The organism is Agrococcus sp. AC640b (genome assembly GCF_979255995.1).
The window spans coordinates 1-54,759 of sequence record NZ_CEEDMM010000006.1; the positions used below are offsets into that span (position 1 = coordinate 1).

A 54,759-nucleotide genomic window follows, 5' to 3' on the forward strand; every position below is an offset into this window, starting at 1 on the left:
CCGTGGGTGGGAGCGGGTGGTGGAAGCGCCGTGGGTCGGAGCGGGTGGTGGGAGCGCCGTGGACGGGAGCGGGTGCGGGGGCGCCGCGAGGCCGGGGCACGCGCCGGTGCGACCGCCGCGCGTCAGGCCGCTACGCCGGCTGCAGCACCCGCTCGAAGAGGTGGTCGAACACGGCGAGCCTGTCGAAGCGCATCGCGTACGCGCGGGCACGCACGGCGTGGGCGGCGAGCTCGGCATCCGTCATCGACAGCGCCTCGTCGAGGGCCGTCGCGATCGCCGCCGACGAGCCCGCCTCGACGATGATCGCCGTGTCGCCGACCGCCTCGAGCGTGCCGCCGCAGTCGGTCGTGATGACGGGGCCGCCGCCTGCGAGCATCGACTCGACCAGGGTGATGCCGAACGTCTCCACGAACTGCTCGGTCGGCTTGGTCGCGAGCACGTACGCGGCCGACGCCGACATGATGTGCGGCTTCTCGGCATCCGACACGTCGGTGAGGAAGCGGATGCGCGACGCCGCCGGCGACGCCGCCGCGACCGCACGCAGGTCGGCCTCCGACGGCCCGCGGCCGACGATCGCGAGGTCGAGGCCCGCTGCCGCCTCGGAGGTCGAGAAGCCTGCGATGAGGTCGTCGATGCCCTTCGCGGGCATGAGCCGCGACAGCGACAGCACGTACCGCCCGGCGACGAGGCCGTGGCGCGCGAGCACGCGCTCGGTCTCGTCCGGGTCGAGCGCGAGCCACGACGCGGTGTCGATCGCGGGATACGAGATTGAGATGCGGCGGCGGCAGCGTTCGGCGAAGTCGGTGCCGTGACGGGCGTCGACGGCGGCTGCCTCCTCGACGATGACGTCGCGCGTGTACTGCGACACCGCCACGGGCACGTCCTGCGACAGGTAGGAGGCGAGCACGTGCGCCGCCGCGCCGAACCGATCCTCGGCGACGGCGGCGCGCACGACGTTCGTCACGTCGCTGCCGACGGCCTCGGCGATCGTCGCGAGCCGCACGGGCAGCCCGGTCGCCTCGGCGATGCGCACCGCCTCGGCCACGGCGAGCGTGTGCGGCGAGAGGTACAGCGACATGCACACCGTGGGCACGCCGTCGGTGAACAGCTCGACGAGCCTGCCGACGACGCCGGAGGCGTACCGGCCGTCGACGATCTTGTAGTCGCCGACCGGCGCCGGCCGTTCGACGGTGATGCCGGGGGAGTACGGCGAGATGGTGTCGAGCGGCTTGAGCGGCAGCCCTGCCGACTCGAGCAGCTCGATGGGCCACGTCACGATGCGCACGTCGTCGAACCCGCGCTGCAACGCCGCCTCCGCGAGGTTGCGAGCCTCGACCGAGTGGCCGCAGATCACGGGATCGGCGCGCACGACGATGACGAGTCGACGGTGGGTCTGATGCGACATGGGTCCTCCTGGGGGAGCGGCTGGCCGGGATGCCGGATGGAGCGATGCGGATGCGGATGCAGCGGATGCGGGTGGTGCGGGCGAGCTCAGGCCGAGTCGGACCTCGAGGGTGGTCGGTGGATGGTGCCCCAGCCGTTCGGCTCGGGTCCGAGGGCGATGCGGAGGGTGCCGCCGCGGTGCAGGGCACGCGTCGACAGCCACGCCCCCGGCAGCTCGACGCCGTCGAGGTGCGCCGACTGCACGTGCTGCACGGGGGAGCCGGGCGTCGGCTCGACGAAGCCCGTCGTCTCGATGCGCAGCGTGCCACCCGGCATCGACACCGTCGCCTGCGCGACCGATGGCGTCGACAGCAGCGTCACGTTCTGGCCGGCCACGGGCAGCAGGCCGAGCGTCGCCCACACGTACCAGGAGGAGATGCCGCCGGAGTCGTCGTTGCCTGGCAGCCCTCCGGGTCCGGTGCCGAACTGGTGCTCGAGGGCGGCGTGCACGATCTCGGCGGTGCGGTCGGGGCGGCCGGCGTAGTGGTACGCCCACGGCGCGTCCATGTCGGGCTCGTTGTTGAGGCCCTCGAAGCGTCCGAGCGCGTAGCCGGCGAGCATCTCGTCTGCACCGGGTGCGACGCCCGGCTGCCGCACGGGGTCGGCGCCGACGCCGAAGAATCGGTCGAGGAGCGCCACGAACGCGTCGTCGCCGCCCGCGATGGCGATGCGTGCCCGCATGTCGTGCATCAGGCGGAACGAGTAGTTCCACCTGCCCCCCTCGTAGTACGTCGAGTCGCGCACGAGCCCCGTCTCGGGGTCGTAGGCGGCGACCCATCGCGCGGCGATCTCGTCGAGCTCCTGCGCCAGCGCCCGGTCGCCGCGCATGCGGGCGATGCGTGCGGTGCAGTGGTAGCCGAACGCGAGGTCGAGGTGATGCGTGATGGGATGCGCGATGCCGCCGCGCAGCAGATCCTCGCCGTAGCCGCGTCGGAGGTCGGCGAGCATGTGCACGATCGCGAGCTCCCAGTCGACCCCGTCGAGCCCGAGCTGCGCGAGGTCGGCGAGGAAGGTGTGCGCGAGCGCGGATCCCTGCCTGGCGAAGCGGTCGGCACCGCGCGCCATGCGGTAGCCGATGGGGAAGTTGCCCTCCTCCTCCGCGGTGACGATGAGGGAGTTCGCGAGCGCGACGGCGCGGTCGGGGGCGAGCGCGGTGAGCAGCGGCAGCTGCGTGCGGTAGATGTCCCACATCGTGCACAGGTCGAACACGAACGCGCCGTCGCGGGGCCAGAACGGCGACTCGTCCTCCGCGAAGGCGGGCTTCACGAGCGAGTGGTACAGCGCGGTGCCGAAGATGCGCTGGCGCCTGGGGGAGTCGGTGACGACGTCGATGCGGCCCAGCGCATCCGCCCACTGCGCCTCGGTCGCGGCCAGCCGTGCGTCGAATCGCCCCTCCGGCGTCTCGCCGCAGTCGGCGTGCAGGTTGGCGCGCGCCTGCTCGGGGCCGCGCAGCGAGAAGCCGATCGCGACCTCCACCTGGTCGCCGTCCTCGGTGGGGCCGGCCCACATCATGCCGAAGGGGCGCAGCGTGGTGGGGCGGATGGAGTCGAAGTCGAGCCGCGACCCGCCGTGCATGAGCCTGCGGTCGTACCAGAGCAGCTGCCTCCACCGCGGGCTGCGGACCTCGACGTGCATCGACAGCGGCGTGCCTTCGACGACGATCTCGCCCTGCGCGACGCCGGGTGCGACGAGCTCGAGGCGGGCGCGCAGCGGCACGGTCTCGCCGAACGGGATCTCGAGACCGCCGACGGAGCAGTCGATGACGACGCGCGCATCCTTGTGCCTCGGGAACGTGTAGCGGTGCACGACGGACTTCGGGCCGGCGGTGAGCTCGGCGAGCACGCCGTCGTCGAGGCGTGCGGCGTAGCGGCCGGGGGAGGCCTGCTCGTCGACGAGGTCGAACTGGCGGCCGAGGCCGTCGAGCGGCTCCAGCAGCGGCGTGACGCGGAAGTAGTTGTAGTACTTGCGGATCGCGCCCGTGCCGGACTGCTGGAAGTGGGTGAAGCCGCTCGCGACGTGGTCGGGCCGGATCGCGGCGGGCACGCCCTCCGTCGACAGGTCGAAGCGGCCGTAGCCCGTCGGATACGCGCCCGAGTACGCGCAGGCCGAGACCATGCCGAGCGGTGCCGTCGCTCCCGGGTGCGTATTGCCGATCTGCGGCTTCGGCCACCACCACGTCGCCGCGATGCCGGAGGGCGCGGGCAGCGACGTCGGGGCCGTCCCGAGGAACGGGTCGACGTCGGCGATGCGCACCATGGAGTCAGCGTGGCTCCTGGCTGTGACGCGCGTGTTACGCGAGCGTGACCATCTGGCTCGCTGCGCTGCGCGGTCGCTGGGAGGGCGTCAGTCGCGCGTGCGGCCGCGGGGTCCGCGACCGTCGTCGTCGAGCTGGTCCGACAGGTCGAGCGTCGCGACGCGGCCCGAGTCGGTGCCGAGCCTGCGCTCCGCCTGCACCTCGCGGCGCGACTGGATGGCGTGGAAGACGATGAAGCACAGCGCGACGGCGACGACGCCGATGAGCACGAGGTCGATGTACTCGGTGACGACGTCGGCGACGCCGGGGATGTGCGCGACGGCCCAGCCGAGGAACGTGAGCCCGGCGCCCCAGAGGAGGCCTCCGACGATGTCGTAGCGCAGGAACCGTCGGTACGGCATGCGGCCCACGCCCGCCGCGACCGGCATGAACGTGCGGACGATGCCGATGAAGCGTGCGACGATGACGGCCCACGGCCCGTACTTCACGAAGAAGCCGTTCGTGCGGTCGATCGTCTTGTGGGAGAACAGCCCCGACGATCTGCGTTCGAACAGCGGTGGCCCCGCCTTGTACCCGATGAGGTAGCCGAGCTGGTCGCCCGCGACGGCGCAGAGCCAGATGGCGAGCATGCACAGCCACACCGGCTGGTGGATCACGCCCGAGTACGACAGCACGCCCGTGATGACGAGGAGGGTGTCGCCCGGCAGCAGGAAGCCGACGAGCAGGCCCGTCTCGACGAAGACGATCGCGCACACGAGCACGAGCGCCCATCCGCCTGCGCCGGTGATGAGTCCTTCGACGTCGAACAGCGCGTTCGCTGGCAGGTGATGCACCCCGGCTCCTTCGACGTTCGCGTGCCCGCGTGCTGCGACGCAGACCCTCGGACCGGCAGGCCGTGCGGGAGAGGGGACTCGAACCCCCACGCCCAGCGGGCACAGGAACCTAAGTCCTGCGTGTCTGCCAGTTTCACCACTCCCGCGGTGATGGCTCATCGTATCGGCGATCCCTGTGACGTTCCGGTGTCGGCGCGCTGTCGGCTCGGTGCTGGTTCGATGGGTGCATGCGGCACACGGCACTGGTCACGGGAGCGTCGTCGGGCATCGGCCTGTCGATCGCTCGAGAGCTCGCCCGCGTGGGCGTCGACGTCGTGCTCGTCGCGCGCGACGAGGCTCGGCTGCGGGAGGTGGCGGCGAGCCTCGACACGGGCACCGAGGTGCTCGCGGCCGACCTGCTGACGCACGAGGGGCTCGAGGCGGTGGCAGCGCGCGTCGCGTCGCCCGATCGGCCCATCGACGTCCTCGTGTCGAACGCGGGCTTCGGGCTCGCCGCACCGTTCCACGAGTCGTCGATCGAGGACGAGCGTCGCCTGCACGAGCTGCTGTCGTTCGTGCCGTTGCGCCTCGCGCACGCCGCGCTGCCCGGCATGCGGCAGCGTGGACGCGGCTGGATCCTCACGGTCGCGAGCTTCGCGGCGTTCATCCCGTACGGCTCGTACTCGGCGGCGAAGTCGCACGCGGTGAACCTGTCGCGGTCGATCCGCTCGCGCTACGCCGACGACGGCATCCGGGCGACGGCGCTGTGCCCGGGGTTCGTGCACACCGAGTTCCACGAGCGCATGGGCATCGACGAGGACGGCCCGTCGTGGATGTGGACGAGCGCAGACGACGTCGCGCGCCGCGGCATCCGCGGCCTGCGGCGCAACCAGCCCGTCGTGCACTCCGACTGGCGCTTCGCGGCGATCGCGAAGGGGCTGCAGCTCGTGCCCGACGTGTGGCAGGGCGCGCTCATCAACTCGTATCGCGACTGACGCCGCACCGACCCCGCGACGCGCGTCCGTCAAGGCCGCGCGGACCTCGGGGTGCGCTTGGCAGCGTGGAGGGCATGGCATCTCGATACGCAGGGCTGACGGCCCTCTACCTCAACGGCACGCTCACGCCCTCTCCGGGCGCGAGCCACACCGACACCCTCATCGAGGCGAGCGCGGGCGTGCTTCGCGAGCAGGGGGTGCAGGTGGAGGTCGTCCGCCTCGTCGACCACCACGTCGCGCCCGGCGTGCAGCCGGACATGACCGAGCACGGTGCCCAGCGCGACGACTGGCCGCAGATCTGGCGCAAGGTCGCCGAGGCCGACATCCTCGTGCTCGCCGGCCCCATCTGGCTCGGCGACAACTCCAGCCAGACGCGCCTGGCGATCGAGCGGCTGTATGCGCACTCCGGCGAGCTGAACGAGCGTGGGCAGGCGGTCTTCTACGGCAAGGTCGGCGGCGCGCTCGTCGGCGGCAACGAGGACGGCCTCAAGCACTGCACCGGCGTGATCCTGCACGCGCTGCAGCACCTGGGATGCACGATCCCGCCGAACGCCGAGGCGGGCTGGATCGGCGAGGCCGGTCCCGGCCCGTCGTACGGCGACGAGCTCGACGACGGCAGCCGCGCGGGCTTCGACAACGACTTCACGAAGAAGAACATCACCTTCATGGCGTGGAACCTCATGCACATGGCAGGGCTGCTGCGCGACGTCGGCGGCATCCCCGCCGAGGGCAACCTGCCAGGCGCCTGGGAGCAGGGCTCCCGGTGGGGGTTCCAGAACCCCGAGTATAGACGCCACTAGTTCGCGCCCCCGAGCCCGTTGGCGCCCGCAGGCCCGTAACCTGCTCATATGACGCACGAGCGCCTCCGCTTCGCCCTTGAACAGCTTGGGCCCGGTGATTGGTTGCAATTCGAACGGTTCTGCTCTGAGTTCCTTGCTCCGGACTACCCGGCACTTCGAACGATGGCCTCGGGTTCGGGCGATAAGGGACGCGACGGCGAATTGTTCAGCGTCGCGGGAGTCTCACGAACTGGTTTCCAATACTCGGTATCGGTAAATTGGGACGCGAAGGTTCGAGCCACTCTGAAAACGATTTCAGACAACGAGCTTGGTTATGGTCGATTGATCTACTGTACGAGTCAGCAGATCACGTCGAAGATCGATGAGCTTCGCGCGCACGCCTGGGATTCTTACGGGGTCAATCTCGATTTTCGTGATCGAGAGTGGTTCTGCGAACGTGAACTAAGCCGTCCTGAACGTGAGACCGCGTCGATCGAGCTAGCGCGCCGTATCGTCGATCCGATTGTCTCGAGCCGCAAGATCGCGACTGCAGTGGGCGGACCACTCACCAGTGACGAAGGCAAGGTGGCGCTTGTTCACCTAGCCCTGAACGCTGCCGACCGGGCTGGCGACAGAAATCTGACCAAGACTTCCTTCGATGCGATGGTCCGTTCAGTCCTCGTTGACAGCGACCAGGACAACACGATGACCGAGGACGAGATCGTCGAACGAGTGAGGGTCATAACGCCGCACGGGAACCCGCAGCAGGTACTTGCACTCACCGTCAGCGCGCTAACGAGGTTGTCCAAGAAGCACGGGCCAGTCAAGAAGAGGGGTGATAGCGGCGAGTATCACTTGAGCTTCGAGGCGGCAGATGCTTGGAGCTCGGCCGCTGCCGAGTACCTTCTTGATCAGCGCTCTCTAGAAGAAGATCTAGCTGCCGCGGCTTTCAACCATGATGAGGGACTTGACGCGGACTGGCCCCGACTCCAAGCGGAGGGCGTTAAGCTGAGGCTCGCACTCGAAGCAATTCTCTTGCGGGCTGGCGAGGCTTTCGCGGGGGTTGTCGAAGGGTCGAACGCTCTCGGGGTCCTAACCCTCGAGGTCGCGAATCAACTCGAGTTGATCGACCCAGACCTGACCCTATCGACGTCGTCGGCGGCGCAAGCCATCACCGAGGTCCTGGCTGAGCCGTCCGAGCGGACAAGGGCGCACTTGGTTCGCGTTCTTGACGCGTATACGTTGCTTGCCTTCCTTCAGCAGACACCAGACGTTCAGAAGGCGATGTCTAACGTCTTTAGCCACGCGAAGATCTGGCTTGATACGTCGACAGTGCTACCGCTCGTTGCGGAGACGCTGATCGACGATCCTCATCAGCGTCATCAAACGGTCCTCCTCGAGGCCGCCTACTCGTCGGGCGTCGAACTCTTCGTCACAGCGGGGGTGATCGAAGAGCTGCGCTTCCATCTTGAGCGGAGCCGAGCCTACGTGACGAGCAAGGGGGAGTGGGACGGGGAACCGCCGTACATTTACGGCGCCTACATGTTGTCTGGACGCGACGAGCGTGCCTTCAGCGACTGGCTTCATGAGTTTCGAGGCGATATCGATCCTGAGCGCGATCTCAAGGAGTATCTTGAGGCATTTTTCAAGGTCAAGCGCTTTGATCTAGACCAAATTGCCGAAAAAGCCGACGTCGCCCTACGCGGTGCCGTGCAGGAGCTCTTCCGGAGCAAGTCGCGAAGTCGACGCGGCCGACGCACTGAGAACGTTCTTGATCGCTTGGCGGCGCACGACGTCGAAAATGTAGTCGGGGTTATTCAACTTCGCAGTGAATCGAGGGGCGCGCTTGGGCATGAGCACTGGTGGTTGACGCTAGACCGCACCGCCTTCCGGCTTAATGCGTGGCTGGGAGAACAGCTGGGCCGGACGGCTCCGCAGTCGCCAGTGCTGAGTCCCGATTACCTGTCGCAGTTGCTCCGCCTAGGGCCGCTGAGGAGGCGCGCAGACGACGGGGCCGAAAATCTTCCTCTCGTGGTCGACGTTTCTCGCTTTGAGAACATCCCGACGGAGCTGATTGACGAGGCCCGACGGACCCGCCTCGCGTTCGCGGGCCACGACGAGCTACGGATCCGCCGAGAGGTGCGCGACTCCCTCTCTCGCCTTCGGACATCCATGCGCAGCCAGCACGACTATGGCGAGGAGATCCGGTCGCGTACCGAGGCGGATCTGCGGGGCGGCGCTTCGTGACAGACGCACCCGAAAGCCTTCTGTTGCCTCGCCGGACTTAGGGCGGGATCCCCCGCATCGCCAGTCCGACTTGGCTACGCTCGTGGCACGAGACGGTCGGAGACAGCGTGGACAGCAAGAAGACGGACTTCCTGGGGCTCATCAAGGGGCCGCGCCAGTACCGCATTCCGCCCTTCCAAAGGCCGTACTCCTGGGAGAAGGAGCAGCGGGAGGCGCTATGGCTTGATGTGCTCGCGCAGTACGAGAAGATCAAGGCCATCTGGGGAGAGCCAGATCGCGAGCAACGGCTGCTCCACATCGCTGGCCACTATCTCGGCACTGTCGTCCTGGCTGGCCCGAGCGCGCTTGGAGTGCCGAAGTCAGAGGTGATCGACGGTCAGCAGCGCATCACCACCATCCTGCTGCTGCTCTGCGCGCTTCGAGATGTTCGCGCTCGCGCCGAAGTTCGCGGGTCCGCAAAGTCCCCTGACGACGCTGAGCGGGCGGAGGCGGTTCGTCGCCGATTCGGCCGTCGATACCTCGAAAACGAAGACGAGACCGGGAGCGATCGACTCCGGGTGGTGCCGCTCGCCACGGACCGTCGTGCCTTCCAAGCGGTGGTCGATCACGATGGGCTGGGCGCTCTTAGCGGAGAGTCCCTTGGGCTCGATGACGTCGACTCAAAGAGGATCCTGGCTGCGTACAAGTTCTTCAACACGGAACTCCGACGGCAGAAGGTTGTTCCTGAGCGCGCACCGCAGCTCGCGAGGTTCACGCATCTGTTCCCGCTCGACTTCGAAGTCCTCGAGGAAGTCATCACCCGGCGACTGACGCTGATCACGATCGAGACAGCGAACCTCGACGACGTCAACGCCATTTTCGAGTCGCTTAACGCGAAGGGTAGGCCGCTCACTCAGCTCGATTTGCTTCGCAACTACATCTTCATGGCGCTCCGGTCACGTGCTGATGAAGCGCTAGCTCAACATTGGAGCGTAATCGAGGGCAATCTCCATCGCCCCGAGGAGGTTCAGGGGTTGATCTGGGCTGACGTGGTGAGCCGGGGAACCAGCATTCCGCAAAAGCGGACCTATCACACCGTGCAGTCAGAGCTACGATTGGAAGGTGGCACTCCTGACGTTGCAGAGGCCTACCTTGCTGGCCTTGCGCGGAAGTCCGCCTATTACAGCGCGATCATCCACCCGGCAAAGGAATCCGACCCGACGCTAAGGGAAGCTTTCTCTCGCCTGACGCGCGCTGGCGGACTCACGGCTTACCCTGTCGCTCTGTGGTTGCTCGAACAGCGGCATCAGGGACACCTGAACAACGCCCAGATTGTGCAAGGTATCGCGTGGATCGAGAGTTTTCTCGTGCGGAGGTTCCTTGCGGGTTTGCCGACCAACAACTTGACCTCAATGTTCGGTTCGGCGCTGGCCAGGATGCATGGGGAACTGGCGCACATCGAAGATCGGCTTGAGCGACTCGTCACAAGCCTTACCTTCAACGCGAAAGATTGGCCTTCCGACGAGGCTGTAGCGATAGGGATTGAGCGCGCAGACTTCTATCACAACCAAAAGACGCTGCAGCGGATCCTAGTTCTGTCCAGTCTTGACCATCATCTCGCCCCGAACACCGTGCTCAACTACGACGACACTGACGATTCGATCGAGCATGTCCTCCCGCAATCCAAGGAGGTGCCGGCCTGGAGCAGCGACTTGTCCGAAGTCGGCCTCGAGCTAGGAGAAGTCCAGGCTGAGTGGCTGCACACTCTTGGCAACCTGACCATCGTGACGCCCGTTGAGAACTCGAAGTTGGGGACGAAGCGCTACCGAGACAAGGTCCCGATCTACGGGGACAGCCAGTACAAACTCACCCAAAATCTGGCGACCTTCCGGCCAGACCTCACGGACCACGGTCAGCTGTGGGTTCCGGCCGCGATCAGAGCCCGCGCAGCCGAGCTTGCCGCGATCGCAGTAGTGATCTGGGCCCGCCCAGCGCATTCACCGGTCACGGCGGTGTCCACGGTCCCCGAGTTTGATGCCGACCCTGACGAAGAGCTAGTCGCGTTTTCTCCCCTTGCTGAGGCTTCGGAGGATGACGCCGAGCTTGAGTGACGCGTGGGGCGGAAGTCGCAGTCATGAGACCGTCGCCGGCGGTCGAGCGCGATTCTCTGACCACATGAAACGGGTACTTACGAAGTCGATGGACCCTGTCGAGCGGCGGGCAGTCACCGCCGAGATAAATCGGATGTGTCAGGTAGCAGGGCGTCCGTTTCGTGGCACCAGCGACCACGCCGGGTGTCAGGCGTCGCTCGTAGGATTCGCTCGTGGAACACGTGAAGAAGGACTTGGGTCAGCTGAAGAAGGGTTCGACAGTCGTCGTTGAGTTGCGCAACGCGGCCAACGTCCTCCTGATGAACGCGTCCAACTACCGCACATACGCGGCAGGTAAGGGCGGTCGCATCAGCTACAAGGGTGGGAACGTCAAACGCAGTCCTGCGCGCATCCCAGTGCCGTCAAGTGGCCATTGGATCCTGGCAATCGACCTGGGTGGCAGGGCCGGCCGAATCCACGCGACCGTCTCGGTCGAGCCGCCGCCGCGCGGCGACCTTCCCGTCTACAGGACGCCTTCCGCACCAGCCGTAGCCGGTCAGGTGGCTGTTCGGCGCCCGGTCCCGCCGGAGTCGCCGGATGTCCTGGACGGCCGGACCTGGGACGTATTCCTCTCACACGCCAGCGAGGACAAGGCAGCCGTCGCTGTTCCGCTTGCGCAAGCGCTGCAAGATCGTGGGGTGACCGTGTGGCTAGATAGTGCAGAGCTACGGATTGGAGACTCGCTGCGGAGGCAGATCGACCGGGGCATCCGCAGCAGTCGATTCGCTGCTGTCGTGCTGAGCCCGTCCTACTTCTCAAAAGGCTGGCCTCAGTACGAGCTCGACGGGATCGTCACGTTGTCGGTCGGCGGCGAGCAGAACCTTCTGCCGATCTGGCACGAGGTCAACCGCGCCGCGGTCGCTGCCGCGAGTCCATCGTTGGCCGACAAGTTCGCCCGCTCCACCAGTAGCACCGAGATCGGCGACATAGCGGAGGAGATCGCAGGCATGGTGATCGCCGCGAGGGAGGAGCAGCAGGGCGACTAGTGGTTAGTCAGAGCGTTGACAGAAGGGTCGGGCTGATGACAGATGCACACGACAGTGTCATCCCCGAGGAGCATGAAGCCGCAGATCTCGAGCGGTTGGAGGCGTTCTTCCGGGAGGTGGGCGGTCTTCAGACACCTTTCGAATCTATCGAGGTGCATCCGAACAGCTCTCTTGCGATCGAACGCCGTTTGGTTCTGCGTCAACCGTTGGAGTATCGGGCACGTAACTACATCGGTGCCGCTACCGACAACCTGCGGACTTTGCATACCGTGCTGGCGACCGGGCTTCCGCTCGTCGGCAACTACGCGCTGATCCGTGCGGCGATTGAAGCGTGTGCGCTTGGCATCTGGGCGCTCGACCCCGGAACTCGCGACGCACGGATCTTTCGCGCAGTGCACATGGGGTGGCACGAGCACCTCAAGGTCGCGGACGTCGCCAAGAAGTTGGGGCGTCCGCCCGTGAACCTTGAGCGCATCCGACGCAGGCACGACCAAATCAAGGACAGCGGGCCCGGTCTCCGCCAGAAGAATCTCGACCGCGACGAGCCCAGAATGACTGATGTCCTCCTACACGTTGAGCGGCGCTTCGGCAGCTTCGTCGGCTACGGTCCGCTTGTCGCGTGGTCGATTTGTAGCAGCATGGCTCACGGCAACCAGGTCATGCAGCACACGATTCTCGAACGCCGCTACCTTGGCGACGATGACGGGGTCGGAGCCATGTGGCACACCACGTCGAGCTTCGCCATGAACGCCATGCTGATGGAGCCGGTCGTGACCCTACTTGCGTGCCTCATCGACAACTTTGAGCTGCAATCGAGCCCTGAGGTACGAGGCCTGCGTGCCCAACCCCAGCCGTAAGGAGCTCGCGCGCTGGTCGTGGCCGCACTCGCGATCAATCACGGGGTAAGCACCGTCACCGGTGTGCCGGCCATGGTACGGGCGGAAGGACCTTCGTACTTGTCAGATGGGACCCATGAGAATTCTCGGGCCGCACTTCTCCTGATGCGATTGCGGAACTCTATCCCCCTCTCCGCCACGTCAACCTTTCCCCACCGCGTCCACATCGGCAGCGAGTCGCAGACGGAGTCCCGCTCCCGGGGGCGTAGGGCGGCGACGCAAGCCGACGACTAGGTCGATGGGACCCGCGAGAAGTCCGGACTGGCGCTGTCCTGCAGCGGTTCTCAGAAACGATCTCGGACTGAGACCTCTGACGTGGCCGCGCGGTGAGTCGGTGCGCCATCTCAGAAGTTGACTTCGGTTGCCTCCAGCGTGAGACTGTTTCGAGACGCTTGTTTCGAGAACTGAGGAATGATGACTGGACAGACTGGTCGCTTGGTCGGCTACGCACGTGTGAGCACGAAGGGACAGGACACCACTCCGCAGCTCGAGGCGTTGGAGGCCGCCGGCGTGCAGCCGCGTGACATCTTCGAGGATGCAGGCATCAGTGGCTCGACGGTGTCGCGACCGGGTTTCGACCGGATGCTGCAACACCTGCAGGACGGGGACACGCTCGTCGTCTGGAAGCTGGACCGGCTTGGTCGTAACGCGGGCCATGTCATCACGACGCTCCAAGCGCTGACCGAGCGAGGAGTGCAACTCAAAGCGCTGAGCGACGGGCTCGACACGACGACCCCGACTGGGCGAGCCATGCTGGGCATGCTGGCGATCCTTGCGAACCTCGAGCGAGACTTTGCCCTCGAGCGCACCAGACATGCGCTGGCGTCGAAGGCCGAGCGGGGAATCAAGGGCGGCCGGCCGCGAGCGCTGACGACCCGCCAAGCGCGCCTGGCGGTGCAGATGGCGGACGACGGTGACCGTGTGGTCGACATCGCGAGCGTGCTGAAGACATCCGTGCCAACGGTCTATCGCTACCTCGCAGCAGCGCGTGCTGAAGCCGATGCCGGCACCCCGAGATCGCCCGCAGACCCGTGAGTTGCTACACCCCTTGCATAGTGCCGTGGGGGCCCACACCTTCACCGAGTTCTCTCGATAAGTCGAAGGTCGTTGGCGCGACTCATCTCGAAAAGTTCGCGAGGATGGACGGGTTGAGCTCGCCTATGCGCAGTGGTGCGCAGATCCCGGCGTCGCTGCCGCCGAAGGCGACTGCAGGCGCGGTGGCGTCCCGTTCAGGGGTGGGTCGGGTGCGGTTCGGCGAATGCCGCCGCACGAGTGGGGGTGCGCTGCGGGAACAGCAGCACGGCGAGGCCGGCGCCGACGGCCGCGCCGAGGATCTGCGCGCCGATGAACGGCAGCACCGACCCAGGTGCGATGCCAGCGAAGGTGTCGGAGAACATGCGGCCGATGGTGACGGCGGGGTTCGCGAACGAGGTCGAGCTGGTGAACCAGTACGCGGCGCCGATGTACGCGGCGACCGCCCAGGGTGCGTGTGCAGTGCGGCCGGTGCGCACGAGCGCGGCGATGACGAGCACGAGGCCCGTCGTCGCGACTACCTCCGCCAGCAGCACGCCCACGCCGCCGCGGCTCGTCGTGGACAAGGCGGCGGGGACGTCGAAGAGGACGTTCGCGAGCAGTGCTCCGCCGATCGCGCCGAGGATCTGCGCCGCGATGACCATGACGGCGCGTTGCACCCCGTGGCGGGTACGTGCGGCGCCGAGCGTATCGACGACGGTAACGACGGGGTTCAAGTGCGCACCTGAGACAGGTCCGAGGATGAGGATCAGCACTGCGAGGGCGAGTGCGGTGGCGATCGCGTTCTCGAGCAGCTGGAGCCCGACATCCGAGGGTGAGAGCCGAGAGGCGGCGATGCCGGACCCGACGACGGCAAGCACGAGCGCGCCGGTTCCGAGCAGTTCGGCGAACGCCACGCGCAGCTCGGTGCGCAGGGAGGTGGGGCGCATGGTGTTCCGTATCGTGACGAGGGGCTGAGGAACCGGAAACGCGCTACGTGGACCGAGGTGGTGTAACTGCGCTGTGGCCGTTGGCGCTGCACCTTGGCCTTCCGCGGCTCATGCGATCGGCTGACGCTTCCGACGCGGGGCGAAGTTGTGCGCCGCGCCCCATCCTCGACTCCGTCCTGGCGCTTCCGGGGTGGTGCGGTCAGTGGGTCGCGGCGCTGACCTCAGTGGTTCGGGAGAGCGCGTGAGCGGTGAGGTAGTGCTCGGCGTCGAGGGCAGCCGCACATCCTGTGCCGGCGGCGGTGATGGCTTGGCGGTATCGCTTGTCGACGAGGTCGCCGCATGCGAAGACGCCAGGGACGTTCGTGGCTGTGGTGGGGTGATCGACGAGCACGTAGCCGTTCGCGTCGAGCTCGACCTGGCCAGCGACGAGGTCGCTGCGCGGGTCATGACCGATGGCGATGAAGAGGCCTTGCACGTCGAGGCTGCTTTCGGCTCCCGTCGCCGTGTCGCGCAGCAGCACTCGCTGGACGGCGTCGACACCCTCGATGCTGACGACCTCGGCGTTCCACCGCGGTGCGATCTTGGCGTCGCCGAGTGCACGCTCCTGCATGATCTTCGATGCGCGGAACTCGTCGCGGCGGTGGACGAGGGTCACGCTGCGTGCGAAGCGCGTGAGGAAGGTCGCCTCCTCGATCGCGGAGTCACCGCCGCCGACGACTGCGATGTCCTTGTCGCGGAAGAAGAACCCGTCGCATGTGGCGCACCATGAGACGCCGTGGCCGGTGAGTCGCTCCTCGCCGGGCACCGAGAGCTTGCGGTAGGCGGATCCCATCGCCAGGACGACGGCGTGCGTCTCGTACTGCTCGGTCGCGGTCGAGACTGTCTTGACTGCGCCGACGAGCGACACGGAGGTGGCGTCGTCGTAGACGATGCGTGCGCCGAAGCGCTCGGCTTGGTTCCGCATCTGCTCCATGAGCTGGGGGCCCATGATGCCGTCCTCGAAGCCGGGGAAGTTCTCGACCTCGGTGGTGTTGACGAGGGCGCCGCCGGGTTCGACGGAACTCGCGAGGACGACCGGTGCGAGTCCCGCCCGGGCGAGGTAGATCGCGGCGGTGTAACCGGCGGGGCCGGAGCCGACCACGACGACGTTCTCGACGGTCACGCGTCCACCTCGAGGCTGCGGAGGAGTGCGTCGACGTGGTCGGTGATCTCGGCACGGATGCGGCGCACCTCGTCGATGGACATGTGCTCGGGGTCGTCGAGCTGCCAGTCCTCGTAGCGCTTGCCGGGGTAGATCGGGCATGCGTCGCCGCAGCCCATCGTGACGACGACGTCGGCTGCGCGCACGACGTCGTCGGTGAGTGGCTTGGGGAACGCGTCCTCGAGGTCGAGGCCGATCTCTCCGAGCGATGCGACCACGGCGGGGTTCAGCTCGTCGGCGGGCATGGAGCCCGCGGAGCGGACCTGCAGTCGACCGCCGGAGCGCTCGTGGGCGATCGCGGCTGCCATCTGCGAGCGGCCGGCGTTCTGCACGCAGACGAACAGCACGCTGGGTCGGTCGCTCGGCGCCGCGCCCTTGGCCTCGGCGAGGGCGGTGAGGCGGTCGGTCGCGAATCTGGTGACCCTGGTGGCGAGGTGCGCCTTCACGGAGGAGGTGCGCAGCAGTGCCGCGTACGACTCGAGCACGTAGCGCTCGATGGTCTCGTGGGCGAAGACGCCGGAGAAGCGCTCGCCGAGGTCGTCGGAGAGCGTGTGGAGGAACCGCTCGGGGTAGTCGAGCCCGGGCAGGCCGCGGCGGCCGCTGACGTCGAGGCTCATGTCACGCCCTCGCGGGGAGCAGCTCGGAGAGCAGCTGCTCGACGCGGCCGCGGATGTCGTCGCGGACGCGACGCACGGTGTCGATGTCCTTGCCGGCCGGGTCCTCGAGCGCCCAGTCCTCGTAGCGCTTGCCGGGGAAGATCGGGCATGCGTCGCCGCAGCCCATCGTGATGACCGCGTCCGACTCGCGGACCGCGTCGACGGTGAGGATCTTGGGCACGTTGTCGGCGATGTCGATGCCGATCTCTGCCATGGCCTCGATGGCGATCGGGTTGATCTGGTCCTTCGGCTCGCTGCCTGCGGAGAGCACCTCGACGGCACCGTCGGAGAGGTCGCTCATGAAGCCAGCGGCCATCTGGGAACGGCCCGCGTTGTGGACGCAGACGAACAGCACGGTGGGCTTGTTCGACATCGGAACCTCTCTTCGTTGTGATCGAGTCGCGCTCGCTGCGCGTCCCGGGTTGGTGTCTCTCGCGATCCCGCTCGTTCGTGACCGGGTCTCTTTGCGTTCACATCTTGACGACTTCGCTTCGCTCAGTCAAGATTGAGTCAATGAACAGTGAGCGAACTGACCTGGAAGTGCGCGCTGCGCGACATGCAGCACTCGCCGACCCCGCCCGGCTGCGCATCGTGGACCTGCTCACGCTGAGCGATCTGTCGCCGCGCGAGCTGCAGGACCAGTTGGGTATGGCCTCGAACCTGATCGCACACCATCTCGGCGTGCTCGAGCGGGAGGGCATGATCGTGCGCACCCGCTCCGAGGGCGACAGGCGTCGCAGCTACGTACACCTCACGCGGGTGGCTACTGAAGGGCTCGGCCCGTCCGCGACGGCCGCGGCCCGGCGAGTGCTGTTCGTCTGCACCGGCAACTCCGCCCGCTCGCAGCTTGCCGCCGCGCTCTGGCAGCAGCGCAGCAACATCCCTGCCGCCTCGGCCGGTATCAAGCCCGCCGAGCGCATCGCAGCCGGTGCTATCGCCACGGCTGAGCGCCACGGCCTTCCCTTGGCGGGCGCGACGCCGCAGCACATCCAAGACGTCTCCTTGGAGACGGACTTCGTCGTGACCGTGTGCGACACAGCGCACGAGTCGCTCGCCGGCCGCGGTGCCCTGCACTGGTCGGTGCCTGCGCCCGGCACGGTCGGTACGAATGCGGCCTACGACGCTGCGTTCGAGGACATCGCCGCCCGCGTCGACGTCCTCGCCGATCGGCTCGCGCCGGTCTAGACGGACGCTCCCGCGGGTGCTCGGCCGATCTGGATCAGCGCAGGCGCGCAGCAGCTGCCGCCGGCGGGTGCGTCGAAGTCGCCGCTGCCACCGCATACGCCCGTGTCGGGCAGGACGAGCTCGTTGCGTGCCGCCGCCTCATGGTCGCCTGCGAGGTGTGCGGCGACGCTGCGGACCTGCTCGTAGCCGGTGAGCGCGAGGAACGTCGGCGCGCGACCGTACGACTTCGCGCCGACGATGAACAGGCCCGGTTCCGGCTGCGCGAGCTCGGCGGCACCGGTCGCGCCGACAGAGCCGCAGGAGTGCAGATTCGGGTCGATCTCCGCGGCGATGCCCGCGACCGCATCGAGCGCCGGGTCGAGGGAGATCCGCAGCTCCGTCAGGATCGACACGTCGGGGCGGAACCCGGTGAGTGCGAACACGTGCGCAACGCCCTCGAGCGTCCGCCCATCGTCGGCGACGACCGTCGCGCCGTCCGTGCCCGCGTGGATCTCGCTAACGCGGAACCCGGTCGCCACCGTCACGCGGCCGGAGTCGACCGCGCGGCGCGCCTTGCCACCGAGCACGGCCCGCTCCGGCAGCTCGTCGCCGGCACCACCACCGAAGACGGCTGCCGCTGCCGCACGGCGCAGCACCCACGTCACGCGCGTTGTCGGCTCGCGACGCGCGAGCTCCGACAGGCGCAGCACCGCATGGGTCGCCGAGTGCCCGGCCCCCACAACCACCACGTGCTGACCCGCGAACGCATCCACGTCATCGGGAATCCGGTACGAGACCCGGTCGGCGGCTGCGCGCTCGCCAATCGCCGGCACTCCATCCGCTCCGGCGGGTGCGGGTGTCGACCAGGTGCCGCTGGCGTCCACGACCGCCAGTGCCTCGATGCGCTCCTCGCGTCCCTCCGCGTGGACCGTTCGCACCACGAAGGGCTGCTCGGCGCGGCCGCCGTCGACGACCTTGTCGCGGCCGCGGCGCGTGATGCTCGTCACCTCGACACCGACCCGCACGCGATCCCCGAGCACGGCCGCGAGCGGCTGCAGATACTGCTCGACCCACTCGGCACCGGTCGGGTAGCCGCTCGCGGGTGCGACCCACCCGGTCGGCTCGAGCAGACGCCGCGACGCGGCATCGATGAGCTCCGGCCAGGCCGAGAACAGTCGCACGTGACCCCACTCGGCCACTGCCGCGCCCGCAGTTGCGCCTCGCTCGAGCACGAGCGGCTCGAGACCGCGCTCGAGCAGCTGCGCTGCCGCCGCCAAACCCTGCGGGCCGGCACCGACGACGAGGACGGGAAGGTTCGACATGCCACTCCTAGGATCGAAGAACATCGATGCGTCAATGCTGCGACACCCATCGACGGTTGTCAATGCGTATGGCAAGATGGCGGCATGACCCTCGCTCCCGCGTCGACGTCGGCCGCATGCTGCAGCACGACGCCCGAGACTGCGCTCGATGCCGCGCAGGCCGAGCATCTCGCGAGCGTGTTCAAGGCGCTCGGCGATCCGACCCGGATGCGACTGCTGTCGCTCATTGCCTCGAGCGAGGGCGGGGAGGCGTGCATCTGCGACCTCACCGACCCCGTAGAACTGTCGCAGGGGACCGTGTCCCACCACATGAAGATCCTCGCCACCGCCGGGTTCGTCACCCGCGAGCAGCGCGGGAAGTGGGCGTACTACGCCATCGCCGACGGTGCGTTGGAGCACGCGGCCAACGCACTCAAGTCCCTCTGACGCTGCCGCCGATGCGCTCTGCAGTCGGCGAGGTCGCCGCGCCGCGCCTCGGCGGCCGCCTCGCCGCGCTGTCCGTCGGCCAGGTCATCAGCTGGGGCATCCTCTACTACGCGCTGATCGTCGCCGCTCCGAAGATCGCAGAGACCACCGGCTGGTCGCTCGCCGCCATCACGCTCTCCTTCGCGTGCGGGCTCATCGCATCCGCGATCGCCGGCATCCCCGTAGGGCGATGGCTCGACGAGCGCAACCCGCGCCTCATCATGGTGCTCGGCGGGGTCGTCGGCTCCGTTGGGCTCGTGGTCGTCGCGCTCGCACCGAACCTCGTCGTCTTCACCGCCGGCTGGATCGTCTGCGGCCTGGCGCAGTCCGCCGTGCTCTACCAAGCGGCGTTCACGATCATCGCCCGCCGACACGGAGACCGTCGCCGGGCGGCGATGACGATCCTCACGCTCGCTGGCGGCCTCGCGTCCACGGTGTTCGCGCCGATCGTCGCCGGACTCCTCGGCGTCACCGACTGGCGCACCATGTTCCTGATCCTCGCCGGGGTCTTGCTTGTCACGACCGTGCCGTTGCACGCCCTCACCATCGAACGCGGATGGCCACCGCACGAGCAGGTCGGCGCCGACGAGCCGGCGCATACGGTGCGGTCCGTGCTGCGCACGAGGCGGTTCTGGATGCTCGAGCTGGCGATGGTCGCGCTCGCCGCGGCGTTGTACGCCGTGACCTTGGCAATCATCCCGCTGTTCACCGAGAAGGGCGTGACGTACGAGCTCGCCGCATGGGCCCTCGGACTGCTCGGCGCTGGTCAGGTCATTGGCCGACTGCTCTACATCGCCCTCCCACACGGCGCAGCGCCATGGGTCCCGCTGGCCGCCACCGCAGCACTCAGCGCCGTGATGCTCGCACTACTCGCCCTGGTGCCCGGACCGCCGTGGCTGCTCGTCGCGATTGGCATCGGCGCTGGCGCCGTCCGCGGTGCCCAGACCCTCGTGCAGGGCTCTGCCGTCGCTGACCGATGGGGCACCCGCAACTACGGCTCCATCAACGGCGTCTTCGCTGCGCCCATCACGATGGTCGCTGCTCTGGGCCCGGCTCTCGCTCCAGTCGCCGTGCTCGGCGTCGGCTCGTTCGGGAACGTGGGGCTCATCGCCGCCGCAATCGCCCTCGCAGCGGCGGTGCTAGCTCGATGGTCGTGATCGCGAGCGCCGAGGCTCAAGCAGAGCAGGGCCTTCCGGTCGAGTTCTCTCAGTCAGGAGCAGCGAAACTCGAACGAACACCGCTCGCTCGGGTGTGGAGACCAGTCGAGGCACATCGGTCCTCGAACTGCTGCTACTAGATGGGGTCGCCGACACGGAGCCGCTCAGCGCGGAGGCTCACGACGCTTCGCTCGGGAATGCCGGTCTCCCTCGACTGCTCCTTGACGGGACGCCCAACGACATCGTCAAGCATCCAGGGCTCCCACTTGCGCTTGGAGCCCCCCGCTCGACCACCCTCCGACATGCGCCGCCGCAAATCAGCGTCGTGGGTGTAGTTGACGAAGTCCGCGACGCCCCGAGCAAGGTTCTCGACTTCGCGCTCGCGAAGCCCGGCAGCCTTACCACGGCCGTTCGTCCCCGCCTCGTAGTCAGACTCGATCTCCGCGCGGGTGAGCGTGATCTCGAGGAGCGCTTGCTCGAGCACCTCGACCGTCGGCAGCTCGTCGCCTGCCTTCCAGAGATCGCCTAGCGCACGATGGGAGAGGGACGAGAGCGCCCCGCTCAAGTCACCGAAGTACCGGCCCATGAACACCATCTCGAACGGTGGCCACTTGATCTCCCTCCGATGCCCACGCTTCGACTGGAATGCACCGACGAGAGCATCGACGACGGTCGAGACCGAGGTAGGGCTAGACGTCGGCAGTGCTGCAGTGGACTTGGTTGGGTGTCTTGGGGGCTGCGGAGAGCACTGTTGATCTTCCCTCCGGGAGGGAGTACCTTCTTGCCTCTCCGACAGGGTGGCCTCTGCCCACGCTTGGAGTGCCTCGCCCTCGAGGTCCATCGGAGCGCGCGGCGCTTCCCAGCCCCTCGGCATCGTGATCTCACGTTCGCGCATGACGCGCATGAGTGCGGGCATGACTTTGTAGTGCTGACGGTAGGTTGCGACTGCCTCGTCGGGGTCGTTCGGGAAGGCGTCGTGGTAGAACCGGAGCTTCTCAGCCTCCCAACGAGCCTCAGACGCGACTGCCTCGGCGTCCACTCCTGTCTCCTCTGTTGCATCTTCGATCGCAGCATCTGACCGTGCGGCCCCGCCGATGCTCGTGACATGCACTCGTGTTTCAACGGCGAGCCGGCGAGACACCTTGTACTCGCCGGTGGCGAAGCTGAAGCGACGGTGTTGGACGTATCGGCGGAGGTCGGGTGCACCGGGCTTCGGTGCTTTGACCTTCGGTGACAGTCGGATCTCGATCGGGCCGCGCAGCACGGCTCGTTGAAGGTCGATCGGGAGGTTGCGAAACTCCCGGGCGAAGAACGCCGCGCGGGTCATGGAATCCACGTAGGTGATCGTCGACCCGTCCTCCAGCTCGGCCTCGTCGGTGTCGACGAGCGCTAGAGCGGCGCGAAGGGGACCGGTGGCGTCATCAGCGAGCGCGCGTTGCAACTCGAGTTCTGCCGCTCGGATCAGGACGTCCAGCTCCCTCAGCCTCGCCTCGATCGGTCGGGGATCGAGGCCCACGAAGGCGAGCCGGCTCGAGAGCTCCGCGGTCTCCTCTCTCAGAGCAGCCATGCGAGCCTGGATCGGTGCGACCCCGGCGGCCCCGGACTCGAGTGGCGGCATGTCCAAAAGCGCGAAGTAGAGGCCCTCGAGGGCCTGATCGTCGCCTAGATGCCGCGCGATGATCGCATGCCCCTCTGCCTGACCCTTCCTTCCTGGGTGCCGGCGAGAATCGCATCGGTAGATCGGCTGCCCGCTTGCGTGCTGCGAACCCACCATCGTGTGACCGCAGGGACAGAGCATGATCCCGCTGAGTAGCGACGTCGCGGGCCTGCCCACTCGTTGCGGTCGATCGCCTACGAGCTGCATGAACTGCTCGAAGATCTCACGGGAGACAATCGGCTCGATCGCAGACGACTCCTCGAAGGCGTAGACGATGTCCCGCTTCTTGATGCCGCGATGCCAGTTGGTCGCGCGGCGGAGGACCCCGGCATTCATCGGTCGACAGAGCACATCTCGTACTGCATGGGATGACCATGGCCGATCCGCAGTGGTCCGCAGATCCCGAGCATTCCACTCTCGAGCGATCGATTGCTGGGTGGCACGCTTCGCGAGGATCCTCTCGTAGGCGTCGGCGATGAGAGGGGCCTCGATCTCGTGCCGCGTGCGTCCGTCCTGCTGATAGCCGAAGGCGCGGCGTCCACCTCTGGGCACTCCGAGGCGGAAGTTCTCCGCATTACGGGCCCGGACGCGCGATGCTTTCATCGCCGATTCCATCTCAGCGAAGATGAAGCCGATGGCCGACATCGCCTTGGCTGTCGGATCGCTGACATCCTTCATCCCCTCCGACAGGGTGTGCGTCCGGACGCCGGCGCGCGCACAGAGGCCAAGGAATGCGGAGGCCACCTCGCCGTTCCGGGCGAATCGGGACGACTCAGTGGCCAGGACGACGTCGACGCGGCGGTCCTCGATCGCTACGAGGAGATCCGCGAACCCCGGGCGGGATGTGTCACTGTACGCGCTGATGCCATCGTCTGTGAAGACGTGGACGACGACATAGCCCTGGCGGCTAGCCTCGGCCTCCAGGCGGTGCTGCTGCGACGCGATCTTGTCGAAGTCCTCGTCCGTCTGACTGATACGGCAGTACAGAGCCGCGCGAAGGGGTGGATCCTCTTTCATGGGTCAACCATAGATGGGGGTTCCAGAACCCCGAGTACCGGTAGCGAGACCGCCCGGCGCCGTCAAGGCCCCGGTGCCTGGCAAACCCTGCCGTGGCGCACCCCGAACGACCATCGACCCATCCGCTTCGGAAGGAGCATCATCATGACCGACGTTCGACTGCACATCACCGACTCCGGTGGCGACGGCCGCCCCGTCGTCCTCATCCACGGCTGGCCTCTGTCCGGGGAGTCGTGGCAGGCGCAGCGTCGCGCGCTCACCGCTGCCGGCTTCCGCGTCGTCGACTACGACCGGCGCGGCTTCGGCGAGTCCGACAAGCCCGAGACGGGCTACGACTACGACACGTTCGCCGACGACCTCGAGTCGGTGCTGTCGAGCCACGACCTCACCGACGTGACCCTCGTGGGCTTCTCGATGGGCGGCGGCGAGGTCGCACGCTACGTGGCGCGCCACGGCGAGAGCCGCATCCGCTCGGTCGTGTTCGCCGCCGCGGTGACGCCCTTCATGCACACGACCGACGACAACCCGGACGGCCCGCTCGGCGACGACCTGTACGGGCAGCTGCGCGGCGGCCTCGTGGAGGATCGCGACGCGTTCTTCGACGAGTTCGCCACCGGCTTCTTCTCGGTCGGCGACGACCTCAAGGTGTCGCAGGAGGATCGCCTCGACGCGATCGCGCTCGCGCAGCAGTCGTCGCAGACCGCTGCGGTCGCGTCGATGGATGCGTGGGCGACCACCGACTTCCGCGACGACCTCGCGAAGGTCACCGTGCCGACGCTCGTCATCCATGGCGACGGCGACGGCACCGTGCCGTTCGAGGGCTCCGGCAAGCGCACGCACGAGGCGATCGCGCACTCGCAGCTCGTCGTGATCGAGGACGCCCCGCATGGCCTGAACGTGAGCCATGCCGACGAGTTCAACGCTGCGCTGCTGCAGTTCGTGCAGGACGAGGCGCCCGGCGTCGACGTGTGATCCGATGAGGTCATGGAGGGCGGTGGCCGGCGGGTCGCCGACCTTCGTCGTCCCTCATCCCACCCGTCGACGGGCTGGAGCACCCGTGTCGGGTCGGCGCCGTGCCGTGCGCCGTCAGACGGCGACGGTCGCGAGTGCGATCTCGACGTCGTCGTCGACGTCGACGGGCCCCAGGCCGTCGAACACCACCACGCTCGTCGCCGCCGACGTCCGCGCCTCGAGGATGCCCGCGGTGCCGCGGGGCACGAACGGCCGATCGAGGCCGCCGATGTCGAGGATCGCGACGACGTGAGCGCCGACGTCGAGTGCGTGCTGCGTGCTCATGCACGCGACGCTAGTCGCGGACGCCCGTCGCGCTCGACCCGATGCGCCATGAGGATCGCTCGTGCTAGGACGTCGAGCCACGACGGCGCGGCTCGAACGGGGTACATCTCGCGGAGCGCCCAGCGCTGCGCTGCGGCTGCTCGGCTGCACCCTCCGCTGGTCGCGCTGGCGGCCGGCGACTGGCGATCACGGTGTCATGTCGCGATCGCGGGAGGCGTCGGCGGCCTGCGATCGGACCGACGTGCCGTGCGGTCGAGAAGATTCTCCCTAGAGAAGTGAGCATTCTCCATTTACAATCGCAGCCAAGCCACGACCGTCTCACCGCACCGCAGGGACTCATGTCAGCCGTACCAGCAACGCCGCTGCAGCCAGCGGTATCGCCGCGCCTGGCGTACCGCGGGTTCGCTCGCGACACGTTGGCTCGGGGCGTCGACCAGCACGGCATCCTGCTCGTGGTGGCAGGACTGCCCGGTGCAGGCAAGACGTTCCTGCTGCGCGACCTCGTGCAGGCGGGGATCGCCGACCAGCGGCGCACGGCGTTCCTTCGAGCGGACGAGATCGAGCGCAACGAGCCGTTCAGCTTCATCGAGCGCTTCGTCGCAGGCACCCGCATCCCCGACTGGCATCTCGCTCCCTCCCCGCAGGACGATCCCTTCGCGATCGGACGCGAGTGCCTGCAGCACCTCGTCGGCGGTGCCGAGCCGCCGCTGCGCATCATCGTCATCGACGACGCCCAGTGGATCGACCCGCGATCGCAGCGCGTGCTGCGATACCTGATCCCGCGGCTCACGCGCAGCGGCGTCATCCTCGCCTTCGGCACGCGCACCCCGCACGAGCGCGGCGGCTTCGGCGAGTTCCTCGCCGCCGCCGCCGCCGAGGACCCCCTGGATGCGCTGCACGAGCTCGGTCCGCTCACGGTGGAGGACATCGCAGCGCTCGTGCTCGAACGGCACGGGGCGGGCATCTCGACGCACAGCGCAGAGCGCATCCTCGCCGAGACCGAGGGCTCGTTCCTCGCCGTCGACAGCATCCTCTCGGCACTGACGGAGAGCGAGATCGCGAAGCTGCATCTCGTGTGGGATGCGCCGTTCCGGGCGACCGCAGACGGCGCCGACCTCCTGCTGCATCGGTTCGAGCAGCTCGACGAGGCCACGAGGCGCACCTGCGAGATCGTGTGCCTCGCAGGGCACGAGCTCACTCCCGACGCGCTCGGCACCGCAGCCAGGGTCCTCGGCGAGCCGGTCAGCATCGACGCCGCGGTCGACGCCGACGTGCTCGTCGTCGCCGGGATCGGCTCGAGCGTCATGCCGCGGCACGCGCTCGTCGCCCGCGCCATCGGCACGACCGTGCCGACCGAGCGCGCGAAGGCCATCCATCGCGCCCTGGCCGAGGCGACGGCGGGGCCCATCTCGTTGCGCCACGCGCTGCGCGGCGAGACCGGACTGCACGACGCGCTGCGCGAGCGGGTCGACGCGTACGTCGAGGAGGTCGCAGCAGGCGGCAGCCTCGGCGCGGCGAGCGAAGTGCTGCGCGACGCGCTCGAGGCTGCCACCGACGCCGACGATCGATCGAGGCTGCTCGTCGACCTCGCGCTCACCCACATCGAGGCGAAGACCGGCTACCTCGTGCTCGACCTGCTCGACGAGATCGAGCGGCTGCCGCCCAGCACGCTGCACGAGTTCCTCGCGATCGTGGTCGGCGCGCACGGGCCGGGCAGCGAGCTGCCGCTGCGCCGCGCGCACGCGCTGCTGCGCGCGGACTCCGACTCGCCCGACGACCGCGCCGTCCAGGGCTTCTTCGCGTTCATGGCCGTGCTCCTGACGATGCGCACCGGCGACCGGACGATGGTGCGGCCGCTCATCACGCGTGCGAAGGAGCTCATCGCGCGGGCGCCCGCCGATCCGTCCGAGCTGACGCGCGCGCGCCTGGCCTTCACCGTCGCGCAGGAGGGGCACCTCCTCGTGCTCGACTGCTACGCGATGGTGCAGGACCAGCTCGACGCCGACGTCGAACGCGTCGTCGCAGCGCTGCCGGGGCTCACGGCACGCATCGGACGTCTGCCGGATCAGCGGCTGACGGTCGACGCGATCGTCGCCGTCGCCGGCGCGACCATCGCCACCGGCGACCTCCGCGGCGGTCGGATGCTCGCGCAGAGCGGGGTCGACCTGCTGGAGACCGTGGGCGAGCCGTGGGCGGCGGGCACCGCGCGCCTCATCCTGAGCGACTGCCTCGTGCTCGAAGGCGAGTACCGTGCGGCGTCCGACCTCATGACGGCGACCGAGCAGGACATGTACATGGCCCTCGACGTCGAGACGCGTGTGACGTGGGCGGCCTTGCGCGTCTTCATCGCCGCGGTGACGGGGCAGGGAGACGTCGAGGCGCAGCTCGCGCAGGCCCGCAGGCAGCGCTCGATCCGGTGGGAGGGGTATGCACCGGATCAGACGCTGCTCGCCGAGTGCGAGGTCGCGCGGGCCGGTGGCGACGCCGCAGCCGTGCTGGCCGTCACCTCCGAGGCGTGGATCGACGGGCTCACGAACACCAGGCACGGCTACCTGACGTATCGCGCGCACGCGCTGCTCGAAATGGGCCGCGTCGAGGAGGCCGCATCGCTCGTCGAGCAGCTCGCGCAGTGGCGCGGCGTGCGGTGGCAGGAGTACTGGGGCTCGCTCGCGTGGCTCCGCGCCCGGCTCGCGCATGCGCGCGGCGACGCCGAGGGGGCGCGCTGGCACTTCGACGTGGCCATCGACCGGCCGGTGCCACCGCTGCCGCGAGCGCTCACGCAGCTCGACGCCGGCGCGTTCCTCGCCGAGATCGGAGAGGCCGCTCGCGGCGCCGAGCACGTGCGCTCCGCGCTGCGGCTGCTCGAGACCATCGGGGCGACGGCGTACGTCCCCCGTGCGCAGCGCCTCCTCGCCGGCGAGGTCCAGGCGCAGGGAGGCGGTGGGCCCGACCGTCTCGCGCTCCTCACCGCGCGCGAGCGGCAGATCGCCGAGCACCTCGCGAACGGTCGCTCGAACAATCAGATCGCCGAGTCGCTCATCGTGTCGATCACGACGGTGCGCTCGCACGTGTCGAACGTCCTCCGCAAGCTGCGGCTCACGTCGCGCGGCGAGGTCGCGCGCCTGCTGCGCAGCGAGCAGGGCGTCCGATAGCGCGCGAACGCACCGCACCCGCTCGCCGCCCGGTCAGCTCCTGCGCTCGCCGCCGCCCAGCACGTCGTGCAGGCGCTCGAGCAGCTCGCCGCGACTCGTCGCGCCGAGGCGCGACCGGATGCGCGCCACGTGATGCTCGACGGTCTTCGGGGAGATGAACAGCCTCTCGCCGATCGCACGGTAGCCCTGCCCATCCAGCACGAGCCTCGCGACCTCCTGCTCGCGCGCCGTCAGCGACGACGACGTCGCCTCCCGCACGCCCTCGCGTTCGTGCTCGTTGCTGATCGACCTGGCGAGCTGCATCATCGACAGCGCGGTCTCCCGCTCGGGATGCTGCAGCGCCGCCTGCCCGGCCAGCCGCGCCGCATCCCACACGTGCCCGACGCTCGCGAGCGCACGCACGCTCGCCTCGACCGAGTCGAAGTCCGCCTCGCGCCGCAGCACGCCGAGCCAGATCTGCCCCGCCTGCGCGAGCGTCGCCGCGTAGGGGCTGATGCGCTCCGCACGCACGAGCGCGTTCGCGTGGGGGATGAGCGCGGCAGGGTCCTCGGCCTGGAACGCCGCCTGCACCCCGTGCCAGCTCACGAGCGCCGACCACGCGATGGGCGAGCCCAGGCGCTCCATCGCAGCGGTCGCCGAGTCGCTCATGTGCTGCAGCCGCTCCGTGTCGCGCAGTCGTGCGGCGACGACCATCATCTCGCCGAGCGGCAGCAGGTCGAAGAGCGTCATGTGGAGCCCGAACGTCAACGATCGGATCTCGCGCCACGCGTCGCGCATGCCGGCTGCATCCGTGCGACGACGCGCGATCCCCGCGAGCAGGCACCAGTGCAGCAGCAGATCCCGGTCGCACAGCGCGGCGCGGCCCCCGAGCTCCCGCAGCCGCGCCTCGGCGGCATCCATGCCCCCCTGCACCATGAGCGACCACGAGCTCAGCAGCAGGTGGCGCGCCCTGCCCGCCTCCCCGCCCATGCCAGCGCGCAGCGCACGCTGCAGCAGCATCTCCGCCGCCGCGGGCTCGCCTCTGCCGATCGCGATGAGCGCAGCGAGGGCGGCGGGCGTCTCGGGCATGACGACGTCGCGGCCCAGCGGCGCGAGCGTCGACACCGCGCGAGCCAACGCGTCGAGCGCGCCGTCGCCTGCACCCTCCACGCTCAGCAGCAGGCCGTCGGCGAGGTCCGTGAGGCCCGCGCCACGACTCGTGAGCGACGCATCGCCCATCGCGGCGCGCCACCGCCTCGCGTCTGCGAGGTCCCCGCGGCCGATCGCGGCGACCACCGCCCACACGGCGCCGGTGCCCGCACGCTCCGGGGTGGCGTGCTCGAAGAGCGCCGCGGCCTGATCGAGCCGGTTGCCCTGCATGTGGGCTCCCGCGGCGAGGATCGCCGCGCGGGCGCCGACCTCCTCGGACGCCGACTCGAACAACGGCTCCGTCAGCGCGAGCACCGCGTCGGAGCGTCCTCGTCCCGCGGCGTCCGCCGCCCGCAGCAGCGCGAGCTCGGCCTCCGTCGCACCGCGAGCGCGCACGACGAGCGACAACGCCGCGAGCACCATCGCGTCCTCCGGGTGGTCGCCGGCGGCGCGGACGAGCAGGCGCAGCAGCGCCTGGTCGTGGCAGCCTGCCTCGGCGAGGGCCACGAGCGTCGCAGGTCGCGACGTCGTGCCCGCCCCCAGCTCGGCGAGCACCTGGTCGAAGAGCTCGCGCAGCTGCGCCGGGGACGCGTCGGCGACGATCCGCGGACCTGACGAGGTGTGCAGGCTGCCATCGTGCAGGTACACGGTGCCGTCGGTCATGAGCGCGTCGAGATCCTCCTGCACCGCCTGCCGCGACCTGGTCAGGCGGGTGGAGAGCTCTGCCGCGCTCTGCGGGCTCGACGCCGCGATGTGCAGCAGCAGACGGTGCCGCTCGTCGCTGCGATGCTCCGAGCCGGAGCCCGCGTCGTGCTCGAGCGTCACGGCTCGGTCCGGCCCTGTGCCTGCGAGCCTCCGCGTCGGCGGCCACCGCCGCGACGCGTGCTCGAGCGCGCGAGCGTCGCCGCGTGCCGCGCGAACCGCTGCCACCTGGGCACCTGCGCATCGCGCAGGAGCCGGGCCAGTCTCAGCGGTGCACCGTGCACCGCCGTGCGCTGCGGGTCGGCCGGCACGATCGTCTCGACGCCGAGATCGGCCGAGAGCCGCTGGCTCACGACCGGCATGCTCGCGAGCCCGCCCGTGAGCAGCACCGCGTCGACCTGCACGGGCGCCTGCTCGAGCGCGGTGCGCACGAGCCCGACCACCGCGTCGGTCCAGCCGCCTGCGAGCTCCTCGAGCTCGCTGCGCAGCAGCCGGATGCGCCGCTGCGTGCCGAACGGCTCGGAGCGCATGGACTCGGCGACGCTCGTCGAGAGCGCCTCGCGCGCCTCCCTGCAACGCTCGAGTGCGTCGCGAGCGGCGTCGATGAGCGAGGGCTCCTCGCGGTCGATGCCCTCGCCGAGGTCGTCGAGCCCGCGCAGCACATGCTGCAGCACGGCGACGTCGAGCAGGTGGCCGCCCTCCTCGAGCACGGGCGTGGGGCTCAGCAGCGCGGTCGGATGCGTGCGGCAGTCGCGCACGACGACGACGCTCGCATGCATCGAGCGCAGGCTCAGCACCGCGACCGCGTCCGGCAGCGTCGCACCCTCGGCGAGCGTCTGCTCGATGGCGGCCTCGGCATCGTTCACGAGCACCGCCGCGATGCCGTGCGCGATCAACGCCCGCTCGACCCTCGCCCGTGCGCCCGGTGGCCACCATCCGGGCACGGCGAGCGCGACGGGGTCAGCATCGGTCGCTGCGGCGGCATCGCCCATCGCGTGCCCGAGCACCTCGGCGTAGACCTCGTCGACCGGCGCGAGCTCGGGCTGCTCGCCGCGCAACCGCACGAAGGGCGCATCGGATGCGATGCGGTGCAGCAGGTCGCGCGGCGCCGAGCCGTGCGCGATGGGCACGGCTGATGCGTGGCTGCGGCGGACCGTCGTCGCGCCGACCTCCATGCCGACCATCGTCACCCGCCTCCATCGTCAGATGCTCCGACACTAGTGACGCGTGAGCCGCCCGGACACGACCTCGCGGCTGGATCGGCGCACCCGATCCCCTCATGCATCCCCTACTCCGTGTCCGCCGTGGGGGATGAGGATGATCGGTCTCCCGGGGCGACATCAGGGGTGCCGGCCCCGAGGCGACGGGGACGCGGCCATCCATATGGTGAGCATTAGTCACCCGGCCGCGTTCGCGGCGAGGTGCGCGATCTTGAAGGAGCGATCATGTCCATCACGACCACCGAGCTGCTGCGGTTCATCCTCGACCTGCTCGCAGACCCCGCCAGGGCGGACGCGTTCAGCGCCGACCCCGAGGGCGTCCTCGCCGAGGCCGGCCTCGCCGACGTCTCGTGCGCCGACGTCGACGCCATCACCCCGCTCATCGCGAACTCGGCGCCCGGCGCCTTCGCGATGGCTGCCGCAGGCGGTGGCGGCGCTGCCGCCGCTGCGATCGCGCCTGCCGCGATGATCAAGCAGCTCGTCACGAACGTCAGCACCTTCGAGAACCACGGCATCCTCCAGAACATCTGGGCGGAGGGCGAGGTCCGTCAGGTCTTCGCGAGCGAGGGCGGACTCGCCGTGGGCGGCGACCTGTCGACGGACGACCCGCTCGTGGTCGGCGACGGCAACATCGTGGCGAGCGACACGGCGATGGCTGCAGGACGCGACATCATCCAGAACCAGGGCGACGGCAACATGGTGCTCGGTGGCGACCAGACGGTCGTGCAGGACGGCGGCGTCATGGCCGGCGGCGACGCGCTCGCCGAGGGCGACAAGGTCGGTGGCGACAACAACGAGGCCGAGAACACCGGCAACGACAACTCCACCACCGTCGGTGGCAACCAGAACCAGGCGGGGAACTCGGGCAACGACAACTCGGTCTCGGTCGGTGGCGACCAGAACAACGCCGAGAACACCGGCAATGCGACGGACGCCTCGGTCTCGGTCGGCGGCAACCAGTACAACGCCGAGAACTCGGGCAACGACAACTCCGACAACTCGGACAACTCCGACAACTCGGACAACTCCGACAACTCGGACAACTCCGACAACTCGGACAACTCCGACAACTCGGACAGCTCGGACAGCTCGACGACGGTCGGTGGCAACCAGAACCAGGCCGAGAACTCGGGCAACGACAACTCCGACAACTCGGACAGCTCGGACAGCTCCGACAGCTCGACGACGGTCGGCGGCAACCAGAACCAGGCGGAGAACTCGGGCAACTCGACCGACGCCTCCACGACGGTGGGCGGCAACCAGAACTCGGCGGAGAACTCGGGCAACTCGACCGACGCCTCCACGACGGTGGGCGGCAACCAGAACCAGGCCGAGAACTCCGGCAACGACAACTCGAGCACGGTCGGCGACAGCGACGACTCGATCACGGTCGGCGACGTCGACGTGGATCTCAACTCCGGCAACGACAACTCGAGCACCGTCGGCGACACCGACAACTCGTCGGACGACTCGATCACGGTCGGCGACGTGGATGTGGATCTCAACTCGGGCAACGACAACTCGAGCACGGTGGGCGACACCGACAACTCGAGCACGGTGGGCGACACCGACAGCTCAAGCACCGTCGGCGACACCGACAACTCGTCGGACGACTCGATCACGGTCGGCGACGTGGACGTGGACCTCAACTCGGGCAACGACAACTCGAGCACGGTGGGCGACACCGACAGCTCGAGCACCGTGGGCGACACCGACAGCTCGAGCACCGTCGGCGACACCGACAACTCGAGCACGGTCGGCGACACGGACAACTCCGACAGCTCCGACAACTCGACCGTCACGGACGAGTCGATCACCGTCGGCGACGTCGCGGTCGACCTGTCGTCGGACAGCTCGGTCGGTGGCGACCTGTTCGAGGAGGGCTCGAACGTCGGCGGCATCGGCAACACCGACACCCGCACGACCGACTCGGGCAACACGGTGGCGATCAGCGAGACCACGTCGACCGACAACTCCGTGACGTTCGGCACGATCGCGGTCGACCTGTCGACCGACAACTCGGTGGGCGACGTCGACCTGTCGACCACGACGGCGACCGCGACGGCGATCGACAACTCGGTCACGGTGGGCGACGTCGACCTGTCGACCGACACCGCAGTCGACAACTCGGTGACGGTGGGCGACGTCGACCTGTCGACCGACCTGTCGACGACGGTGGGCGACGTCGACCTGTCGACCGACCTGTCGACGACGGTGGGCGACGTCGACCTGTCGACGGACCTGTCGACGGACCTGTCGACGACGGTGGGCGACGTCGACCTGTCGACCGACACCACCGTCGACCTGTCGACGACCACGACGGTCGCCGACTACGACTACACCTACACGGCCGTCGACACCTCCACCACCGAGGGCGCCAGCTACGTCGACGAGTCGGTCACGTACGGGGACTACTACGAGGGCGACACCACGGCCACGGTCGTGGATGCGCCGGTCACGGTGGTCGAGACGAGCTACGACTACAGCTTCGGCCAGTAGCCCGCAGCGCTCACCGGCCGCTGCGCGAGGGGCGACGTCGACGACGCCCCTCGCGCAGCGGCCACCCACCATCTCCGCGCCGTAGGAATCCCCGAATGCCCGCACCCATCCCCGCAGCGTCGGCCGTGCCGCTCGCCGCCGCCGCCGATCGCCTGCGTGAGATCGCCGTGAGCACCGTGCGGCCGGATCTCCTCGGCCGCATCGACGCGGCCTCGACGACCCTCGCCGACGCGAGCGTGCGCGTCGTCGTCGTCGGCCAGTTCAAGCAGGGCAAGAGCTCGCTCGTCAACGCGATGGTCGCGGCCGACATCTGCCCCGTCGACGACATCGTCGCGACGGCCGTGCCCACCGAGGTGCAGTGGGGCGAGCACGTCACGGCCGCGCTCGTCACGACGCTCGCCGACGAGGACCGCACGATCCGCACCACCATCGACCCCGGCCAGCTCCGACGTCACGTCACCGATGTCACGGCCGCGTCGACGGCCATCGGCAGCCTCCACGCCGAGGTGTCGCTGCCGCGGGCGTCGCTCGCGAACGGGCTCGTGCTCGTCGACACCCCCGGCGTGGGCCGCGGGCAGGCGCGCGCCGCCACCAACCTCACCCTCCTGCCGGAGGCCGACGCGATCGTCATGGTCTCGGATGCGACGCAGGAGCTCACCGATCCCGAGCTGCGCTTCCTGCAGCAGGCCGCCGCGCTGTGCGGACGCGTGACGTGCGTGCTGAGCAAGCACGACCTGCAGCATCAGTGGCGAGGCATCCACGACGCCGACCGCGAGCATCTCGCCGGCGCAGGCGTCGACGCGCCCATCATCCCCACCTCGGCGCTCCTGCACAGCCTGGCGTTGCGCGAGCAGACGGCCGGGGGCCGTGCCGAGTCGGGCGTCGACGCGCTCGTGTCGCATCTGCACGGCCCCGTGCGCGCCGACGTGATCCTCGAGCGCCGGCTCGCCGCCGCCGAGGAGATCGTCGCCGTCGGCAGGCTGCTCGCGATGGTCGCGCAGAGCGAGCTCGATGCGCTCCTGGACCCCGCGGGCGGCGGCGTCGTCATCCACGACCTGCAGCGCGCGCAGAAGACGGCGGAGCAGCTGACGCAGCGTTCGTCGCGGTGGCAGCAGACCCTCGCGGACGGCATCGAGGAGCTCATCGCCGACGTCGACTTCGACCTGCGCGACCGCCTGCGCAAGGCTGGCAGGGAGGCGGAGCGACTCATCGACTCGAGCGATCCCGGCCGTTCGTGGGAGCAGATCGGGGCCTGGCTCGCCGACTCGGTGACGCAGGCGGTGTCCGACAACTTCGTCTGGGCGCACGAGCGAAGCGTGCACCTGGCCGGCGTCGTCGCCGACCACTTCTCGCTCGACGGTCGCGCAGCCGTGCCCGCGCTCTCGCTCACGGGCACCGAGCAGGCGCTGCGCGCCATCGGCGGCCTCGACTACATCTCCTCTGGGCAGCTCGGCTTCGGCAAGAAGCTCATGATCGGCCTCAAGGGCTCGTACGGCGGGGTGCTCATGTTCGGCCTCATGACGTCGCTCGCGGGCATGGCGCTCGTGAACCCCCTCTCGCTCGCCGCCGGCCTCGTCGTCGGCACGTTCGCGTATCGGCAGGATGCGCAGTCGCGCCTCGAGCAGCGACGCACCGAGGCGAAGGCAGCGGTGCGCCGACTCATCGACGAGGCGATCTTCCAGGTCGGCAAGGAGGCCCGCGATCGCTCGATCGGCACGAAGCGCATGCTGCGCGAGCACTTCGTCGCCGTGGGGGAGAGCTTCAAGCAGTCGCTGTCGGAGTCGGTGCGCCTCGCGCAGCGCGGCACCGAGATGCCGAAGCCCGAGCGCGCCATCCGTGCGGAGCGGCTCGCCGCCGAGCTCGGCGAGCTGCGGGCGCTGTGCGAGGAGGCGGCAGCGTTCTCGACGTCGCACGCGACGGCTGCGCTCGCCCCGACCGCGCTCGCCGCTGGCGCCCGTGCCAGGAGCGCATCGTGAGGGACGCGATCGAGTCGGCACGCCGTCTGCTCGCCGAGGCACGCGACCTCTACGCCCTCGTGCCCGACGCCGGCGACGAGCTCGCGCTGCTCGAGGCGCGGCTCGATGAGCCGCTGCGGGTCGCCCTCGTCGGCTCGGTGAAGTCCGGCAAGTCGACGCTGCTCAACGGCCTGCTCGGCGAGCGCATCGCCCCCACCGACGCACGCGAGTGCACGAGGATCGTCACCTGGTACCACTACAGCCGTGCCCCGCGCGTGCAGGGCAGGCTCGTGAGCGGCGACATCGTCTCGATCCCGACGCGCAGGCAGCCCGATCGCCTCGAGCTCGACCTCGCCGGTCTCTCGTCCGAGGAGATCGAACGGCTCGACGTGTCGTGGCCTGCGCCGGGCATCCAGGGCATCACCCTCATCGACACGCCGGGCATCGCGTCGGTGTCGCACGACATCTCGAGCCAGACCGACCGCTTCCTGCTGCCGGAGCACGGTGCGGCGGGCGCCGACGCGGTCGTGTACCTGCTGCGGTCGCTGCACGAGTCCGACATCGAGTACATGAAGGCGCTGCACGAGCGCACGAGGCACGGCAGCGCCGCGATGGGTGCCATCGCCGTGCTGTCGCGGGCCGACGAGCTCGGCGCGGGGCGGCTCACGGCGATGTTCTCCATCAACGAGGCCGTGCAGCGGCTGCGCGACGATCCGGCGCTCGCGGGCGTGTGCGAGACCATCGTGCCCGTTGCCGGGCTCATGGGCATGGGCGCGATGACGTTGCGGCAGACGGACTTCGCCACGCTCAGGCAGCTCGCGGCCGTCGATGCCGAGCAGGCGCGCGAGCTGCTCGTGAGCGCGGAGCGCTTCATCACCGCCGCGGAGGAGGAGCTGCCATCAGGGCGCGTCCGTGCCGACCTCGTCGACCGCTTCGGCATGTACGGCATCCGCATCGCGATCGCGGCGGTGCGCGGTGGGATCTCCGACGCGGAGGACCTCGCCGCCGAGCTGCTGCGACGCAGCGGCCTCGAGGAGCTGCGCCGCACGATCGACGTGCACTTCGCGCAGCGCCAGCCGGATCTCAAGGCGTACTCCATCGTGCTCGCCCTGCACCAGCTGCTCAGGAGCACGCCGACGCAGGGTTCCGAGGCGCTGCTCGTCGCCGCGGAGGAGCACATGGCCTCCGCGCACGCGTTCACCGAGATGCAGCTCGTCGGCCGCATCGCGAGCGGTCGGCTCCAGCTCGACGCCGATGCGATCGACGAGCTCGAGCGCCTCGTCGGCGGTCGCGGCGCCGGCCACGGTCAGAGACTCGGCCTCGACGTCGCCGAGCCGCCCAGCGCGATGCTCGCCGATGCCGTCGAGCATCTGCGCAGGTGGCGGTCGCTGCGCGAGAACCCGCTGCTCGACCGCGAGACGAATCAGGCGTGTCGCGTCGCGGAGCGCAGCTGCGAGCGCATCGTCTCGGAGCTCATGGCGCAGCAGGCGCGATCGGGATCGATCGAGCAGCCTCGCCCTGCCGCAGCCATCGCGACGCTCGAGGCGTGAGGACGAGCAGCAGCGCGACGGTCGAGCACGCGAGCACGACGCCCGTCGCGGCTGCGCTCGTGGGCGACTCGCCCCGCAGCAGCCACGCGAGCAGCACCACCGGCACCTGCACCGCGGTCGCCGCCGCGAGGCCGACGCGCGTCAGCGCGCTGCGCGCGAACGCGATGGCACGCATCGCGAGCACCTGCAGGGCGGCGGCGGCCAGCCCGAGCCCGCCGACGACCGCGAGCATGATCGTGGCCGCACGCTCCTGCTGCTCGATGTCGTAGTCGGCGCGCAGATCCTCCGGCAGGGAGTCCACGAGCGACGTCCGCAGGGCGTCGAGGTCGAGCGCCCCCATCGCGACGATCGCGATCCACACGGCGGCGACGCCCAGCGCGAGCGCGAACGCGACGAGCACGCGTCGCGGCCGGGGGATGAGCTGCTCCGGCGGGAGGCCGGAGGCGAACTGCGGACGCTTCGGGGCTCCGGTGCGCTCTGCATCCCACGACGGCGTCGCCGGGACGGTCACGACGTGCCGCCCTGTGCGGCGTCGATCGCGAACTGCAGCTCGTCGGGCCCCGGCACCGACTCCTGCCCGTCGGACACGCGCACGACGGTGACGTCGTCGACGCGCACGGTCGGCGTCACGCTGACGTCGGCGGCGATGCCCGACTGCAGCGCCTCCTCGACCCACGGCTCGAAGGTGCGCTCGGCGACGCAGTCGTCGATGCCCGTGGCGCCAGCGGATGCCGCGAGCTCGAGCAGTCGTTCGTCGCTGAGCCCGGGGCCGCCCTCGGCGGGCTGCTCGTCGAGCAGCAGCCCGTGCATCGTCACGTACGCGTCGACGCCTGCCGCGTCGGCGACGCACACGGCGGCGTTGGCGGCGCGTTGCGCGTACTCGTCGGTCGAGGCTGCCACGAGGAACGCGAACGGACGGTACTCGATGCTGATGGCGCCCGCGGCGACCTGCTCGGCGAGGAACGCTCCCGACTCCTCGTGGAACGCGCGGCACGACGAGCACAGGAAGTCCTCGTACAGCGTGACGGCGACGGGCGTGGCGGCAGGATCGGCGGGCTCGAGCAGGAACCCGTAGCCCTCGGTGGCGTTCCGAGGGGTGGCGATCCCCTCGGGATCCTCCGGGCTCGGCAGCACCTGCACGACGACGACCGCGGCGACGATCGCGACGGCCGCGACGACGATGCCGACGGCCCAGGCGACTGCTCGGCGGCGCGGATCGCCATGGCGGTGCTCGTCGCGGATGCGGGCGGCCAGTGCCTCGCGACCCGAGGTGCCATCGTGCATGTCGCGCCCTCCGAGCAGAGGCTAGCAGCGGCAGTCGGCAGCGAGCCGCAGGCGCGGGATGTGGAGAGTGCGCAGCGTCGCTCGCGCGTGCTGTGCTGTGCTCCCATGCCATGAGCCGAGCCGTCGTCGCGATCACCGAGATGGTGCGCGACCGCGTCCGGCGCGACGGCGTCGACCTGCGCACCGGCGGCGACCTCGCCGATCGGTACGTGCGCGACGCCGTGCGGCGCTACAGCGAGCTGGCGCTCGGCGGCGCCCATCCGCTGCTCGACGACGAGCAGGCAGCGACGCGGTCGGTGCTCGCGGCGATCACGGGCTACGGGGTGCTGCAGCCCTACCTCGACGATCCCGCGATCGAGGAGCTCTGGGTCAACCAGGGCTCACGCGTGTTCGTCGCTCGCGACGGTGCGAGCGAGGAGCTCGAGGTGCGGCTGACCGCGCAGGAGACGCGCGACCTCGTCGAGCGCATGCTGTCGACCACCGGTCGGCGCGTCGACCTGTCGATGCCGTTCGTCGACGCCTCGCTGCCGGACGGATCGCGGCTCCACGTCGCGTCCGGCGACGTCGCGCGCGGCGCGATGAGCATCAACATCCGCAAGTTCTCCCGCCGTCTCGCGTCGCTCGAGGCGCTCGTCGAGCTCGGCACGCTCAGCCATCAGGCTGCGGCGTTCCTGCAGCGATCCGTCGTGGCAGGGCTCAACATCCTCGTCTCCGGCGCGACGCACGCGGGCAAGACGACGCTGCTGGGTGCGCTCGTCGGCGCGGGCAGGCCGCGCGACCGCGTCGTCACGGTCGAGGAGACCTTCGAGCTCGACCCGCGCGTCGACGACGTCGTCGCCCTGCAGTGCAGGCAGCCCTCGCTCGAGGGCACGGGTGAGATCACCCTGCGTCAGCTCGTCAGGGAGTCCCTGCGCATGCGGCCCGACCGGCTCGTCGTGGGTGAGGTGCGCGGTGCCGAGGCGCTCGACCTGCTCATCGCGCTCAACTCGGGCGTCGCAGGCGCTGGCACGATCCATGCGAACTCGGCGAGGGATGCGCTGCAGAAGCTCACGACGCTGCCGTTGCTCGCAGGACGCAACATCGACGCGAGGTTCGTCGTGCCGACCGTCGCCGCCTGCGTCGACCTCGTCGTCCATTGCGTCATGGACGCTCGCGGCAATCGACGCGTCGCCGAGATCCTCGCGCCCACCGGCACGAGCACGGGGCACCTCATCGAGGCGTCGTCGCTCTTCCACACCGTCGACGGCCTCCTGCGTCCCACGGGCGGGCAGCCGTCGCGGACGACGAAGTACGAGGCGGCGGGCGTCGACGTGACCGCGCTCCTCGCGAGGGATGACGCATGACGTGGCTGCTCGGCGCGCTCCTGGGGCTCGGGCTGCTGCTCGTCGCGTCGCCGTGGCTGTGGCCGCGCGTCGATCGCGCGCCGGGCGACGAGCAGGCGACGTCGTGGCCGGCGCGCATCCGCGACCGGCTCACGCAGTCGGGACTGCACGAGGTGCCGTTCGCGGCGCTCGTCGTCGTCGCCGTGCTCGCTGCCGTCGTCACGGTGGGCGTCGCGCTCGCGGTGGCTCCCGTGCTCGCCATCGCGATCGCCGCGGGCGTCGCCGGGTTCGCCGCACCGTTCGCCGCCGTCGCGTGGCGCGCGCGGCGCCGGCGTCGATCGCGATCGCTCGTGTGGCCCGACGTCGTCGACCACCTCGTCTCCGGAGTGCGCAGCGGTCTCGCCCTTCCCGACGCCGTCGCGGCGCTCGGGGAGGCGGGCCCCGCCCAGACCCGCGACGCGTTCCGCGCGTTCGGGGCCGACCATCGAGCGACCGGCTCGTTCGCGTACGCCCTCGACCGCCTCAAGGCGCGGCTCGCGGATCCCGTCGCCGACCGCATCCTCGAGACGCTGCGGATGGCACGCGACGTCGGCGGCAGCGAGGTCGCGCACGTGCTGCGCGACCTGGCCGTCTACCTGCGCTCCGACCTCGCCGTGCGCGGGGAGCTCGAGGCACGGCAGTCGTGGGTCGTGAGCGCCGCGCGACTCGGCGTCGTCGCACCGTGGCTGGTGCTGCTGCTGCTGTCGACGCGGCCGGAGGCGGCGAGCGCCTACGACACCCCTGGCGGATTCGCGATCGTCGGGGGCGGGCTCGTCGTGACGGTCGTCGCCTATCGCGCCATGGTGCGCCTCGGCCGGCTGCCGGAGGACGGGCGGTGGTTCGCGTGAGCAGCGGCATCGGCGCCTCGCTCGTGCTCGGCGCCACCTTGGGACTCGGGCTCTGGATGCTCGTGAGCCTCGTGCCGATCCTGCGACGCCCGAGGCTCCTGCACCGCGTCGCACCCTACGTGCTCGACGTCTCCTCGGGCGCGCGCGACCTCGTCGCTCGCCGCACCGTCGATCCCACGAGGGTCGCCCTGGTCGTCGCCGCGCCCGTCGGCGATCGACTGACGCCCATCGTGCATGCGCTGCTGGGCTCCCCTGGCATCGTCGCGCAGCGGTTGCGTCGAGCGCGCAGCCCGCTCACGCTCGCACGCTTCCGAGCGCGGCAGCTCGTGTGGGCTGCGGCGGGCGCCATCGTCGGGGCAGCGCTCGGGGCGATCGCCGTCGCGCGGGGCGCATCGCCCGCCGTGCCCGTGGCGCTCGCCCTGGTCGCGTCGGCAGGCGGTGCGCTGCTCGTCGACTGGCTGCTGCAGCGGGTGGTGCGGCGACGCATGACGCGCATCGCGAGCGAGCTGCCGACCGTGCTCGAGTTCCTGGCGTTGAGCCTCGCTGCCGGCGAGGGACTCGCCGACGCGCTGCGCCGCGTCGCGCGCATCGGCACGGGTGAGCTCGCTGGCGAGCTCCGCACCGTCGTGGGAGACGTCGCGTCGGGCTCGCCGCTGTCGGATGCGCTCGAGCGACTCGCGACCGAGCTCGCGCATCCGGGGGTCGCCCGCTGCGTCGACCAGATGCGCGGTGCCCTCGAGCGCGGCACGCCGCTCGCGCAGACGCTGCAGGCGCAGGCGCAGGACGCTCGCGACGGCGCCAGGCGCGACCTGCTGGAGTCGGCGGGGAGGAAGGAGATCGCGATGCTCGTGCCGCTCGTGTTCGGTCTGCTGCCCACGACGGTCGCCTTCGCGCTGTGGCCGGGCATCCACGTGCTGCAGGTGGGGTTCTGAGGTCCGAGGGGTGTTCGATGTTCGAGGAGAGGAGGCGCCGGATGCGCCGCATGTGGAGTCGATTCGTGGCGGAGGAGCGCGGCGACGTGCCCGGCTGGGTGCTCGTCACGCTCATGACGCATACGATTCCCCCCACCGAGTGACGATGCGGACCCGAGCTTGCGGGCGGCCGGGGGAGACCTCGATCGCCTCGACGAGCTGCCGCAAAGACTCGCGCTGAGTGGCAGCGTCGCCGCCGTGCCATGCGACCACAGCATCGCTCGGGACGTGAGGGCGAGTAGCGGGACGGACGACCTCGGCCCGGTGCTCGGCTTGCAGCGCCGCGATGTCGCTCTCGAGGGAGGCGACCAGGCGATCGTACGACGCTCTCGGGATGCCGCCTTCGACGTAGCGCATCGTCAGGGTGTCGAGTCGCTGCTGCGCCTCGACGATGGCTCCCGTGACGTCGCGGATGGGGAGCGGCGGCGGCGCGGAAACGGCCGGGGCTTCGTCGGCAAGGCTGTCGATGAAGGCGTGCACGACGCTGTCCAGCACCGATTCCCACACGTAGCCCCCGCTGTGTGCGCGACGCGACTTGGCTGCAGCGCAGCGGTAGCGAGCCTGCCCGGTGGACTCGCGTTGTGCGTGCATCTTCGAACCACACTCGCAGCGCACCAGCCCGGAGTACGCGTACGTCGACCTCTCGCCGGATCGTCGAACGCGGCGCGACTCGCGAGCCTCGACGTATCGCTGCCACTCGGGCTCGGAGATCACGGCAAGGTGGGCGCCGGGAAGGTGAGCGCCGTGGCGAGTGATGAGGCCCGCTCCGAAGCCTGAGTCGAGGACGCGGCGCAGCGTGCGGTCGCTCCACTGGCCGTGTGGGGTCGCGCCGTAGCCGCTCGCCGGGCTCGTGCCGGTCGAGTCGTTCAGCCAGTTGACGATGGCGTAGATCGATTGGCCCTCGATGTACCTGCGGTAGGCCTGAGCGAGAACGGGACCGGTGGAGGGGTCGGGGGAGAAGCCAGCGGCGCGGTCGTACGCGTAGCCGAAGCGCGGCTTGCCGTTGGCCGGTAGGCCCTGGCGGACGCGGCGCTCATGGGTCTCGCGCCAGACGTCGCCGATGCGTTCAGATTCGAACGCGGCGATCTCGGTCATCATGCCGCGGGCGAGGCGGCCGACCGACGTCGCGGTGTCGAGGGGTTCGGTAGCCGATTCGATGCGGCCGCCGGCCTGCTCGACCCGGTCGGCGGCGACTGCCCAGTCGACGCGCGAGCGCGACAGTCGGGACCACTTCCAGAGCACGATGACGTCGACCTCTCGTGCGTCGACGGCGGCCATGACCCGCTGCACGGCTGGCCGACGCCACGTCCGGCCAGAGATGCCAGGGTCGGATTCCACGCCGACTACCGCGTAGCCCTGCCGGGCGCAGTGCTCGCGTCCAGCCGACTCCTGCAGTTCGAGGCTGATCGACTCCTCGCGGTGGGTGGACTGCCGGAGGTAGAGGATCGCGCGCGTCGCCGCCATCACGCCGCCCGTCGATATGCGAGCAGCAGGTCACCTGTCACGCCGAGCTCGCGGCAGACCTCGGCAGGGTCGTGCGACCACCGGAGTACGTCGGCGTAGTGATCGGGGTCGATGAGGGCGCGCGCAGCGCCGAGGTCGGCTTCGCGCTCCTGCCGCAGTGCCCAAACACCATCGCGGCGGCGGTGCTCGCGGATGTGGTGCTGGACTTCGTGCGCGAGCACCGAGCGCTCGACGATCGAACGCATGCGCGGTCGCAGCATGATCAGGCGTCTCGACGGGACGTAGAGGCCCTGTGCTGTGCGCAGTGGGTGGTAGTGCACTTCGAGGCCGAGGGACTCGGCGTGGTCGTGTGGGTCATACGTCGTCGTCGGTCTCATAGGGATCGATGGCGTCCTTCTTCGCTACGGCTTCGTTCGCGTGGTCGTCTTCGACAGTGTCGAGCGCACCTGCGACACGGCGGCTCGAGAGGTCGGTGACGGGTGCCAGGTCGCGCAGTGCGTAGTCGCGGGCGCGGCTGACGAGTTCAACCTCGGTCAGCCCGAGGGATCGAGCGATAGCCGACAGGTCGCGCGCTGTGAGCTGCACGCGCTTCCCGGTCTTCACACTTCCGCCGTCGAGGCGGTCTGACATGTAGGCACTGGTCTTGTCGATCAGTCGCCCGAGCGCGCGGGAGGAGAGGCTCTGCCGTCCCATCTCGGCCTTGATCTCGGTGACGAGGGCCTCGGAAAAGCGTGTCGGGAAGTCGTCCATCTGCACTTCGTGAGCATGGCACCTGCATGGATTTTCGTCAAGATGCATGGCGTGCATGGCACTGCATGGAAATCCATGCAACCATTCTGGGCATGGAGATCAGGACCGGCGGCAACGCAGCCCAGGGCACCGCTGACGCGGTCTCGGCCGCGATCGCAGAAGAGATCCGCGTCGAGATGGCGCGGCAGCGTCGGACGGCGGCTGACCTCGCCGGCGTCATCGGCGTCTCACAGCACACGGCCGGCCGACGGCTGAACGGCGTCGTGCCCTTCGACATGGTCGAGGTCGCGGGCGCAGCGCAGTGGCTCGGCGTCGACGTCGCTGTCATCGTCGGACGAGCAACCGCAGCGGCCGACAGCAGCGCGCGGAAGGCAGCGTCGTGACGCGCCCGAAGGCCGAGTGCCTGGACGCGTTCGCGGCAGTGCTGGCTGGCTTCTACGCAAGCCTCTCCGACGACGAACTCCGCGCGGCGAACGAGCGCATCGCGCAGAGGCGTCAGGCGGTGACGGGATGACGCCCGAGCGTCGCACGCGTCTCGTGCGGCACACGATCCGTCCGCTCTCGACGGTCGTGACATTCGTCGCCGTCACGTACGTCGGACTCGTCCTCATCACGGTCGTCGTCGACGGCGTCTCCCCGTGATCGTCGCGCTGGTCGCGCTCATCACCGAGGCGCTCGACCGTATCGCCGCCGCCCTCCGCATCCCGACCCGCATCGCCTTCGACCCCGAGGAGCAGTGACCGTGACGAAGCCCGCCATTCTCTCGACCATCACGGGCGACTCCGCCCGCGCTCGCAAGTCCGACCCGAGCACGTCGCACGCCGCGGCCGACTCCATCAGCGCTCAGGCGCTCGAGGACCGCGAGCGAGAGGTGCTCGCCATCCTCGGCGGCGCGTCGCGTCCGCTGTGCGCTCAGGAGGTCGAGGCGGCGCACGACCTCCGCGTCTGCACCCTCCCGAACCACCAGCAGTACTCCCACTCCGGCCTCCGCACCGCGATGAAGCAGCTCGCCGAGACCGGCGTGATCGAGCGCGCCGGCACGACCCGCACCCGCACGAAGCGCGACGCCGACACGTGGCACATCCCCACGGTCGCCGCAGCCACGCTCCGCGCCCGCATCGACAACGCCATCCAGCTCCGACTCACGCGGGCCGCAGACCGCCGCGCCGCCCGCAACCGCACCGCCGTCCGTCGCGCGGCCTGACCCCCACCACCAGGAGACCCCCACCATGATGCACAACGACTCCCCGAAGGCGTTCAGCGCCCGCGAGATCCTGCAGCGCCTCGTCGGCGTCTTCCGCCCCCTCCGTCGCGAGCCCGTGCCCGAGCGCACCGAGGCGAAGCAGGTCGCGTTCGAGCGCCGCGTCGCGAAGCGCCGCGCCCGCAACAAGGTCGCCCGCAAGTCGCGCCGCGCGAACCGCCTGGCGGCGCAGCGATGACCGCCCTCGACCGCCTCTTCGATCAGCGCATGGGCGCGCTCCTCTCGGACCTCGCGACGCCGCTGGCGTCGAAGTCCGAGGACGAGGCAGGGTGGCAGCGCGACCGCGCGACTGACTGCGTCTCCGCATCCGAGGTGCACCGCCTCGTACAGAACTGGCTCAGCGCCCGACGGCCCCTGCTGCAGGACAAGCTCTACGGTTCGACGTTCGGCGGGAGCGCGGCAACGCGACGCGGCTCGGCAAACGAGTCGTTCTGGATCCAGGTCGCGGCTATTGAGCGCGGCACCGCGATCGTCGCGAACGACCGCGTCTGGGCGAGCCTCGCCAACCCCGGCCACCGCGCCACTCCGGACGGCTTCGAGCACGACGGCGGGACGCTCCGCGGCGTCGAGGTGAAGGACCACGAGCACGACTGGAAGGCCCCAAGCGGTGGGCTCGTCACGCCCGAGCACTACACGCAGATGCAGTGGGGCATGCACGTCTTCGGCCTCGACGAGTGGGTCTACGTCGTCGGCTTCTCCGACGCCGACGGCAACCCCTCGACCATCCGCCAGCACGAGATCGAGATCGTGCACCGCGACGACGCGTGCATCCTGCAGTGCGTCGATGTCGTCGACCGCTTCCTCGCGTGGTGGGCCGACGGCGCACCCGAGGACGAGATCAGCGAGGCGCTGCTCGCGCTCCATCGCTCCGTCGTCGCGGCCAAGGCAGTCGTCGACGCCGCCGACAAGAAGCTCAAGGCCAACCGGGCGGCTTTCGAGAAGCAGCTCGAGATCGAGTACCCCGGCGCGACGAAGGTCGGCTGGTCCCACACCGACCCGGAGACCGATGACAAGGTCACGGTCTCGAAGGGCGCCGTCACGCCGACGGTCGACGAGGTCGCGTGGCGCGAAAGCGCGCCGACGAAGTACGCCGCGTACGTGCGTGGCGTGAAGGCGATCGCCGACACGCTCGCCGACGCGAAGAAGCGCTACCCGGACACCAAGGTCGCCGCGCACGGGCTGCGCGTCTACCCCGCGAAGAAGGCGAAGGCATGACCACCGAGACGCCCACGCCCGAGGGTGTGCAGACGACGCTCCGCGACTACCTCCGCGTAGCGACCGCGACCGGCCAGCTGCGCGGCACCCGCGTCGAGTTCAGCCCCGACGGCGGAGAGACGTGGAGCGAGGTGCTCGTGCGCGGAGAGTTCATCGTCGCCCGCGCCACCGTCTACCGAGCAGGCTGGGAGATCCCGACGGTCCTCGTCGCGCAGTGGAGCGAAGCGCTCCCCGTCGAGGAGTCGTGGGCGGCACTGTGGGAGCGGAAGCCGCAAGTCCTGTTCGGCGCGTTCGTCCTGCGCGCCGCGCTCGTGCGCACCTTCGCCGACGTCTTCGGCGATCGCCGCGAAGCCGACGATCTGCCCGAGGGCGGCACGCCGACGGCCGTCGTCGAGATCCCCACGGACACGCTGCCCGTCGACTGGCTCGCCGAGCTCGAGGGCTCCACGACGACCGAGGCCGTTGCCACCCTCTACGAGCAGGCGGGCAAGGCCCGGGTCGAGCCGCAGATCTTCCTCGCCATCCAGCGACGCCTCCGCGACATGCAGGCCGCAGACGTCGCGGCCGTCGCCGGAGCGGGCGTGGTCACCGCCGAGCAGGCGGGAGCATCCCCTGCCGTTCCGACGGCGACGATCGCGACGTTGGCCGACGTCGCCGACGAGGTGAGCGAGGAGGAGTGGCTCGAGCGCATCGGCGACGCTCCCGACCTGTCCGCGATCGACGGGATCCGCCAGGCGCTCCGCGCGCAGGGCGCCGTCAGCGAGGCGCAGCACGCGGCTATGAAGGATCGCACGCGCGAGCTCACGGGCGCCGAGCAGCCGAGCGCGGTTGCGCTCGCCATGCGCGACGCCGTCGCGAAGGCTGCTGGTGGGCCGACGCCGCTCACCGCGGCCGTGGCCGCACGAGGGGCCCGCTCGTGAGCGCCGACTTCGCACTCGACCCTGCGGGCGCTCAGCAGGCATGGGCGCCGCTCGTGGCCCGCGCACGCGACATCTGGAACCAGCGACCCGAGGACCCGGCCGGCATCGCCGAGCTGCTGCAGCAGATCGAGATGCTCATGCTCGAGATCTCCGACGTCGAGGAGCGCGTCAACCAGCAGCGCTACGCCGCCGAGGTGGCGCACTCGAAGGCGTTCAACGTCGCGCTCGCCGACTTCTGGACGAAGGGCCGCCCCGTCGGCGTCGCCCGTGCCATGGCGACGACCGCGAGCCTCGACGAGCAGCGCGTGCACAACGACATGCGTGCCCTCTGGCACCACGTCGACCGCGTCGCGAAGGCGCTCGCGTCGAAGCACATCGGCTACATGGCCCGCAACAAGAACCTCGAGCCGCTCGTGCGTTCGTGGGGTCGACGATGAGCACGCAGGCCGCGGGTCGCGGCGGCTACTGCATCGGTTGTGGACGCAAGACGCCGTGCAAGCAGAAGCACTCCGAGATCGAGCAGGCGCGACTCGCGCACGAGGCAGAGCTCGAGGCGCGGCGCGCGTCCGCGAACCGATGGGGGCGATCGTGAGCAACCCGACCCCGATCCGCATCCGCAAGGGCGTGCACGCCCGCGACGGCCACGCCTGCGCCTGGCACCGATTCGACTCCTGCGACCCCGAGACCCTCGTGCCGCAGCACCGCCAGGGAGGCATGGGCGGGCGGAAGACGAAGCACCGCCTCTCGAACGTCGTCTGGCTCTGCTCCCTCCTGAACGGCGAGATCGAGTCGAACGCCGACCTGCAGGCCGAGGCCCGCCGCCGCGGCATCAAGATCTCGCTCCACGCCAACCCGGCCCGCGAGCCGATGCTCCACGCCGTCCACGGCTGGGTCGTGCTCGACGACGCCGGCGGCGTCACACCCGCCATCCCACCCGCACTCACCTAGGAGCCCACGATGACCCCCACCATCCTCCGCCTGCAGCCATCCGACGCGATCCTGCTGGCCCGCAGCCTCAAGCCCCACGTCAGCCAGGAGGACGTCACCCCCGTCATCTGCGGCGCGGCAATCTCCGTCCACGGGGGGCGAATCCAGGCGATCGCCACGGACCGCTACACGGTGGCCCGCATCCGTCTCCCGCACTACGAGACGTCCGCGACCATCGACCGCGTCGCCGACGCTGAGTGGACGCTCGACCAGTCCAGCGTGATCGTCCCGCGGCTCGCGCTCGAGTGGATCGCCGCCAACGCGAACCGGTACAAGGCGGCGACGGACCTCGTCACGATCGAGCTCGAGGTGACGCGCACCGCGCCGAAGACGATGACGCAGATCACCGTCACGATCGCGGACGAGTACTCGAGCGACCGCATCGTTGCCACCTTCACCGCGATCTCCGGCGAGCACCCGCCCGTCACACGCCTCATCGACAACCACAAGCCGATGCCGATGGACCGCCTCATCTTCCGCCCTGACCTCATCGCCCGCACGCGCGCCGGACTGCCCCGCGGCACCGAGGTCGAGTACGTCGCGGGCAAGTCGGAGTCGAGCAACAAGCCCGGCCCCATGCTCTACACGGCGAACCTCATGCGCGAGGACGCCGAGCTCGTGGGCCTCATCCAGCCGAACCTCCTGGCACGGCGATGACCCCCACCATGCAGACCGGCTCCGAGCTCATCGCAGCCGCCGCCGTCCTCGCCATCGTCGCCGTGCTGCTGTTCGCGCTCACGGGCGAGATCATCCGCCGCCGTCGCGTCGAGCGCCGCGCGGCGGTGCGCGCCGAGGTCGCTCGCATCGCGACCGAGCGCGCTGGCGTTCTCGCCGACCGGATCCGCGCCGCGGGCATCGAGACCGTCGACGACCTCGACGACGCGATCGCCTCGTACGCCGACGCACGCCGGAAGGCAGGTGCCTGATGGCAGGTCAGAAGATCCGCTCAAGCTCGCCGCGCTCGATGCTCAGCGCGGCGACCGAGACATTGTGGTTGCGGCCGACCGCGTCCACCATCCGGCCGGAGCCGAGGCTGACCACGATCTCGAAGACCTCGGCCGGCACCCCCTTCTGGTGCACGACGACACGGTCGCCCTCCTGCCGGAACATCCGGTGCTCGAGCCCGTGCCGGGTGAAGAAGACCTCGTCTCCGGGCTCCTCGGGAAGTGCCGGGATCGCGTCGTGCTGCTGCATGACGCCGATCGTACGAGGTGGTGCTGGATGACGCTCCGCATCGGTTCCCTGTTCTCCGGCTACGGCGGCCTCGACCTCGCGACCGAGGCGTTCTTCGGCGCGCGCACCGTCTGGCACTGCGAGTGGGACGACTCACCGTCGAAGGTGCTCGCCGAGCACTGGCCCGGGGTGCCGAACCATCGCGACGTCACCTCCGTCGACTGGGCGACTGTCGAGCCCGTCGACATCTTGTGCGGCGGCTTCCCGTGCCAGGACCTCTCGCTCGCCGGCCGTCGCGCCGGGATGCGCGAGGGCACACGCTCCGGTCTGTGGAGCGACTTCCTGGGAGCTATCGACGCGCTGCAGCCGCAGGTCGTCGTGATCGAGAACGTGAGAGGACTGCTCAGTGGATGCGCCGAGAGCGACATGGAGCCCTGCCCGGGATGTGTGGGAGACGGCGAGCATCGACCTGTTCTCCGAGCACTCGGACGTGTTCTCGGAGACCTGGCCGACCTCGGGTTCGATGCGGAGTGGGGCGGCGTTCGAGCGGCCGACGTGGGTGCCCCTCATGGGCGCTTCCGTGTCTTCGTTCTTGCCTACCGTGCGGGTGTCGGACGCGAATGGGCCGGGCTCGCACGGCGAGGGGGGACTGGATCTGCGCACGGCGGTGACGCAGCTCTGACGTTGCTGCCGACGCTGCGCGCGTCCGACGGAGAGAAGGGTGGTCCCGGTCAGCGCGGCTCGAAGGGCGATCTCACGCTGCCCGGGGTGGCGTCTGTGCTGATGCCGACGCCGACGCGGGATCCCGCGAGCGGCAACGGCCACGCGCGAGACCTCGGGTCCGAGGTCCGCCTCATCCCGACCACGACCGCCCAGGATGCGGATGCATCGGGCGGCTCGAGCTCGTCGAGCGTGACGCTCACCGACTGGGCGACCGGACGCCGCGGCCTCGCGGTCGACGCTGTGCTCATGCCGACGCCGCAGGTCGCCGACGCGACGGGCGGGCACGCCTCAAGGTCGGGTGCGCGCAGCGACGAGCTGTTGCTGCCGGGCGTCGCGGCGCAGGCGCAACGGTCGGGCTTCGGCCCGTACGAGGCGGCCGTGCGTCGCTGGGAGGCGCTGACGCGTGAGGCCCCATCACCGACGCTGCCGAACGGCCGCGACGGCGCGCACCGCCTGAACGCGGCGTTCGCCGAGTGGATGATGGGCCTGCCCGAGGGGTGGGTGACCGACGTGCTCGAGCGCACGGCGTCGCTCAAGGCGCTAGGCAACGGCGTCGTGTGGCAGCAAGCCTTCGCCGCGCTCGAAGCGCTCTGGCGCCGCGTCGACGCGGAGGTCGCAGCGTGAGCGTCGGCTACTGCTTCGGTCGAACGGGGATCGGGTGCATCCACTCGAGCACGTCCTCGCTGCCGGGCCGCTTCCACCGAACGACGAGGTCGCGGCGGATGCCGTCGCTCATCAGCGGCGTGAACAGGAACGTGAAAGCGCTCTTCGCGCCGAGCGTGAAGGGCTCGAGGCGAGTCTCGTCGACCTGCAGCGTCAGGTGCTCGGGGAACGCGTCGAGCTCGACCTCGAGCGCCTCGATGGGGCTGGCGTTCGTCACGAGAAAGGTGTCGCCGGCGTACCAGGTGACCGTCCACGGCGGCCCGTCGAAGATGGCGCTCTGGATGGTCGCGATGGTCGCGTTCGCTGCGGCAGCGCGCTCCGCAGCCTCAACGGCGCGCTGCTCGGCATCAGCCGCGCGTTCGCTGGCCGCCCCCGCTCGATTCGAAGCGATGATCGCCGCGACGACGCTGCCGATGGCGGCTGCGGTAGCGAGCAACGACAGCACGAGTTCCATGGAGCCGACCGTAGGCGGCGGTGCTGAATGACTGCCCAGAACGGCCGCCGATCGGCGGCAAGCGAAAGGGGGTCGGGAGACCACCAGGTCCAGCACCCGACCCCCACCGCGCACTCGCTGCCGACGTTCGCGATGACGTACGTCGTCTACTGGCGCCGCGAGCAGGTGCTGAAGGTCGGCCGCGCGTGGCGATGGGCTCGCATCGACATGCTGACCCGCTCCGGCGGGCAGGTGCTCATCCTGCAGGAGGGCACCGACGAGACCTGGGAACGCGAGGCGCTGCGCGAGCTCGCTGCCTTCTTCCCGAAGGCGTTCGGATCCGCTGACGAGTCGGGCCGCATCCTGTGGCGCGGCCGCGGCTGGACCGAGTGCTTCACCGTGCGCGAGGAGGACATCGACCTCGCGATCGACATCTGCATCGAGGGGTTCTCCTATGGCACGACACCGGCTGCGTTCGGTGAGGCTGGACGACTGGCAGTCGTCGACGCTCCTGAAGGCGTCGCCGGCGGCGAGGACGACGGGCTTCCTGCTGCACTTCGTCGCGGACGACCAGGGGAGGGCGGAGGCGACGCCGTCGCTGCTGCTCGCAGCGCTCTGGCCGAAGAGGTCGGACCCGCTGACCGAGGACGAGATCGAGACGCATCTGCTCGAGCTGGCGGAGGTGGGCTTCCTGACGCTGTACGTCGAGGACGGCCGGTCGCTGCTGCAGATCGAGGAGACGGTGCGGATCGACAGGCCGTCGACGTCGGACCTGCCACCCCCTCGCGAGGCTTCGCGAGGGCTCTCGGCTGTGGGGAGCGCGGGCGAGCGGGCGGTGCGGGAGCCGAGGATGCCGGAGCCGAGCGAGGGCTGGCGGGCCTGGCGCGAGGAGCACGAGCGCGAGCGGGTGCCTCCGGAGTCGCCGCTGCTGCTGGAAGCCCCGCCGATCGGATGCCCGGAGCACCCGAATGGCCGCTACGCCGACTGCGGACCCTGTGGCACTGCTCGACGTCAGCGGGATCTCTGGATGGCCGACGCCCTCCACGCACGCCGTCAGCAGCGGTACATCGCATCACTCGACGACGAGGAGCCCTTCTGATGGTTCGACAGGAGTGGAGCGCCCTCGAGGTGTTCCTGACGACGCAGGCGGCCGCGTACGCCACCTCCGAGGGGCAGGCGCTGCTCGAGGCGGAGCGGACGCACACGATCTCGGCGGGTCCGGAACGGATGTGGGCGGAGCAGCGGCAGGCGTTCGCTGAGGCCGACCTGCGCCGCATCATCGCCGACCGTGACGGGTCGCGAGCAATGGCCGACGCCGAGGCCGCCAGGTGCGAGCAGGAGCGGGCCGACGCGCTCGTCGAGCTGCGCCGCGTGCCCGGCTACATCAACCCGGACGGGCGGGCGCAGATGCTCGCCGCGATCGTCCACAGCCACCACCCCGACCGAGGAGCAGCAGCATGACCGACCACATGAAGACCCAGACGACCATCACCCATCACGATGCCGGGCATCTCGCAGTCGAGGCGGTGCGGGTCGTGAACAGGCTCGACCACGACATGCAGGCGCAGCAGGTGGCGGTGTCGGTGTGGCGGATCGCGCAGTCGCTCGAGACGCTCGCCGAGCGGATCCCGAACGATGACGTGTGGCAGGCGCCGCTCGTCGCCGGGACGTTCGATGACCTGCTGCAGGCGATCCGTCGCGTGCTCGAGCAGGTCGACCCGGCACGTCAGGCGGTGGCGTGATGTGCGACCACGACGACTTCGACGCGGACGCGCTGCACGACCGGCTCAGGGATCAGCGCATCGAGGACGAGATGCGGGAGGCGCACGAGCGCGAGGTGCGGCTCCGCCACATCAGCGCTGAGGTGCTCGCCGAGGTCGCCTCGTCGACCGCGAAGCACGGCGTGCAGGGGGAACCCGGCGAGGGCGTATCGATCGCGCGGCGCCTCGCCAAGGGCACGAAGGCGTCGATGGATGCCGCCGGACTCGGCACGGTCACGTGGCGCCACGTCCTGATCGAGGGGGTGTCCGTCGACGTCTACGCCGAGGACGACCTGCTCGCGCTGCGCGCGGAGCTCGTGCAGGTCGCCGCGGTGGCCGTGAAGATGGTCGACCGCGTCGACGTCGAGCGCGAGCGCATCGCGCACCTCGAGCGGGAATCCTCCCGCACGCTGGGCAGTTCCGAGGGGAGCGACCGATGAGCGCCTACGACGACTTCACCCGTGACGTGCGCCTGCTGCGTATCGAGGGCCGGGGCTGGCGACGCCGCTGGCGCTGGGACGTGACGTTTTACCGCGGCAGCGTCCGAGGACTGCACAACGACAGCCCCCGACCGGTGCACCTCGGCGGCGGCTGGGGCTACACGCGCACCTACCTCGGTGCCCTGCTGCTGATCGGCTGGCACGCCACCATGCCCGGCTGGGGCCGTGAATCGAGCAGTTCCGGGGGGAGCGATCGTGGCTGAGTGGAGCGACGAGTTCGAGCGCGGCGCGCGCGCGATGCTCGAGTGGGTCGAGAAGCGCAGCCGAGATGGCCTGCGGGACGTGCTGCACGACGAGCGCGATCGGATCGCTAGCCAGGCGCGTCGAGCCGACGACCCCGAGGTCTGCGCCGCCCTGACGGTGAACGGCTACGCCTCGTCGGCGTCGCAGCTCGCGTGGGGTCCGTGCATCCGCGACGCCGACCACGAGGGGCCATGCCGCAGATCGAGCAGTTCCGAGGGGAGCGACCGTGGCTGACCGATCCTGCACATGCGGCTACACCCCGGCCGACGACGCCGACCGCGAGCGTCACTACGAGAGCGGCGAGCACGACGAACGCCAGTCGCTCATCTGGGCGCGCGGCGACGTCGCGCGCGAGTTGCGTGCGCTGGGCCGTACGACCGAGGACGCGCAGGCCGCGATCGCTGCGGTCGACGACGACACCATGCGCCTGATCCGCGCACTCGCCGTCAACGAGCTCGCCGAGTGCTACATCGTCGGCATGCGCGCCACCATCCGCATCCGCGAGGCCATGGCGTACTCGCGGAGCCTGCGCCCTGTCGCAGAGTCGGGTGGTTCCCGGTGACCCGCCACGACTGCCGCCATGCCCTGCCCCCGGCTGCCGTCGACGGCAGCGTCGCGCAGTGCCCGGTCTGCGAGGCGTGGTGGCAGTACCTCGTCACCGAGCACGAGCTCGGCTCGACCCGTCGCTGGCGCCGCGTCCGCTGGTGGATGCTCCTCGCCCTGCACGCGGTCGAGCAGGAGCGCACCCGCCGAGCCGTCTACGAGGCGTGGCTCGACAACCCGCATGACCGCACGAACGAGGAGACCCGATGACCCACACGACGGAGAGGGCGTGCGTCCACGGCTGCACGCTTCGGGGTGAGCACTTCGCGCAGTGCCCCGACTATGGCCGCGGCGATGGCGAGTGCCAGGGCTGCAAGCCGCGGACGGCGCACGACGGGTCGCTGATCTGCGGCCGGTGCTTCGGGAAGCTGCGTGGCGCGGCCGATGCATATCCGGACTGCATCGCTGCGATGGAGACGGCTGCGGATCCCGAGAAGGCGAAGGAGATCAAGCAGCGCGTCTCGGGGTCGAAGGACGAGACGCCGGCGCCTGTGCGGGCAGAGGTGCTCGACGCGTACCGCGAGGTGACGTCGGCGATCGCGGCCGGCGTCGAGGGCCTCACAGGTTCCCGGCATCGCATCCCGCGCCTCACCGACGGCTCGGAGGTGGTGCGGGCGGAGGCGATGTGGATGGCGTCGTCGATCGTGGAGTGGCTGCCGGAGATCGCGAACGACGTCGACTCGTTGGCGTGGTGGTGGGACGTGCTCCTCAACGAGGTCGCCGACCAGCACAAGCCGGACGACGAGCGCGCGTGGACGTTCCAGCGGGCGCTCGGCCGGTTCCGCGTCGAGCCGTACGTGAAGCGGTCGCAGACGCCGTGCCCGACGTGCGAGCAGCGGACGATCCGGATCCGTCAGCCGCGGGTCGCGCCGGGCGTGACGGTCTACTTCTGCAGCCGCGACGAGTGCGACTTCGACCGCAACGACCAGGACAGCGACGAGCCGTGGTCCCTCATCT

The 54,759-nt window shown here is 69.8% G+C and carries 57 protein-coding genes and 1 tRNA gene (1 of these 58 only partly in view); 39 read left to right on the forward strand and 19 right to left on the reverse strand.

Annotation, left to right across the window (positions count from 1 at the left end):
• Nucleotides 1–130: 130 nt before the first annotated feature.
• The 4 genes from ACZ6H8_RS03645 to ACZ6H8_RS03660 all read right to left on the reverse strand — a co-directional run bounded on the left by ACZ6H8_RS03645 (nucleotide 131) and on the right by ACZ6H8_RS03660 (nucleotide 4,676).
• Complete coding sequence (locus tag ACZ6H8_RS03645) at nucleotides 131–1,405, reverse strand: glycosyltransferase (protein WP_464144532.1); 1,275 nt, start codon at nucleotides 1,403–1,405, stop codon at nucleotides 131–133.
• Nucleotides 1,406–1,491: 86 nt separating this feature from the next.
• Nucleotides 1,492–3,699: a glycoside hydrolase domain-containing protein gene (locus ACZ6H8_RS03650; RefSeq protein ID WP_464144533.1), complete on the reverse strand. Its 2,208-nt coding sequence runs from the start codon at nucleotides 3,697–3,699 to the stop codon at nucleotides 1,492–1,494.
• Between the two features lie 87 nt (nucleotides 3,700–3,786).
• Nucleotides 3,787–4,530 (reverse strand): DedA family protein, encoded by a 744-nt coding sequence (locus ACZ6H8_RS03655; RefSeq protein WP_464144534.1) that lies wholly within the window; start codon nucleotides 4,528–4,530, stop codon nucleotides 3,787–3,789.
• 63 nt (nucleotides 4,531–4,593) lie between these two features.
• Nucleotides 4,594–4,676 (reverse strand) — tRNA-Leu (locus tag ACZ6H8_RS03660).
• A gap of 81 nt (nucleotides 4,677–4,757) precedes the next feature.
• Here ACZ6H8_RS03660 and ACZ6H8_RS03665 point away from each other — a divergent pair.
• From ACZ6H8_RS03665 to ACZ6H8_RS03695, 7 genes are all read left to right on the forward strand, one after another.
• Complete coding sequence (locus ACZ6H8_RS03665) at nucleotides 4,758–5,504, forward strand: SDR family NAD(P)-dependent oxidoreductase (RefSeq protein WP_464144535.1); 747 nt, start codon at nucleotides 4,758–4,760, stop codon at nucleotides 5,502–5,504.
• Between the two features lie 74 nt (nucleotides 5,505–5,578).
• The gene (locus tag ACZ6H8_RS03670) at nucleotides 5,579–6,304 is read left to right on the forward strand and encodes a flavodoxin family protein (RefSeq protein ID WP_464144536.1); all 726 of its coding nucleotides are present in this window, start codon (nucleotides 5,579–5,581) and stop codon (nucleotides 6,302–6,304) included.
• Nucleotides 6,305–6,352: 48 nt separating this feature from the next.
• Entirely contained in the window at nucleotides 6,353–8,530 is a 2,178-nt protein-coding gene (locus ACZ6H8_RS03675) for a hypothetical protein (protein WP_464144537.1), read from the forward strand.
• 107 nt (nucleotides 8,531–8,637) lie between these two features.
• Entirely contained in the window at nucleotides 8,638–10,620 is a 1,983-nt protein-coding gene (locus tag ACZ6H8_RS03680; protein WP_464144538.1) for a DUF262 domain-containing protein, read from the forward strand.
• Between the two features lie 212 nt (nucleotides 10,621–10,832).
• Nucleotides 10,833–11,645: a DUF1883 domain-containing protein gene (locus ACZ6H8_RS03685; protein ID WP_464144539.1), complete on the forward strand. Its 813-nt coding sequence runs from the start codon at nucleotides 10,833–10,835 to the stop codon at nucleotides 11,643–11,645.
• 35 nt (nucleotides 11,646–11,680) lie between these two features.
• Entirely contained in the window at nucleotides 11,681–12,502 is an 822-nt protein-coding gene (locus ACZ6H8_RS03690; RefSeq protein WP_464144540.1) for a hypothetical protein, read from the forward strand.
• A 474-nt stretch (nucleotides 12,503–12,976) separates the two neighbouring features.
• On the forward strand, nucleotides 12,977–13,576 hold the full coding sequence (locus ACZ6H8_RS03695; RefSeq protein ID WP_464144541.1) for a recombinase family protein: 600 nt from the start codon (nucleotides 12,977–12,979) through the stop codon (nucleotides 13,574–13,576).
• Nucleotides 13,577–13,770: 194 nt separating this feature from the next.
• Here ACZ6H8_RS03695 and ACZ6H8_RS03700 read toward each other — a convergent pair whose 3' ends face one another.
• From ACZ6H8_RS03700 to ACZ6H8_RS03715, 4 genes are all read right to left on the reverse strand, one after another.
• Nucleotides 13,771–14,502, reverse strand: a complete 732-nt coding sequence (locus ACZ6H8_RS03700; RefSeq protein ID WP_464144542.1) for an aquaporin — start codon at nucleotides 14,500–14,502, stop codon at nucleotides 13,771–13,773.
• A 199-nt stretch (nucleotides 14,503–14,701) separates the two neighbouring features.
• Entirely contained in the window at nucleotides 14,702–15,664 is a 963-nt protein-coding gene (gene trxB, locus ACZ6H8_RS03705) for a thioredoxin-disulfide reductase (RefSeq protein WP_464144543.1), read from the reverse strand.
• Nucleotides 15,661–16,320: an arsenate reductase/protein-tyrosine-phosphatase family protein gene (locus tag ACZ6H8_RS03710; protein WP_464144544.1), complete on the reverse strand. Its 660-nt coding sequence runs from the start codon at nucleotides 16,318–16,320 to the stop codon at nucleotides 15,661–15,663. The genes trxB and ACZ6H8_RS03710 overlap by 4 nt, the downstream gene beginning before the upstream one ends.
• 1 nt (nucleotide 16,321) lies before the next feature.
• Entirely contained in the window at nucleotides 16,322–16,732 is a 411-nt protein-coding gene (locus tag ACZ6H8_RS03715; RefSeq protein ID WP_464144545.1) for an arsenate reductase ArsC, read from the reverse strand.
• A gap of 140 nt (nucleotides 16,733–16,872) precedes the next feature.
• Between ACZ6H8_RS03715 and ACZ6H8_RS03720 the strand changes: the two genes are divergently transcribed.
• Complete coding sequence (locus tag ACZ6H8_RS03720; RefSeq protein ID WP_464144546.1) at nucleotides 16,873–17,544, forward strand: arsenate reductase/protein-tyrosine-phosphatase family protein; 672 nt, start codon at nucleotides 16,873–16,875, stop codon at nucleotides 17,542–17,544.
• Here the strand turns inward: ACZ6H8_RS03720 and ACZ6H8_RS03725 are convergent.
• A complete protein-coding gene (locus ACZ6H8_RS03725; RefSeq protein WP_464144547.1) occupies nucleotides 17,541–18,845 on the reverse strand; it encodes an NAD(P)-binding domain-containing protein in 1,305 nt (434 codons plus the stop codon). The two genes, ACZ6H8_RS03720 and ACZ6H8_RS03725, sit on opposite strands and share 4 nt — an antisense overlap.
• Before the next feature lie 207 nt (nucleotides 18,846–19,052).
• Here ACZ6H8_RS03725 and ACZ6H8_RS03730 point away from each other — a divergent pair, with 207 nt between their 5' ends.
• Complete coding sequence (locus ACZ6H8_RS03730; protein ID WP_464144683.1) at nucleotides 19,053–19,271, forward strand: ArsR/SmtB family transcription factor; 219 nt, start codon at nucleotides 19,053–19,055, stop codon at nucleotides 19,269–19,271.
• An 11-nt stretch (nucleotides 19,272–19,282) separates the two neighbouring features.
• Complete coding sequence (locus tag ACZ6H8_RS03735; RefSeq protein ID WP_464144548.1) at nucleotides 19,283–20,467, forward strand: MFS transporter; 1,185 nt, start codon at nucleotides 19,283–19,285, stop codon at nucleotides 20,465–20,467.
• A gap of 136 nt (nucleotides 20,468–20,603) precedes the next feature.
• Here ACZ6H8_RS03735 and ACZ6H8_RS03740 read toward each other — a convergent pair whose 3' ends face one another.
• The gene (locus tag ACZ6H8_RS03740) at nucleotides 20,604–23,141 is read right to left on the reverse strand and encodes a recombinase family protein (protein ID WP_464144549.1); all 2,538 of its coding nucleotides are present in this window, start codon (nucleotides 23,139–23,141) and stop codon (nucleotides 20,604–20,606) included.
• Between the two features lie 144 nt (nucleotides 23,142–23,285).
• Between ACZ6H8_RS03740 and ACZ6H8_RS03745 the strand changes: the two genes are divergently transcribed.
• The gene (locus ACZ6H8_RS03745; protein WP_464144550.1) at nucleotides 23,286–24,113 is read left to right on the forward strand and encodes an alpha/beta fold hydrolase; all 828 of its coding nucleotides are present in this window, start codon (nucleotides 23,286–23,288) and stop codon (nucleotides 24,111–24,113) included.
• Between the two features lie 114 nt (nucleotides 24,114–24,227).
• On the opposite strand, the gene ACZ6H8_RS03750 is transcribed toward ACZ6H8_RS03745, so the two are convergent.
• Nucleotides 24,228–24,437 (reverse strand): hypothetical protein, encoded by a 210-nt coding sequence (locus ACZ6H8_RS03750; RefSeq protein WP_464144551.1) that lies wholly within the window; start codon nucleotides 24,435–24,437, stop codon nucleotides 24,228–24,230.
• Nucleotides 24,438–24,775: 338 nt separating this feature from the next.
• Between ACZ6H8_RS03750 and ACZ6H8_RS03755 the strand changes: the two genes are divergently transcribed.
• Entirely contained in the window at nucleotides 24,776–27,589 is a 2,814-nt protein-coding gene (locus tag ACZ6H8_RS03755) for a helix-turn-helix transcriptional regulator (RefSeq protein ID WP_464144552.1), read from the forward strand.
• A 33-nt stretch (nucleotides 27,590–27,622) separates the two neighbouring features.
• Here ACZ6H8_RS03755 and ACZ6H8_RS03760 read toward each other — a convergent pair whose 3' ends face one another.
• Together ACZ6H8_RS03760 and ACZ6H8_RS03765 are read right to left on the reverse strand one after the other, a co-directional pair.
• Entirely contained in the window at nucleotides 27,623–29,542 is a 1,920-nt protein-coding gene (locus tag ACZ6H8_RS03760) for a LuxR C-terminal-related transcriptional regulator (protein WP_464144553.1), read from the reverse strand.
• Nucleotides 29,539–30,603 carry an Hsp70 family protein gene (locus tag ACZ6H8_RS03765; protein ID WP_464144685.1) on the reverse strand — a complete coding sequence of 355 codons (1,065 nt, stop codon included), beginning with the start codon at nucleotides 30,601–30,603 and terminating at the stop codon, nucleotides 29,539–29,541. The genes ACZ6H8_RS03760 and ACZ6H8_RS03765 overlap by 4 nt, the downstream gene beginning before the upstream one ends.
• Nucleotides 30,604–30,864: 261 nt before the next feature.
• Here ACZ6H8_RS03765 and ACZ6H8_RS03770 point away from each other — a divergent pair, with 261 nt between their 5' ends.
• The 3 genes from ACZ6H8_RS03770 to ACZ6H8_RS03780 all read left to right on the forward strand — a co-directional run bounded on the left by ACZ6H8_RS03770 (nucleotide 30,865) and on the right by ACZ6H8_RS03780 (nucleotide 36,643).
• Nucleotides 30,865–33,138: an IniB N-terminal domain-containing protein gene (locus ACZ6H8_RS03770; RefSeq protein ID WP_464144554.1), complete on the forward strand. Its 2,274-nt coding sequence runs from the start codon at nucleotides 30,865–30,867 to the stop codon at nucleotides 33,136–33,138.
• A gap of 95 nt (nucleotides 33,139–33,233) precedes the next feature.
• The gene (locus tag ACZ6H8_RS03775; RefSeq protein ID WP_464144555.1) at nucleotides 33,234–35,114 is read left to right on the forward strand and encodes a dynamin family protein; all 1,881 of its coding nucleotides are present in this window, start codon (nucleotides 33,234–33,236) and stop codon (nucleotides 35,112–35,114) included.
• On the forward strand, nucleotides 35,111–36,643 hold the full coding sequence (locus tag ACZ6H8_RS03780) for a dynamin family protein (protein WP_464144556.1): 1,533 nt from the start codon (nucleotides 35,111–35,113) through the stop codon (nucleotides 36,641–36,643). The genes ACZ6H8_RS03775 and ACZ6H8_RS03780 overlap by 4 nt, the downstream gene beginning before the upstream one ends.
• Here ACZ6H8_RS03780 and ACZ6H8_RS03785 read toward each other — a convergent pair.
• Nucleotides 36,567–37,154, reverse strand: coding sequence for a hypothetical protein (locus ACZ6H8_RS03785; protein WP_464144557.1), 588 nt, complete (start codon nucleotides 37,152–37,154; stop codon nucleotides 36,567–36,569). The genes ACZ6H8_RS03780 and ACZ6H8_RS03785 overlap by 77 nt on opposite strands.
• The gene (locus ACZ6H8_RS03790; RefSeq protein WP_464144558.1) at nucleotides 37,151–37,927 is read right to left on the reverse strand and encodes a DsbA family protein; all 777 of its coding nucleotides are present in this window, start codon (nucleotides 37,925–37,927) and stop codon (nucleotides 37,151–37,153) included. Before ACZ6H8_RS03790 ends, ACZ6H8_RS03785 begins: the two co-directional genes overlap by 4 nt.
• 110 nt (nucleotides 37,928–38,037) lie before the next feature.
• Between ACZ6H8_RS03790 and ACZ6H8_RS03795 the strand changes: the two genes are divergently transcribed.
• From ACZ6H8_RS03795 to ACZ6H8_RS03805, 3 genes are read left to right on the forward strand one after another with little or no spacing between them, the layout of a single operon-like run.
• Entirely contained in the window at nucleotides 38,038–39,270 is a 1,233-nt protein-coding gene (locus ACZ6H8_RS03795) for a CpaF family protein (protein WP_464144559.1), read from the forward strand.
• A complete protein-coding gene (locus ACZ6H8_RS03800; RefSeq protein ID WP_464144560.1) occupies nucleotides 39,267–40,136 on the forward strand; it encodes a type II secretion system F family protein in 870 nt (289 codons plus the stop codon). Before ACZ6H8_RS03795 ends, ACZ6H8_RS03800 begins: the two co-directional genes overlap by 4 nt.
• The gene (locus tag ACZ6H8_RS03805; protein ID WP_464144561.1) at nucleotides 40,133–41,068 is read left to right on the forward strand and encodes a type II secretion system F family protein; all 936 of its coding nucleotides are present in this window, start codon (nucleotides 40,133–40,135) and stop codon (nucleotides 41,066–41,068) included. The genes ACZ6H8_RS03800 and ACZ6H8_RS03805 overlap by 4 nt, the downstream gene beginning before the upstream one ends.
• 111 nt (nucleotides 41,069–41,179) lie before the next feature.
• On the opposite strand, the gene ACZ6H8_RS03810 is transcribed toward ACZ6H8_RS03805, so the two are convergent.
• Genes ACZ6H8_RS03810 through ACZ6H8_RS03820 form a run of 3 tightly spaced genes read right to left on the reverse strand, consistent with a single transcriptional unit; the run spans nucleotide 41,180 to nucleotide 43,321 of the window.
• The gene (locus ACZ6H8_RS03810; RefSeq protein ID WP_464144688.1) at nucleotides 41,180–42,571 is read right to left on the reverse strand and encodes a recombinase family protein; all 1,392 of its coding nucleotides are present in this window, start codon (nucleotides 42,569–42,571) and stop codon (nucleotides 41,180–41,182) included.
• Nucleotides 42,571–42,948, reverse strand: a complete 378-nt coding sequence (locus ACZ6H8_RS03815) for an ImmA/IrrE family metallo-endopeptidase (protein ID WP_464144562.1) — start codon at nucleotides 42,946–42,948, stop codon at nucleotides 42,571–42,573. Before ACZ6H8_RS03815 ends, ACZ6H8_RS03810 begins: the two co-directional genes overlap by 1 nt.
• Entirely contained in the window at nucleotides 42,926–43,321 is a 396-nt protein-coding gene (locus ACZ6H8_RS03820; RefSeq protein ID WP_464144563.1) for a hypothetical protein, read from the reverse strand. The genes ACZ6H8_RS03815 and ACZ6H8_RS03820 overlap by 23 nt, the downstream gene beginning before the upstream one ends.
• 26 nt (nucleotides 43,322–43,347) lie before the next feature.
• Between ACZ6H8_RS03820 and ACZ6H8_RS03825 the strand changes: the two genes are divergently transcribed.
• The 13 genes from ACZ6H8_RS03825 (at nucleotide 43,348) to ACZ6H8_RS03885 (ending at nucleotide 50,224) form a co-directional block, all read left to right on the forward strand.
• The gene (locus ACZ6H8_RS03825) at nucleotides 43,348–43,704 is read left to right on the forward strand and encodes a helix-turn-helix domain-containing protein (RefSeq protein WP_464144564.1); all 357 of its coding nucleotides are present in this window, start codon (nucleotides 43,348–43,350) and stop codon (nucleotides 43,702–43,704) included.
• The gene (locus ACZ6H8_RS03830; RefSeq protein ID WP_464144565.1) at nucleotides 43,701–43,835 is read left to right on the forward strand and encodes a hypothetical protein; all 135 of its coding nucleotides are present in this window, start codon (nucleotides 43,701–43,703) and stop codon (nucleotides 43,833–43,835) included. Before ACZ6H8_RS03825 ends, ACZ6H8_RS03830 begins: the two co-directional genes overlap by 4 nt.
• Entirely contained in the window at nucleotides 43,832–43,963 is a 132-nt protein-coding gene (locus ACZ6H8_RS03835; RefSeq protein WP_464144566.1) for a hypothetical protein, read from the forward strand. Before ACZ6H8_RS03830 ends, ACZ6H8_RS03835 begins: the two co-directional genes overlap by 4 nt.
• Before the next feature lie 100 nt (nucleotides 43,964–44,063).
• Entirely contained in the window at nucleotides 44,064–44,525 is a 462-nt protein-coding gene (locus tag ACZ6H8_RS03840; RefSeq protein WP_464144567.1) for a hypothetical protein, read from the forward strand.
• Between the two features lie 25 nt (nucleotides 44,526–44,550).
• Nucleotides 44,551–44,760 (forward strand): hypothetical protein, encoded by a 210-nt coding sequence (locus ACZ6H8_RS03845; RefSeq protein WP_464144568.1) that lies wholly within the window; start codon nucleotides 44,551–44,553, stop codon nucleotides 44,758–44,760.
• On the forward strand, nucleotides 44,757–45,797 hold the full coding sequence (locus ACZ6H8_RS03850) for a PDDEXK family nuclease (RefSeq protein WP_464144569.1): 1,041 nt from the start codon (nucleotides 44,757–44,759) through the stop codon (nucleotides 45,795–45,797). The genes ACZ6H8_RS03845 and ACZ6H8_RS03850 overlap by 4 nt, the downstream gene beginning before the upstream one ends.
• On the forward strand, nucleotides 45,794–46,717 hold the full coding sequence (locus ACZ6H8_RS03855) for a hypothetical protein (RefSeq protein WP_464144570.1): 924 nt from the start codon (nucleotides 45,794–45,796) through the stop codon (nucleotides 46,715–46,717). Before ACZ6H8_RS03850 ends, ACZ6H8_RS03855 begins: the two co-directional genes overlap by 4 nt.
• Nucleotides 46,714–47,154, forward strand: a complete 441-nt coding sequence (locus tag ACZ6H8_RS03860) for a hypothetical protein (protein ID WP_464144571.1) — start codon at nucleotides 46,714–46,716, stop codon at nucleotides 47,152–47,154. The genes ACZ6H8_RS03855 and ACZ6H8_RS03860 overlap by 4 nt, the downstream gene beginning before the upstream one ends.
• A complete protein-coding gene (locus ACZ6H8_RS03865; protein WP_464144572.1) occupies nucleotides 47,151–47,309 on the forward strand; it encodes a hypothetical protein in 159 nt (52 codons plus the stop codon). Before ACZ6H8_RS03860 ends, ACZ6H8_RS03865 begins: the two co-directional genes overlap by 4 nt.
• Nucleotides 47,306–47,665 carry a hypothetical protein gene (locus tag ACZ6H8_RS03870; RefSeq protein ID WP_464144573.1) on the forward strand — a complete coding sequence of 120 codons (360 nt, stop codon included), beginning with the start codon at nucleotides 47,306–47,308 and terminating at the stop codon, nucleotides 47,663–47,665. Before ACZ6H8_RS03865 ends, ACZ6H8_RS03870 begins: the two co-directional genes overlap by 4 nt.
• Before the next feature lie 9 nt (nucleotides 47,666–47,674).
• On the forward strand, nucleotides 47,675–48,361 hold the full coding sequence (locus ACZ6H8_RS03875) for a hypothetical protein (protein ID WP_464144574.1): 687 nt from the start codon (nucleotides 47,675–47,677) through the stop codon (nucleotides 48,359–48,361).
• Nucleotides 48,358–48,630, forward strand: coding sequence for a hypothetical protein (locus tag ACZ6H8_RS03880; protein WP_464144575.1), 273 nt, complete (start codon nucleotides 48,358–48,360; stop codon nucleotides 48,628–48,630). Before ACZ6H8_RS03875 ends, ACZ6H8_RS03880 begins: the two co-directional genes overlap by 4 nt.
• Complete coding sequence (locus ACZ6H8_RS03885) at nucleotides 48,623–50,224, forward strand: DNA cytosine methyltransferase (protein WP_464144576.1); 1,602 nt, start codon at nucleotides 48,623–48,625, stop codon at nucleotides 50,222–50,224. Before ACZ6H8_RS03880 ends, ACZ6H8_RS03885 begins: the two co-directional genes overlap by 8 nt.
• A gap of 7 nt (nucleotides 50,225–50,231) precedes the next feature.
• Here the strand turns inward: ACZ6H8_RS03885 and ACZ6H8_RS03890 are convergent, their stop codons facing one another.
• A complete protein-coding gene (locus tag ACZ6H8_RS03890) occupies nucleotides 50,232–50,813 on the reverse strand; it encodes a hypothetical protein (RefSeq protein ID WP_464144577.1) in 582 nt (193 codons plus the stop codon).
• A gap of 361 nt (nucleotides 50,814–51,174) precedes the next feature.
• Here ACZ6H8_RS03890 and ACZ6H8_RS03895 point away from each other — a divergent pair, with 361 nt between their 5' ends.
• The 8 genes from ACZ6H8_RS03895 to ACZ6H8_RS03930 form a co-directional block, all read left to right on the forward strand.
• Nucleotides 51,175–51,795 carry a hypothetical protein gene (locus ACZ6H8_RS03895; RefSeq protein WP_464144578.1) on the forward strand — a complete coding sequence of 207 codons (621 nt, stop codon included), beginning with the start codon at nucleotides 51,175–51,177 and terminating at the stop codon, nucleotides 51,793–51,795.
• Complete coding sequence (locus tag ACZ6H8_RS03900) at nucleotides 51,795–52,157, forward strand: hypothetical protein (RefSeq protein ID WP_464144579.1); 363 nt, start codon at nucleotides 51,795–51,797, stop codon at nucleotides 52,155–52,157. Before ACZ6H8_RS03895 ends, ACZ6H8_RS03900 begins: the two co-directional genes overlap by 1 nt.
• Nucleotides 52,154–52,438, forward strand: a complete 285-nt coding sequence (locus tag ACZ6H8_RS03905) for a hypothetical protein (protein WP_464144580.1) — start codon at nucleotides 52,154–52,156, stop codon at nucleotides 52,436–52,438. The genes ACZ6H8_RS03900 and ACZ6H8_RS03905 overlap by 4 nt, the downstream gene beginning before the upstream one ends.
• Entirely contained in the window at nucleotides 52,438–52,896 is a 459-nt protein-coding gene (locus ACZ6H8_RS03910; RefSeq protein ID WP_464144581.1) for a hypothetical protein, read from the forward strand. Before ACZ6H8_RS03905 ends, ACZ6H8_RS03910 begins: the two co-directional genes overlap by 1 nt.
• A complete protein-coding gene (locus ACZ6H8_RS03915) occupies nucleotides 52,893–53,159 on the forward strand; it encodes a hypothetical protein (protein ID WP_464144582.1) in 267 nt (88 codons plus the stop codon). The genes ACZ6H8_RS03910 and ACZ6H8_RS03915 overlap by 4 nt, the downstream gene beginning before the upstream one ends.
• Nucleotides 53,160–53,425: 266 nt before the next feature.
• A complete protein-coding gene (locus ACZ6H8_RS03920; protein ID WP_464144583.1) occupies nucleotides 53,426–53,761 on the forward strand; it encodes a hypothetical protein in 336 nt (111 codons plus the stop codon).
• Entirely contained in the window at nucleotides 53,758–54,012 is a 255-nt protein-coding gene (locus ACZ6H8_RS03925; RefSeq protein ID WP_464144584.1) for a hypothetical protein, read from the forward strand. Before ACZ6H8_RS03920 ends, ACZ6H8_RS03925 begins: the two co-directional genes overlap by 4 nt.
• A 200-nt stretch (nucleotides 54,013–54,212) precedes the next feature.
• On the forward strand, nucleotides 54,213–54,759 hold the 5' portion of the coding sequence (locus ACZ6H8_RS03930) for a hypothetical protein (protein WP_464144585.1). 32 nt of this gene lie beyond the right edge of the window; the window shows 547 of its 579 coding nt (coding positions 1–547); its start codon is at nucleotides 54,213–54,215; its stop codon lies off the right edge, out of view.

Excerpts from the sequence above, each read along its gene's own strand:
- ACZ6H8_RS03645 (WP_464144532.1), bottom strand. The coding sequence starts at position 1,405 with ATGTCGCATCAGACCCACCGTCGACTCGTCATCGTCGTGCGCGCCGAT.
- ACZ6H8_RS03650 (WP_464144533.1), bottom strand. The coding sequence starts at position 3,699 with ATGGTGCGCATCGCCGACGTCGACCCGTTCCTCGGGACGGCCCCGACG.
- ACZ6H8_RS03665 (WP_464144535.1), top strand. The coding sequence starts at position 4,758 with ATGCGGCACACGGCACTGGTCACGGGAGCGTCGTCGGGCATCGGCCTG.
- ACZ6H8_RS03670 (WP_464144536.1), top strand. The coding sequence starts at position 5,579 with ATGGCATCTCGATACGCAGGGCTGACGGCCCTCTACCTCAACGGCACG.
- ACZ6H8_RS03675 (WP_464144537.1), top strand. The coding sequence starts at position 6,353 with ATGACGCACGAGCGCCTCCGCTTCGCCCTTGAACAGCTTGGGCCCGGT.
- ACZ6H8_RS03690 (WP_464144540.1), top strand. The coding sequence starts at position 11,681 with ATGACAGATGCACACGACAGTGTCATCCCCGAGGAGCATGAAGCCGCA.
- ACZ6H8_RS03700 (WP_464144542.1), bottom strand. The coding sequence starts at position 14,502 with ATGCGCCCCACCTCCCTGCGCACCGAGCTGCGCGTGGCGTTCGCCGAA.
- ACZ6H8_RS03710 (WP_464144544.1), bottom strand. The coding sequence starts at position 16,320 with ATGAGCCTCGACGTCAGCGGCCGCCGCGGCCTGCCCGGGCTCGACTAC.
- ACZ6H8_RS03715 (WP_464144545.1), bottom strand. The coding sequence starts at position 16,732 with ATGTCGAACAAGCCCACCGTGCTGTTCGTCTGCGTCCACAACGCGGGC.
- ACZ6H8_RS03720 (WP_464144546.1), top strand. The coding sequence starts at position 16,873 with ATGAACAGTGAGCGAACTGACCTGGAAGTGCGCGCTGCGCGACATGCA.
- ACZ6H8_RS03725 (WP_464144547.1), bottom strand. The coding sequence starts at position 18,845 with ATGTCGAACCTTCCCGTCCTCGTCGTCGGTGCCGGCCCGCAGGGTTTG.
- ACZ6H8_RS03730 (WP_464144683.1), top strand. The coding sequence starts at position 19,053 with ATGCGACTGCTGTCGCTCATTGCCTCGAGCGAGGGCGGGGAGGCGTGC.
- ACZ6H8_RS03735 (WP_464144548.1), top strand. The coding sequence starts at position 19,283 with ATGCGCTCTGCAGTCGGCGAGGTCGCCGCGCCGCGCCTCGGCGGCCGC.
- ACZ6H8_RS03740 (WP_464144549.1), bottom strand. The coding sequence starts at position 23,141 with ATGAAAGAGGATCCACCCCTTCGCGCGGCTCTGTACTGCCGTATCAGT.
- ACZ6H8_RS03745 (WP_464144550.1), top strand. The coding sequence starts at position 23,286 with ATGACCGACGTTCGACTGCACATCACCGACTCCGGTGGCGACGGCCGC.
- ACZ6H8_RS03750 (WP_464144551.1), bottom strand. The coding sequence starts at position 24,437 with ATGAGCACGCAGCACGCACTCGACGTCGGCGCTCACGTCGTCGCGATC.
- ACZ6H8_RS03755 (WP_464144552.1), top strand. The coding sequence starts at position 24,776 with ATGTCAGCCGTACCAGCAACGCCGCTGCAGCCAGCGGTATCGCCGCGC.
- ACZ6H8_RS03765 (WP_464144685.1), bottom strand. The coding sequence starts at position 30,603 with ATGGTCGGCATGGAGGTCGGCGCGACGACGGTCCGCCGCAGCCACGCA.
- ACZ6H8_RS03770 (WP_464144554.1), top strand. The coding sequence starts at position 30,865 with ATGTCCATCACGACCACCGAGCTGCTGCGGTTCATCCTCGACCTGCTC.
- ACZ6H8_RS03775 (WP_464144555.1), top strand. The coding sequence starts at position 33,234 with ATGCCCGCACCCATCCCCGCAGCGTCGGCCGTGCCGCTCGCCGCCGCC.
- ACZ6H8_RS03790 (WP_464144558.1), bottom strand. The coding sequence starts at position 37,927 with ATGCACGATGGCACCTCGGGTCGCGAGGCACTGGCCGCCCGCATCCGC.
- ACZ6H8_RS03795 (WP_464144559.1), top strand. The coding sequence starts at position 38,038 with ATGAGCCGAGCCGTCGTCGCGATCACCGAGATGGTGCGCGACCGCGTC.
- ACZ6H8_RS03800 (WP_464144560.1), top strand. The coding sequence starts at position 39,267 with ATGACGTGGCTGCTCGGCGCGCTCCTGGGGCTCGGGCTGCTGCTCGTC.
- ACZ6H8_RS03810 (WP_464144688.1), bottom strand. The coding sequence starts at position 42,571 with ATGGCGGCGACGCGCGCGATCCTCTACCTCCGGCAGTCCACCCACCGC.
- ACZ6H8_RS03815 (WP_464144562.1), bottom strand. The coding sequence starts at position 42,948 with ATGAGACCGACGACGACGTATGACCCACACGACCACGCCGAGTCCCTC.
- ACZ6H8_RS03820 (WP_464144563.1), bottom strand. The coding sequence starts at position 43,321 with ATGGACGACTTCCCGACACGCTTTTCCGAGGCCCTCGTCACCGAGATC.
- ACZ6H8_RS03825 (WP_464144564.1), top strand. The coding sequence starts at position 43,348 with ATGGATTTTCGTCAAGATGCATGGCGTGCATGGCACTGCATGGAAATC.
- ACZ6H8_RS03835 (WP_464144566.1), top strand. The coding sequence starts at position 43,832 with ATGACGCCCGAGCGTCGCACGCGTCTCGTGCGGCACACGATCCGTCCG.
- ACZ6H8_RS03845 (WP_464144568.1), top strand. The coding sequence starts at position 44,551 with ATGATGCACAACGACTCCCCGAAGGCGTTCAGCGCCCGCGAGATCCTG.
- ACZ6H8_RS03850 (WP_464144569.1), top strand. The coding sequence starts at position 44,757 with ATGACCGCCCTCGACCGCCTCTTCGATCAGCGCATGGGCGCGCTCCTC.
- ACZ6H8_RS03855 (WP_464144570.1), top strand. The coding sequence starts at position 45,794 with ATGACCACCGAGACGCCCACGCCCGAGGGTGTGCAGACGACGCTCCGC.
- ACZ6H8_RS03865 (WP_464144572.1), top strand. The coding sequence starts at position 47,151 with ATGAGCACGCAGGCCGCGGGTCGCGGCGGCTACTGCATCGGTTGTGGA.
- ACZ6H8_RS03875 (WP_464144574.1), top strand. The coding sequence starts at position 47,675 with ATGACCCCCACCATCCTCCGCCTGCAGCCATCCGACGCGATCCTGCTG.
- ACZ6H8_RS03880 (WP_464144575.1), top strand. The coding sequence starts at position 48,358 with ATGACCCCCACCATGCAGACCGGCTCCGAGCTCATCGCAGCCGCCGCC.
- ACZ6H8_RS03900 (WP_464144579.1), top strand. The coding sequence starts at position 51,795 with ATGGTTCGACAGGAGTGGAGCGCCCTCGAGGTGTTCCTGACGACGCAG.
- ACZ6H8_RS03905 (WP_464144580.1), top strand. The coding sequence starts at position 52,154 with ATGACCGACCACATGAAGACCCAGACGACCATCACCCATCACGATGCC.
- ACZ6H8_RS03910 (WP_464144581.1), top strand. The coding sequence starts at position 52,438 with ATGTGCGACCACGACGACTTCGACGCGGACGCGCTGCACGACCGGCTC.
- ACZ6H8_RS03915 (WP_464144582.1), top strand. The coding sequence starts at position 52,893 with ATGAGCGCCTACGACGACTTCACCCGTGACGTGCGCCTGCTGCGTATC.